This window comes from Erythrobacter sp. HKB08 (assembly GCF_004114695.1).
Taxonomy (GTDB): Bacteria; Pseudomonadota; Alphaproteobacteria; order Sphingomonadales; family Sphingomonadaceae; genus Parerythrobacter_A.
Genome location: NZ_CP035310.1, coordinates 2158471 through 2215169 on the forward strand (window position 1 = coordinate 2158471; position 56699 = coordinate 2215169).

Below are 56699 nucleotides of genomic sequence, written 5' to 3' on the forward strand. Positions count from 1 at the left end.
AGCACGAAGCTTCTTCGCTTCGTCGAGCTGTTCGCGGATCGCGGCGATCTTGTTGTCTAGGCCGCCGGCAATCATGCCCGGGACCTTCTTCCAGATCATGATCGCGATCAGCACCAGCATGGCGATCGAGACGATCTGGTACGGCGCAAGGCCGAACAGTTCGGGTTCGATGTGCTTGCCTGCACCGCTGTCGACTTCGACCATCGCTTCGGCCGGGTCGGTGGTGAACACTTCAGGCGCGTTGTTAGCCATTGGCCATGGCCTCCTTCACGGCCGACTTCGCAGCCGGCTTGGCGACCTTCACCCCGGCGAGGCGCTGGACGATGTCCTGTGCAGCCTCGACCGCGACGTCCTCGACCTCGGCCAGGGCCGACTTGCGCGCTTCGGCGATTTCCGCCTCGGCCTTCGCCAGCTTGGTGTCGAGGCGCTTCTGCGCAGCCGCGATCTTCTTCTCGGACTTGGCAGCAGCTTCGGCCTTCGCCTCGGCCACGATAGCCTGCGCCTTCGCGCGGTTCTCGTTCTCGCGAACGCGCCAAGCTTCTTCTTCCTCATCCGCCTTCGCCCGCGCGGCTTCTGCAGCGGCGAGGTCGGAAGCGATCTGGGTGTCGCGCTGGGCGACGGTTTCCATGACCTTGGGAACCATCCCACGGCCGATAAAGAAGAAAGTGATGCCGAAGAAGACCAGCAGCCAGAAAATCTGGCTCGAATAGGTCTCCGCTAGCTGCGCTATCTGGGGCATTGATGCGTGTCCCGGACGAAGGTCGAAAAAATTCGCGGGCCGGCCACTCTAGGCGACCGGCCCAGCAATACGGTCAGTCGATCAGGCGACGAAGATCAGGATCATCGCGACGACGAACGCCAGCAGGCCGAGAAGCTCGGCAGCGGCGAAGCCGATGAACAGGCGGCCCTGCTGGCCGTCTGCCGCTCCCGGGTTACGCAGAGCGGACTCGAGGAACGAGCCGAAAACGTTACCCACGCCGATGGCGGCCATGCCGGCACCGATAGCAGCGAGACCCGCACCGACGAGCTTTGCAGCTTCTACTTCCATTTTAAACTCCTTTGGATTGAACGCGTTAATTCGGTTGATTGAAACTTAGTGAAGGTGTTCCGCGTCGTTGATGTACAGCGACGTCAACAGCGCGAAAACGTAAGCCTGGATGCCCGCCACGAGGATCTCGAGCGCGCAGATGCCGATCATGAGCAGGAAGCTCGGGAGACCGACGACACCGCCCCACAGCGGGCCGGCGTTCGAACCGTCGATGACGAAGCTCGACAGCACTTCCAGCAGGACGTGGCCGGCCATCATGGCGACGAACAGACGCAGCGCGAGGCTGAACGGGCGGATCATGAAGCTGATGAATTCGATGAGCGCGATCGGCAGGATCATCGGCACCGGCGTGCCGTGCGGCACGAACAGGGTGAAGAACTTGATCCCGTGCTTCCAGAACCCGACCACGAGGACGATCGAGAAGCTGATCAGCGCGAGCACACCGGTAACGGTGAAGTGGCTCGTGAAGGTAAACGGATGGACGCCGAGGATGCCCAACGGCAGCAGGCCGAGCAGGTTGGCGAACAGGATGAACATGAACAGCGAGAACACGTAGGGGACGTACTTGCGTCCTTCCTTGCCGATGTTCGCTTCGAGCATGTCGTCGATGAAACCCGTGAAGGTTTCCACCGCCATCTGCCAGCGGCCGGGCACGAGCTCGCGCTTCATGCCACCTGCCACGAACACGAACAGGACGATGGTCGTGACCATCATCCACGCCGCGCTGTTGGTGAAGGAGATATCGAAACCCGCGAGTTCCCATTCAGCCAGAGGCTTGATGGTGAACTGGTACATCGGGTCGACTTTGGCTTCTTCTGCCGCCACGCCGTCTACGTCCCTAAATTCTTGAACCGTCGCCTGCCGCGTCAATCCTCTTGCGAGGAATCCTCGGGGCGCGTGTTCGCCATTCGGAAAATGTTCCTGAAGGCCACGACTATCCCGAGGAACAGTCCAGCCAACAGACCCCAGGGCGAGATACCGGCGACCACGTCAACGAGCCAGCCGAGCACCAAACCGCCGAGAATCCCGCCGAGCAAGTCCGCCAGAACCCGGTTTCCGCTGCGATAATTCGCGTCGGCACCGGATGCCTTTGGCCGGTTGCGTTCATTTTCGCGCTCGCGTGCGGCTCTGAGCCGCTCTTCGAGCGCGTCAATTCGCGCATCCTCGGCAATGGGTTCCCGTGCGGGCTTCTCGTCGCTCATGCCTACCTCCTGACAAGGAAATGACGGCACGGGCAAGAGGTGCCCGCCGAGGGCGCGCACCCCTTAGGCGGGGGGCATTTGCGAGTCAACCGCGAGAGGGCCGCAAAGCGCCCTTTTCCCGCGAGCTATCGCGCCAGCATGTCAGGGGCAGCGCACATCCCGCTCGGGCGGAGCCGAGGTGCGGGTCTTCCACGAGCCGTCCGGGGCCTGGTATTTCTCGCCCGGTTCGGTGCGGGCGATTGCCTGGCAACCGGCCGTGAAGGCGTATTCCTCGATCGTGGAACTCGTCGCCTGCGCACGCTCGGCATAAACCGCACGGCGCTTGATGTTGATGTCGGTCACCATGCGCTCGAGCGCGGGCGTCGAAGCGCCCACGACCGCGAGATAGCCGTCCATCTTCTCGCCGACCTGCCCTGCCGCGCGGGCAGCGGCATAGGCCGGATCGCGCTGTGCAAGGGCTACCGGGGCGAAACCGCCGACTGCAACGCCGACAGCCGCGAGGCCAAGCGCTGCTCGTTTGAAACCGGTCACATTCATCACTCGTCTCCAATGAGAGGCCGCATCAGAAGATGTCGGCATTCTCCTCGATCGTGTTGCCCGCGTCTTCCGCGAGGCGGTAAATCACTTCCTGGCGGATATTGATGTTGAGCTCGATCACGATCGGCTCGGTCGGTGCATTCACATTGATGCACCCGCCCAGCGCGAGCGTGCCGGCCAGCATCGCCGCCTTCGTCCCCTTGCTACCCAGCCTGCGCAATAGAGCCTCCCTTTCGGTTGGCCTTGTCGCAGCGCCGCCAGCGCGGGTCAATTTCGCAGGTTTCATGGCAGATTCTCGCTTTCCCGGCGCTGAATGGCCGGTTCTTCGGTTGGCAGGTTTTCGGATGGTTCTTGCGGCTGCTGTTGCTGCTGCTCTTGCTGCTGCTCTTGCTCCTGGGCCGCCTCGACCTCGTCCAGGGTCGTTTCGCGGCGCAGGCGCTGGCCGTCGTCGGTCAGCAGCCCCAGTTCGCGCGGATCGCGTACGAATGCCGGGTCGTACATCGCCTTGATCGAGCTGAGCAGCTTGTAGAACGGTGCGTTGATATTGATGTTGAAGCGGATCGGGATGCCCGCGATCTGCCGCGTGATGAAATTGCGGCTCGCCCCCTCGCCCTGGCTGACGCCGTCGACGCTGATCTGCGAGAGGATATCGCCGGTCAGCGGGCCCTCGATGGCAATCTCCATGCGCTGGTAATCAAGACTGCGCAGCGTATCGAAAGCGAAGTTGGCGATCGGTGAGAGGTCCTCGTAGGTCAGTTCACCGACATAGGAGAGATTCCCGCCCGGCGGACGCGATACGAGGATACCGTTGTCGATCTTGCCGTTGCCCATTTCGTCGAACTCGAGCGGCAGCTGGCCGTCGAAGGTGCCGGTCGCGCTGATATTGCCGAGCTCGAGCGTCTGGACGAAGATCGCCGCATCCAGCCCGGTGACCTCGAGCACATATCGCCGCGTCTCGGCCGCGCCGAGGTTCAGCTGGACCGGCTTCAGTTTGAGTGTTCCGCCCATGAAGGGCCATTCGCCCCCATCGACGCCGAGAAACTGGCCATCCCTGAGCGAGAAGCCGATCGTCCCGTCGGTCACTTCGATACCGGGGTTGATCGACGCCACGCGCAGGCTCTGGTTGGGAGCGGTGGTGAGGCTGAGCAGATCGTCGAAACGGATAGTACCGCTCGCACCCTCGACCGGGCCGAAAACTGCAGCGAGGTTGAGCCCTTCGGACGAAAATTCGCCCGAGCTCGTCACATCGTCGGGTGACCAGTCGATCCGTCCGGTTCCCGTCACCACGCCTTCGACGTTCGCAACAACGCCCAGCGCGAGGACGGTGAGTTCGTCGGGCTGCAGGCGCTCGTCGAACAACAGGCCCGGCACATCGAGGTCGGCAAAGCCAACTCCCGAGCCGAGGTTGTGCGTTATTTCGACATCGGTGACGACCCGGTCGCTGCCCGGCGCGCGAAGGGTGGCATTCGCGCGAATGATCTCGTCCGCCAGCGTGAGTTCGGCATCGCGGGACACGAGTGGATAGAACCGCGCAGGCTCTTCCCGGTCGAGCAGGCGGAAGCTGCCGTTCGCAATCGCCAGGCGACCATCGGCGAAGCTCCATTCCCCTTCGGCCTCCTCGAGATCGAGCGGAATGGGGCCGAGCGCGATCCTTGCGCCGGAGAAAGCGCCGCCGATGCCGTCTTCCCCGCCGAAGCGTGCGTCGAGATCGGAAATGCGGAAAGTGCTCGTGCCCTCCCCTTCGCCGAGTTCGAGGTCGATCTCGCGCACCGTTGCGACACCGGGATAGGCGAAGCCCGCCGCGCCGGTGGTGAGACGGATCGGCGTATCCGCCAACGTGCCCGACAGAGACAGGCCGGGCGTTCCCGCGGCGATCCGCAGCCCTGCGCCGGAATAGCGCAGGATTGCGCTGTCTCTCGCAGGGCACAGTTGCAGCCCGTTACCGGACAGGGAGAGGTTCGCCAGCGCCAGCCGATCGAACCGTGCGCTCACACAGCTTTCCCACAGGGCGAGGCCGCCGCGATCCGTCCAGCGCCCCGATAGCGGGAGTGTCAGGCTGTCGACCGATCCGCCCGGCAGTGCGCCGCTGGCGGTCGCCACGCCTGCAAATGTCAGATTGCCGTTCGCCGCTTGCTGGACGGTCAGTTGCGGGATGGCGAGACTGTCGCGTCCGCTCGCATAGGGCTGCATCGCAAGGCGCAGCACTGTCGCCCCGCCGCCCGTGCGCTCCATCCGTCCAGCCATCGTCGGAAGCGACGGACCAGCCAGGCGGAAATTGCCCGAGAGCATCGGAAGGCCGCGCAGCCCTTGCGCATACTGGACGCGCGAGGCCGTGAGGACCGTTTTCCCCTGCCGGTTCCTGAGGTCGAATTGCGGGACGAGCACGCTGGTCGAATTTTCGGTCAGTCGTGCAGTAATACGCCCGGTGAAATCGGCGTTGCTTAGCTGGCTTGCCGATGCATTCCGAAGCTTTCCGGCAAGGCTGGCGAGCAAACTGTCCGGCGCGGATTGAGCCGCCGACTGCAGCGTCGGGGCAAGCAGCGCATGGACGTCGACGCCATTGCCGCCGACTTCGCCGTCCATCTCGATCCGGTCGAAACCTGCATCGCCCCGGAAGGTCGCATCGACAGCAGCGCTCGCCACGGAGACATCCGCAAGGTCGATCGCCCTGCCCGTCAAATCGATATCTGCCGCAAATCGATCCTCGCTCCAGGCGAACTGGATCGGACCCGACAACGACCTCATCGCGACCTGAGCCCCGCTGATACGTCCAGTTTCGAGCCCTCCCGCGAGCGAGATGCGCGATCCGTCGGTGGCTATTTCGACGCGCGACTGGAGGCCGACCGAGCGGGCGCTCGCGTCCAACTGGTCGCAATCGGCACTCGCCAGCCGCAGCGGCCCGTCGAGGACGATCGCATCGCTCTTGGTCGAGAGGCGGCCGTATAGCGTGGCTTCCTCAAGCGCGCAGTCTGGCAGCAAAATGCTCGGCGCGTTGGCAGCGAGGATACCGTCGAAGCCGCCCGCGAGATTGCCAGAACCCTCGGCCTTGATGCCGACGGGGCCATAGGGCGTTTCGATCAGGCCTCGCCCGTCTTCCAGCACCAGATCGAGGTCGGGTAGCCCCTCGCCAGTCTGCTCGCCTTCGAACAGCAGCTTGTCGAGGCTGCCGAAGGTCAGCGTTCCGTCGCCCAGCATGCGCCCGTAGAGACGCGGGTTCACCAACCTGACATTGCCGATCGTCGGCACCCCGAAGCCGTATTTCAACGCGATCTCGACCCGCTCGGCAACAAAGTCGGGCGAAGCGGGATCGCCAACGATGACGTTTGCCAACACCTGCCGCCCGGGCGAAATCTCGACGATCTCGTAGCTTGCAGGAAGATCGAGCCTTTTGAGCTGGTCGTCGATCACGCTCTGGGCGAGCTGTTCGCGGGCGATCCAGGCGGCCCCCAGTCCGACAATCAGGAAAAGCAGGAGTATCCAGCGCTTCCTGCCCGGCAGGCCGCGCCGACGGCTACGCGGGGTAGCGGCTTCCTCCTGCTCGGAATTGTCGACCATCGCCAGCTACTTGCGCTCAAAGCCATGCAAAGGCAATGAATCTCGCCAAGGGGGTCGCGATTGCAATGACGGACAGCGAAGGGGCGCGTGCAGCGCATGGCGGTGCAGGCCACAGGTCGCGCTTGCGCAAGCGCCTGCTCGAAGGCGGGCCGGAGGCACTGGCCGATTACGAAGTGCTCGAATACCTGCTTTTCGCGGCATTCAGGCAGGGCGACACCAAGCCGGTCGCCAAGGAGCTGATCGCCCGCTTCGGCTCGCTATCGGCGGTGCTCAATGCCGAGCCGGGCGCGCTGGCCGATGTGAAAGGCATGGGCGAAACAAGCGTTGCTGCGCTCAAGAGCGTGGCCCTCGCCGCTCGCCGCATGGCGCGAAGCGAAGTCGAACAGAAACCGGTGCTGGGCAGTTGGCAGGCGCTGCTCGACTACCTCGCGATCGACATGGCCCATCTCACCGTCGAGCGCGTGCGCGTGCTCTACCTGAATGCGCAGAACCGATTGATCCGCGACCACCATGTCGGCGACGGATCGGTCGACGAGGCGGCGATCCATCCGCGCGAAGTCATCCGCCGCGGCCTCGACCTCGGCGCGACCGCGCTGATCCTCGTGCACAACCACCCGAGCGGCAACCCCGAGCCGAGCCGGGCGGACATCGACATCACCAACCGCATAGCCGAGGCCGGCAGGCTGCTCGGCATCACGGTGCATGACCACGTGATCATCGGGCGGCAGGGCCACGTGTCCCTGCGCGCCAAGGGCCTGATCTAGCAGGCAGGCCCGATCAGAGCTTCGGCTCGATCCCGAACAAGGCGTAATAGCGGCGCAGTTCGGGCATCTGCAGCAGCGCGGCATCGACATTGCGCCGACCATCGCGATCGCCCTGCTCGAGCATGATGATGCCCTTGAGATAAAGCGAGTTCGACAGGCCCGGTGCAAGCTTCAACGCCGCATCGAGATCGGCCAGCGCCTCGTCGAAGCGGCCCATGCGGTAATGGACCATCGCCCGGCTATCGAGCACGGCGGCAGGATGCTGCGCCCGCTCAACCGCCCGCGTGCACTGGGCGACCGCACTGTCGAGTGCGACCTTGTGCAGGCCGCGATACCAGCAGTCGGCATTGAGCAGCGTCGAGTTGTCGTCGCGTTCGAGCAGGCGCTCTTCGAGCAGGGTCAGACCGGTATCGATATCGCCGATCAGGCCGAGCACCATCGCACGGCTATCGACGAAGCTGTCGAGATCGTCCTCGCCCACGGGAAGCGAATCGAGCAGCATGATCGCCTCTTCACCGCGCCCTGCCCGCGCAAGGATCTGCGCCTGCCAATAGGCCGTCGCGTTGTCCGGCTGCAGGTCGTAGGCGGCCTGGATATCGGCCACCGCCTCGTCGAGCTTGCCGAGCGAAATCAGCGCCTCGGCGCGGGTCAGCAGCAGGTCGGAGGTCGGCTGCGCTTCGACGACCGTCGTCAGGTCGTCGTAGGCCCGCTGGTAATCGTAGATCGTGTAGAAGAAGCTCGCCCGCGCAACGAGCGGCTCGAAATCGTCGTCGTCGGCGTCGGCCACCGCGATATCATAAGCCTCTGCCGCTGCCCTGGTCCGCTCGGCGAGTTCTTCCTTCGAAAGCTCCCAGCGCCAGGTCGACTGCGCAGGCGCGACAAGGTCGAGGCCGGACTTGGCGATGCGCAGTGCGGCGCGGCGCGATTCCGGGATGTCGGCCACGGACACCTCGCCGAGCCTGAAGATGGATTGCTCGAACACCCGCAGCTTCTCTCCATTGAGCGAGGAACTGCGGCGCACGGTCGTATTGGCGAAGCTGTCGTCGAGGCTCGGCGTTCCGACAAGCTCGAACCCCGCGCCATCTTGCGGCAGCGTCATCTCGAGCAGGTAGCTGTTTCGGCGCGGGCCCATGGTCGCGACCGGTATGTCCCTCCAAACCGGGCGAGCGCGATTGGGGGCGAACTTGACGTTGTTGGTCACCATGGCGAGATCGGTCGAAATCTGGCCGCTGTCGAAAGCGAACTGCGGATCGGCAACGCCCTTCACCCGCACCATGCCGAGCGCCTTTTCGTCGTCGTAGCCGATGCCGATTTCGGTGACCTGCGCGCCGGGAAGCTGCCCCGCCCCGAAATTGCGCGCGATCTGCTTGCGGACTTCGGGATCGTCCTCGTCGACGATTTTTTCCAGCTGCGCGCTCGACGCACCGCCGAATTCGACCGTGATGTCGAACATCATCGGCAGGTCGATGCCGGCGGAATGGTCCAGCGTCACATGCATCGCCATGTCGTCATGCGCCTGCGTGCGGTCACTCATCGCGACGAGATCGGCCCCGCCGTCGACCAGCGGAAGCGCATAGTGGAATGCCGGGACCGCCGACATATTGTTGAGGCGCGTCGCGGTGCTCGTCCCGTCGAGCCAGTAATCGGTTCCATCGACCGTAGCCCGCACGATCATGTGATCGAAATTGGCCGGCATGGGGAGCAGTTCGGGCAGTGCATCGCCGCCGCGGGTCGTCACTAGCACGACATCCGAATCGATACCCATCCGGCGCAGCATGGCGAGCAGCAGGACCGACTTCGCCTTGCAGTCGCCGTAGCGCTTGTCCCACGTGTCCTCGGCCGCCTGCGGCAGGTAATTGCCGCCGTCGAGACCGTCGAGCAGGTAGCTCACCTGGTCCTGCACCAGCCGGACGGCCAGCGCGGTGCGCTCCTTCGGATCGTCGGTCTGCGCCATGATCATCTCGACCTGCCGGTCGACATCGCCGCCCGGTTCGATTTGTGCGGCGTCGGTAAAGTGCGGCTCCATCACACGCGAGAGTTCCTGCCAGCTGCCGAAGCTCCCGACTCGCAGGATCGGCGGGCGTTGGTAGCGACTGGGCGAATCGGCGGGCATGTCTTCGCGCTTGGCGATCGGGATGGGGATTTCGAGGAAGTTGTATCCATCGCGGCTGGTCACCGTGCCGCTGTCGACGAAGGGGTCTGCGCGCCACGTGATCGCGTCATCGCTCGGCCAGCTGGCGATGACCCGGCCGTAGCCGACCCGCCACGGTTCGGGGGGCAGGTACTGGATGGCCTGCATTTCCTCGCCCAGCGCCTGGTCACGCAGCGTCGTGCTGTGCGCCACGCGGAGCATGTCGCCCTCGCGCAGGCCGGGAACGGCAACCGTCGCGGTCAGGCGCCCGTCGATCAGCCTGCGTTCCAGGTTCTGCTCGCGGCGAATGACGTCGAACTGGATGCCTTGCGCGACAAGGTCGATCACCTCGTCGCGGCGGATGATTTCGAGCCGGTGGATGAACAGGTCGCCCTTGTCGGGTGCCCAGGTGTATTGCAGCGTCCCCTCGCTGGTCAGCGTCTCGGGATTGTCGATGCGCACGATCCGGTCGTTGTAGGTTGCAACCACGCCGTCTTCGAGCCGGTGCTGCCAGTCGAACAGCACTTCGCTCGGCCCTTCTTGCATCGTCGCCGAGTCGATTTCGGCCGCAATCACCCAATCGGGCGCTGCTTCGAACCTCACCGTTTCCCCGGCAACAAGCGGCGCGCTCAGCGAAGCAGCTGCCAAGCCCGCCAATAGAAGGTGACGACGCATCCTGGACCCCCGTAAGTTTCGGCAAGTCTTTCTGCCGAAACGACATCCTACATTTCCCATTTCGCTATGCAAACGACTTCACACAGCTTGCGGGGCCCTGCTCCCTTGCCAAGCGCGGCCCATCGCCCTAGCCGCCCCGCAACTGCCCAGACACGGAGTCGAACATGGTCCCCCGCTACGCCCGCCCCGCAATGACCGCGATTTGGGAGCCCGAAGCGAAATACCGCATCTGGTTCGAGATCGAAGCGCACGCGACCGAGAAGCTCGGCGAACTCGGTGTCGTCCCTGAAAGCGCGGCGAAGGCGCTGTGGGACTGGTGGGCGACGGACCCGAAGGTCGATGTCGAAGCGATCGACGCGATCGAGGCGGTGACCAAGCACGATGTCATCGCCTTCCTGACCTGGGTTGCCGAGAATGTCGGCGACGAGGCGCGCTTCATGCACCAGGGCATGACCAGCTCCGACGTGCTCGACACGACGCTTGCCGTGCAGCTCGCCCGCTCGGCGGACATCCTGCTCGAAGACCTCGACTTGCTGCTCGCCGCGATCAAGCGCCGCGCGGAAGAGCACAAGTATACGCCCACAATCGGTCGCAGCCACGGCATCCATGCAGAGCCGGTGACCTTCGGCCTCAAGCTCGCGCAGGCTTATGCCGAGTTCAGCCGCTGCCGCACTCGCCTCGTCGCCGCGCGCGAGGAAATCGCGACCTGCGCGATCTCCGGTGCAGTCGGCACTTTCGCAAACATCTCGCCCGAAGTGGAAGAGCATGTCGCCGAACGCCTCGGCCTGAAGCCCGAGCCTATCTCGACGCAGGTCATCCCGCGCGACCGCCACGCAATGTTCTTCGCGACGCTCGCGGTGATCGCCGGCTCGATCGAGCGGGTCGCGGTCGAAATCCGCCACCTGCAGCGCACCGAGGTGCTCGAGGCGGAAGAATATTTCTCGCCCGGCCAGAAGGGTTCGAGCGCGATGCCGCACAAGCGCAATCCGATCCTGACCGAGAACCTGACCGGCCAGGCGCGCATGATCCGCGCCTATGCCCTGCCCGCGCTGGAGAACGTCGCGCTGTGGCACGAGCGCGATATCTCGCACTCCTCGGTCGAGCGCTTCATCGGGCCGGATGCCTGCATCACGCTCGACTTCTCCCTCGCACGCCTTACCGGAGTGATCGACAAGCTGCTCGTCTATCCCGAGCGGATGCAGAAAAACATGGACCGCATGGGCGGCCTCATCCACTCGCAGCGCGTGTTGCTCGCCCTCACGCAGGCTGGCGTCAGCCGCGAGGATGCCTATCGCCTCGTGCAGCGCAACGCGATGAAGGTCTGGGCTTCGGACGGCGAGATGTCGCTGCTCGATCTCCTCAAGCACGACGAGGAAGTGAAAGCCGCGCTGTCGGACGAGGAGCTCGAAGAGAAGTTCGACCTCGAATACCACTTCAAGCAGGTCGACCGCATTTTCGACCGCGTCTTCGGTTGATTGGACGCTGGACGCAGCCTAGCCACACCCCTAGCATTCAAGCGGATACGGGAGAGAATGAATGCAGATCGTCCGCACGATAGCCTGGATCTTGCTGCTGGTCGGCTTGCTCGCCTTTTCCTTCGGGAACTGGGACAAGCAGATCGACGTGCGCATCTGGCCGGGCCTGGTCTGGGATACGCGCGTGCCCGCGGTCGTGATCGTCTCGTTCCTCGCGGGGCTCATCCCGACATGGATGCTGCTGCGCGGCACCAAGTGGACGATGAACCGCCGCATCCGCTCGCTCGAAAACGCGATCAAGGCGAACACGCTTTCGCGCACCACCGCGTCGGAAGATAACAACGCGACCTCGGCTGCGCCCGCACCAGCCCCTGCACCGGCAGCGACCGAGACCAAGTCGGACCTCGGCCCCGCATGAGCAATCCGGTCTACCTTGCACTGGACCTCCCGACGCTCGACGCGGCGAAGGCGCTGGCGACAAAGGTCAAGGCGCATGTCGGCGGGCTGAAGCTTGGCCTCGAGTTCTTCTGCGCGCATGGCAGCCACGGCGTTCACGAGATCGCGCAGGTCGGACTGCCGATCTTCCTCGATCTCAAGCTGCATGACATTCCCAACACCGTCGCCGGCGCGATGCAGGCGATCCATGTGCTCGAACCGGCGATCGTCACTGTCCACGCGAGTGGCGGGCGCGCGATGATGGAAGATGCCAAGGCTGCAGCTGCGGAAGGCACCAAGGTCGTCGGCGTGACCATGCTCACCAGCCTTGACGAGCGCGACATGGCTCGCACCGGCATTTCCGGCACGCCGCACGACCACGTGCTGCGTCTCGCCGAACTGGCCGAAAGCGCCGGTCTCGATGGTATCGTCTGCTCGGGCCACGAGGTGAAATCGGTCCACAAGCAGTGGAAGAACGGCTTTTTCGTCGTCCCCGGCCTGCGTCCCGGCGGCCAGGCGACGGGCGACCAGAAGCGCGTCGTTACGCCGCGACAGGCACGCGACGACGGGGCAAGCGTGCTCGTCATCGGCCGCCCGATCAGCCGCGCGGACGACCCGGAGGCCGCAGCACGCGCCATCGAGGCGACGCTCTAGCTGCCGTGACTGCCCCGATGATCAAGATTTGCGGGCTTTCCACCCCCGAAACCATCGAGGCCGCGATCGAGGCGGGCGCGACGCATGTCGGCCTCGTCCATTTCGAGCCGAGCCCGCGTCATGTCGACCTCGGCCGCGCCGCCGAACTGCGCGCGCTTGCTCGCGGCCGGGCGCAGGTCGTGCTGCTCACGGTGAATGCGGAGATCGAGGCGATGGCGGCGGCGCTCGATGCGGTGAAGCCCGATATCGTGCAGCTTCACGGCTCGGAAACGCCGGAATGGGCGGCCCTGCTGCGTGAAAAGATGGGCGTGGAAGTTTGGAAGGCGCTCGGCGTTAAAGACGCTCTGACGCTGGAGAAATCGCGCCGCTTCGAAGGGTCGGTCGACCGCCTGCTGTTCGATGCGCCGGCCAAGGCGCTGCCCGGCGGGAATGGCGAGATTTTCGACTGGCAGCTTCTCGCCGAATTCGATCACACGATCCCTTGGGGACTTGCGGGCGGCCTGACCGCTGCGAATGTGGCGGAAGGCATCCGCATTACCGGCGCCGAGCTTGTCGACACGTCCTCCGGTGTCGAGAGCGCGCCGGGTATCAAGGACGCGGCGAAAATCGCCGAATTCTGCGCCGCCGCGCGCTCAGTCTAGACAAGGCTCACAGAAAAAGGGCGGCCCCGAAGAGCCGCCCTTCCCAATTCCTGGCCAGCGAGGCTTAGAAGTTGACGCCGACGCCGACAGCGGCGGTGTTCACGTCAACGAAGTCGCTGAAGAAGTGACGGTATTCAGCCTTCAGGTAGACTGCCGAACCCAGCTTGTGCTGGTAGCCAGCACCGAGGTACGGAACGTCTTCGCCTTCACCGAAAGCGTAGCCGCCAGCTGCGAACAGCTTGCCGTTGTCGCCAACGTTGGCACCAACGCGGCCACCGACACCCCAGACGAAGTCAGCGCCGTCTGCGAGAATGTGGTCGGCCGAAGCTTCGACGCCGATGAACGCGGTGTCGCCGAGGTCGAAGTCGTAGCCAGCTGCAACGCCTGCGACTGCTTCTTCCTGGCCGTTGGCCCAAGCAATACCGCCACGAGCTTCGACGCGGCCTTCACCGGCAGCGTCCTGAGCGAAAGCCGGAGCCGAAACGGCTGCAGCGACAGTGGCGAGTGCAATTGCAAACTTACGCATATTCTATCCTTTCAATTCTTGCCGCCGGCCAGTGTTGGGAGAGGAGCCGGCGACAGGCTGCGTAAAATTGGCGTGAAAGGATGAACTTCAACTGACAAATATGTAGTTTTTACATGTTTTTGAATGTGTCGCGTTTTTGCAACATCATGTTAAGGTGAGAGAAAGCTGATGGCCACGTCCGGAGCATCTGGACAGCGCCGCATGGCTCTGCCAATCGCGGCGGTGCGATGACTGCACCCAATTCCTACCGCAACCAGCCCGACGAGCGCGGGCATTTCGGCGACTATGGTGGCCGCTACGTGGCCGAGACCTTAATGCCGCTCGTGCTCGATCTCGAACGCGAATACCGCGCGGCGCAGGCCGACCCGGCATTTCAGGCAGAATTCGACGACCTGCTCGAACATTACGTCGGCCGCCCCTCCCCGCTCTATTTCGCCGAACGCCTGACCGAGGCGCTGGGCGGTGCGCAGGTATGGTTCAAGCGCGACGAGCTCAATCACACCGGCGCGCACAAGATCAACAATTGCATCGGGCAGATCCTGCTCGCCCGCCGCATGGGCAAGACGCGCATCATCGCGGAAACAGGCGCGGGCCAGCACGGCGTCGCGACTGCGACCGTCTGCGCGCGCTTCGGCCTGCCCTGCGTCATCTACATGGGCGCAGAGGACGTGAAGCGGCAGTCGCCCAACGTCTTCCGCATGAAGCTGCTCGGGGCCGAAGTCGTGCCTGTGACCAGCGGCGCGGCGACGCTCAAGGACGCGATGAACGAAGGGCTGCGGGACTGGGTCGCGAATGTCCACGACACTTTCTACATTATCGGCACCGCTGCCGGCCCCCATCCCTATCCGGAACTCGTCCGCGACTTCCAGAGCGTGATCGGCAAGGAAGCGCGCCAGCAGATGCAGGACCGCATCGGTCGCCTGCCCGACCTGCTGGTCGCGGCTATCGGCGGCGGCTCGAACGCTCTCGGCCTGTTCCACCCCTTCCTCGACGATCCCGAGGTGAAGATGCTTGGTGTCGAGGCAGCGGGTTACGGCCTCGACGGCGACCAGCACGCGGCGAGCCTGCTCGGCGGCTTTCCCGGCATCCTCCACGGCAACAAGACCTACCTGCTGCAGGACGACGACGGCCAGATCACCGAAGGCCACTCGATCAGCGCAGGCCTCGACTATCCCGGCATCGGGCCGGAGCACGCATGGCTCAAGGATTCGGGCCGCGTCGAATATACCGCCGTCACCGACGACGAGGCACTCGACGCTTTCCAGCTCCTTTGCCGGACGGAGGGCATCATCCCCGCGCTCGAACCGAGCCACGCCATTGCGGCTGTCGCAAAACGCGCGAAGGAAATGCCGGAAGACAGCGTGATCCTCGCCAACCTGTGCGGCCGAGGCGACAAGGACATCTTCACCGTCGCCGAGAAGCTTGGAGTGGAGATGTGACCCGCATCTCCGACGCTTTCTCGAAGTCGCATCCCGCCCTCGTCTGCTTCGTCACCGCAGGCGATGGCGACACGGCGGCCAACCTCGACGCGCTGGTCGAAGGTGGCGCCGATGTGATCGAACTCGGCATGCCCTTCACCGATCCGATGGCCGATGGCCCTGCAATCCAGGAAGCGAACATTCGCTCGCTCGGCGCCGGGACCAAGACCGCGGACGTTCTGCGCATTGCGACCGAATTCCGCCAGCGCCACCCGAACGTGCCGCTGGTCCTGATGGGATATGCCAACCCGATGGTCCGGCGCGGGCCGGAGTGGTTCGCCTCGGCTGCCAAGGATGCCGGCGTCGACGGCGTTATCTGCGTCGATATTCCGCCGGAGGAAGACGAGGCGCTCGGCCCGGCCCTGCGCGCCAAGGGCATCGCGCCGATCCGGCTCGCGACCCCCACCACCGATGCCAAGCGCCTGCCGCAGGTGCTCGAAGGCTCGGACGGCTTTCTCTATTACGTTTCCGTCGCCGGGATCACCGGCAAGCAGCAGGCCGCGATCGATTCGATCGAGAGCGCCGTCGGCAGGCTCAAGGCCGCGACCGACCTGCCCGTCGCGGTCGGTTTCGGCGTGCGCACGCCCGAACAGGCGCGCGAGATCGCCCGCGTGTCGGATGGCGTCGTCGTCGGCTCGGCCCTCGTCGAACTGGTCGGCAAGCATGGCGCGGACGCTCCGCGCGCGCTAAAGGAACTGACTTCGGCCCTCGCAGAGGCGGTTCACACCGCCCGAAACGGCTAACAGCCGCCAAGGATTAAGAGATGAACTGGCTAACCCGCGTCCGCAATTCGCTGCCCTTCGTGGCCAAGCGTGAAACCGCCGAAAACCTCTGGGTGAAGTGCAAGTCGTGCCACGAGATGGTTTTCGCGAAGGAATATGCCGACAACCAGCACGTCTGCCCGCGCTGCGACCACCACGGCCGCATCGGCGCGGACGAGCGCCTCAGCCTGCTGCTCGACATGGGCTATGAAGTGCTGGAACAGCCGGAAGTCGCCGAAGACCCGCTCAAGTTTCGCGATTCGAAGAAATACACCGACCGCCTGAAGCAGGCGCGTGCGAGCAATCCGCACAAGGATGCCTTCGTCGTCGGCTCGGGCGAGATCGAGGGCAAGCCGGCTGTCGTCGGCGTGCAGGACTTCGGCTTCATGGGCGGATCGATGGGCATGGCCGTCGGCACGGCCTTCTGCCAAGGCGCCGAGCGCGCGCTCAGCCGCCGCTGCCCCTACATCGTCGTGACCGCTGCCGGTGGTGCGCGCATGCAGGAAGGCATCCTGAGCCTCATGCAGATGCCCAAGGCGACCGTGATGACGCGCCGCCTCGCCGAAGCTGGCCTGCCCTACATCGTCGTGTTGACCGACCCGACCACCGGCGGCGTCACCGCGAGCTATGCCATGCTGGGCGACATCCACATCGCAGAACCCGGCGCGCTCATCGGCTTTGCCGGCCAGCGCGTGATCCAGGACACGATCCGCGAGAAGCTGCCCGAAGGCTTCCAGCGGGCCGAGTACCTGCACAAGCACGGCATGGTCGACATGGTCGTCCACCGCCACAAGCTGCGCGAAACGCTCGCCAACCTGATCGACTACCTGCAACCCGCCGAAGCGGCCTGATCCCATGCGCGATTTCGGGCGCTCGGACGATCCGCGCGTCCAGGCGCAGCTCGACCGGCTCGGCAGCCTGACCCTGCGCGAGGGGCGGATCAATCTCGATACCGTCCGCGCGCTGTTCGACCGGCTGGGCAATCCGGAAAAGCGGCTACCGCCGGTGTTCCATGTCGCCGGAACCAACGGCAAGGGATCGACCTGCGCCTTCCTGCGCGCCATGCTCGAGGCAGACGGCAAGCGCGTACACGCGACGACCAGCCCGCACCTGGTGCGCTACAACGAACGGATCCGGGTTGCGGGCAAGCTGATCGAGGATGCGCGCCTCGCCGAACTGCTGGGGGATGTGTTCGACGCCTCCGATGGCCTGCAGCCGAGTTTCTTCGAAGTCACGATCGCGGCCAGCTTCCTCGAATTCGCGCGCGTTCCGGCGGATGCCTGCGTGATCGAAGTAGGCCTCGGCGGCAGGCTCGATGCGACCAATGTGGTCGAGCATCCCGCCGCCTGCGGTATCGCGGCGCTCGGTATCGACCACGAACGTTTCCTGCTCGCGCCGGAGGAAGGCACGCCGGAAGAACCGCTGGCGCGGATCGCGTTCGAGAAGGCGGGGATCACCAAGCCCGGCTGCTCGCTCGTCACCCTGTCCTATCCGGCCGAAGCCGAGCTCGAGATCGAGCGGATCGCGATGGCGGCGGGTGCTCCGCTAGCGATGCGCGGGCGCGACTGGCATTCGAGCGTGAGCGGAACCGGGCTGCATTACGCCGACCGCCACGGCGAGCTTGCCCTGCCGCTCCCCTCGCTCCCCGGCGCGCATCAGGCCGAGAACGCGGCGCTTGCGGTGGCCATGCTGCGCCACCAGGATTTCGTGACCGTCTCGCGCGATGCCATGGCCGAGGGTATCAGGACGGCGAAATGGCCCGCGCGCCTGCAGCGCCTTGCACCCGGACCGCTGACGGGTCACCGCGAGATATGGCTCGACGGCGGGCACAACCCGAATGCAGGTGCAATGCTGGGCCGTCACTTCGAAGGCCAGCGCCTGCACCTCGTTATCGGGATGATAGAGGGCAAGGACCCTGCGTCGCTTACCGGACCGCTTGCGGGAAGCATTGCCAGCATCACCGCCGTGCCGGTCGAGGGATACGACTACCACCCGGCGGCAGCATTCGGCCCGAATGCCTCGGAGGCATCGACGGTCGCCGAAGCCCTGTCGGCCCTGCCCGACGACGGGCTGCCGGTGCTGATCGCAGGTTCGCTCTACCTTGCGGGCGAAGTCCTCCGCCTCAACGAAGAACTGCCCGACTAAGCTATTCCGCCGGGGCGACTTCGGGCGTCACGATGCCCGAATTGCGGCCTGCACGGCTGACGCGGATCCATTCGGCGATGCACAGCACGACCGCGACGAAGCCGATCAGCGTCGTCAGGACGAAGACGTCGAAATAGCCCTGGTCCTCGATCATCTCGCCCAGCGCACCGCGCCCGAGCGTGCCGACCAGCAGGGTGAGCGAGGACAGCAGCGCATATTGCACCGCGCTGTATTTCTTCGACACGATCGAGCTTAGCCACGCGACATAGGCTGCCCCGGCAATCCCGATAGCGAGGTTCTCGAATGCGATGGTGATCGTCAGCTTCGCGAGCGCAGGGGTTGCACCGGGAAGCTGCGTGATCGCCCAGGTGAAGCCGACCGCATCGCTGAACGCCTGCATGTTCGCCCCGCCGACGGCGAGGTCCGCGTACAGCAGGTTGGTCAATGCCGCGAGCAGCGCGCCGATGGTCAGCGTCAGCATCCGGCCCAGCACGGTCAGCATGTACCCGCCCAGCGCCAATCCGGCGATGATCGCCCCGACCCCGAAGAACTTCGATGCGAAGGCGACCTCGTCGTTCGAGTAGTTCAGCTCGCCGAGGTAGAAGGGATAGGCGAAGGTGCCCCAGATCGCGTCGCAAATGCGGTAGGTCAGCACCAGCGCGAGGATCAGGACCAGCGACCAGCCCATGCGTCCGACGAATTCCACCAGCGGCAGCACCAGCGCGCGATAGAGGTGGTCCATCGCATAACTGCCGCCCGCAGCGACCGGCGCGTCTTCCTTGAGCACATTGCGGCCCGCTGCCTTCTCGGAGGCGAGCCAGCCTGCAATCAGCGCAGGGATGACAACGGTCGCGACGATGATCCACGGCCCCCAGCCGAGCGTGAACTCGGTCGGGTTCGGCCGGTCTTCCGGCGCATAGGTCATCGACATGAACATGAAGGTGAGGACGACCGCGATCGCCGCGGCCCACAGGATACCGACGGCGGCGAGCGCCTTCGCCCGCACATCCGGGCGCAGCTCGCCCTTCTTGCGCAGGCTCAGCATCAGCTCGTCTTCTGCCAGCCCGTCATCGGCATCGCCGACCTTGCGATCGGGTGCGAACAGGCCCGCGATACCGATAACCAGCAGGATCGCGCCCATCATCAGGTAGGTCTGCGGCCAGCCGATGCGTGCCGCGATGATCAGGCCGAGCGCGCCTCCGACGAGCGCCGCCAGCCGGTAGCCCATCTGGTAGACGGTCGAGAGGATATCGAGCGTCGCTTCCTCGTCCGCGATGTCGATGCGCCAGGCATTGATCGCGATATCCTGCGTCGCGCTGGCGAGCGCACCGATCCCCGCAAGCAGCGAGAACCAGCCCATGTTGTCGTTCGTCGGATTGCTCAGGCTCAAGGCAATAAGGATCGCGCCGAGCAGGATTTGCGCCGGGACCATCCATTGCTTGCGCTTGCCGAGCTTCGAGAAGCCGACGATATTCACCTTGTCGATCAGCGGCGACCACAGGAACTGGAAGGCATAGGCAAGGCCGATGAGCGAGAAGACGCCCATCGTCTCAAGCTCGACCTCGGCTTCGGTCAGCCAGGCGTAGAGCGTGCCGAGGAACAGCGCGAACGGCAGGCCGCTGGCAAAGCCGAACAGCGCCATGAAGCCGGTCTTGCGGTTGCGCATCGCGCGGAAGACTTCTCGCCAGCCCGGTTTTTTCTTTTCAGCCGTAGCTTCGGCCATGCCCTAGCGTCCTTCCCGTTGACCCGAATTTCTGCGACATTAGCCGCGTGGAGAGGACATAGGAAAGACAAGATGAACCCCGTCGACACAGAAAATCGCGGCCGTCGCCCGACCGACGGACAACTCGCGCTGGCCGAAAAGATCGCGCAGGGCGAAACGCGGGCGAGCGAAGGCATCACGCATGTGCCTGCCAGCGTCTATACCGACCCGGCCTATTTCGAGCGTGAGAAGGCGGCGCTGTTCGACAAGCTGCCGCAGGTGCTCGCGCCGAGCGCCCTGCTGCCAGAGCCGAACATGGCCGTCCCGCACGATGCCACCGGCCGCCCGCTGCTGCTGACGCGCGATGCCGACGGGCAGGTCCACGTGTTCCTCAACGTTTGCCGCCATCGCGGCACGCGGCTGGTCGAGGGCGAGGACGTGCAATGCGCCAAGCGGCTCGTCTGCCCCTACCATGCGTGGACCTATCGCCTCGACGGCAAGCTGCTCGCCCTGCCCCGTCCCGAGACCTTTCCCGGCATGGAAAAGTCCGACATGCCGCTGATCGAACTGCCGAGCCGCGAGACCGGCGGCCTCATCTGGTTCTCGCCTGACGAAAATGCCGATTTCAGCGATGCCGAGACCCTTGGCGATGATTTTGCCGCATTCGGCATGGCGGACCACTTCCTGTTCCGCCGCAAGACCCACGAGGTCGCAGGCAACTGGAAGCTCATCATGGATGCCTTCCTCGAAAGCTACCATGTGACCCGCCTGCACGCGAACACCATCGGCCCCTTCTTCAAGGACGGCATCACGAGCGGCGACCAGGTCGGCCCGCACCAGCGATCTGCAGTCGGGCGGCGCGAGGAGATGGACGAGGTCGACCTGACCGACATGGCCGCACTGCGCCGGGTTGTGACCTACGCCTACCAGCTGCTCCCCGCGACGATCATCATCCCGAGCCCCGACTACATCAATGTCATGGTCCTGATGCCGCACGCGCATGACCGCACGCTGGTCGAGGATTTCATGCTGATCCCCGAAGCGCCCGCGACCGACAAGGCGCGCGACCACTGGGAACGCAGCTGGGCGCTGCTCGACGGCGGGGTCTTTGCGAGCGAGGATTTCCGTGCAGCCGAACTCGGCCAGCAGGGTCTTTCGACCGGCGCGATCCCCGAATTGACGCTCGGCATGCTCGAAGGCGGCATCCGGCGTTTTCACGAAACGGTCGAGGAAGCGTTGCGCGCGGTCAATTGAGCGTTTAGGCGCGCGCCATGTCCGACAAGAGCCGTCCCGGCGTCGCCCCGAGCGAGGGTGAGCGCATTGCCAAGCTGCTGGCCCGAGCCGGCGTAGCCAGCCGTCGCGAGGTCGAGCGCATGATCGCCGATGGCCGCGTGGCGATCGACGGCGAGGTGCTCGACACGCCGGCAACGATCCTGCCCAACCTCAGGGGTGTGACGGTCGACGGCAAGCCCGTCGGCAAGGCGGAAGAGACGCGCCTGTTCGCCTTCCACAAGCCGAGCGGCCTGATCACGGCAGAGCGCGATCCGAAGGGACGCCCGACGATCTACACCGCGCTGCGCAATGCGCTGCCGAAGAACGCGGGCCGCGTGATGCCGATCGGGCGACTCGACCTTAATACCGAGGGCCTGCTGCTGCTGACCAATGACGGCGGCCTCAAGCGCCAGATGGAGCTCCCGGCGAGCGAAGTGCCGCGCACCTACCGCGCCCGCGCTTTCGGAGATGTCTCTCAGGCCCAGCTCGAAGACCTCATCGAAGGCGTCACCATCGACGGCGTGCGCTATGGCCGGATCGATGCCAACCTCGAACGTCGCACCGGTCGCAACCAGTGGATCGAAATGACGATCACCGAGGGCAAGAATCGCGAAGTCCGCCGCGTGCTCGAATATCTCGGCCTCAAGGTAAACCGCCTGATGCGCACTGCCTACGGACCGTTCGAACTCGGCGACTTGCCGCGTGGCCAGGTGGTGGAAATTCGCAAGGGTGACCTCGACCGTTTCCGCTCGCAGCTCAAGAAAGTGGGCGGCAAGTGAGGATCATCGCTGGCGACTGGCGCGGTCGCAAGCTCGTCGCGCCCAAGGGCGATGCGACACGTCCGACTGCCGACCGCACGCGCGAGACGCTGTTCTCCATGCTGACCAGCCGGCTCGGTAGTTTCGAGGAATTGAGCGTAGCGGACCTGTTCGCCGGCTCGGGCGCGCTGGGTCTCGAGGCCCTGTCGCGCGGCGCGGCTTACTGCCTGTTCGTCGAGAACGACGAGGCGGCGCTGAAGGCGCTACGGTCGAATGTCGCGTCGCTCGATGCGAAGTCCCGCTGCGACGTGCGCGCGGGATCGGTGATGTCTCTCGGCCCCGCAAAGACGCCGCACGACCTCATCCTGCTCGACCCGCCCTATGATACCGGCGCAGGGCAGGTCGCGCTCGACCGTATGCTGCGGCTCGGCTGGATCGGCCCTGCGACATGGATCGCGCTCGAGACAGGCCGGAACGAGAAGGTCGAGATCAAATCGCTCGCGATCGAGGCGGAGCGCAATGTCGGCAAGGCGAAGCTCACCTTGCTCAAGCTCGACGACGACTAGTCCTCTTTGGCCCAGCGTTCATGGTGAGGCAGGCCGTGGGCGTCCTGCATCCATTCGATCCGGTCGGCGACCTGCACATGTCCCTGCGGCGGGAATTCGCCCGGCTCGTCGAGCGTGGCGAGCTGGATGTCGACCCGATCGGGCATGATGTCGGTGTTCGAATAGAACAGGCTGGTCCCGCACTGGATGCAGAAATAGCGTCGCGCCGATTCGGACGAGGCGTAGATCGACGGTTCCCCCGTCACGCGAAGCTGGTCGTCGCGCACCATGATCCAGCCGACCATCGGTGCACCCGATGCCCGCTGGCAGTCGGAGCAATGGCACAGCAGGCTGTTGATCGGTTCCCCGCTGATTTCGTAGCGGATCGCTCCGCAATGACAGCCGCCGGTCGCCATGGCCTTCTCCTCTCGATGCCTTACCGCAGCCTAGCGGAACGCGCGCACAAGAAAAGGCGGCCGCGCGCTGGCACGACCGCCTCTCCCTGTCTTCGCCCGATAAGCACAGGCGTGACGTAGCTCTTACATTTCGCTGGCAGGCTTGCCCGGCCAGTAGCTCAGCGGGCGATTGCCCCACTTGAGGCCGGCGGCGCGCGGGTTGATGCAGCCGTCCTGGTCGTTCTTCATGCAGACATCGTAGACCTTGCCTTCGATGCGGACCTTCGTCGCCTGGCCCTTGGCATTGGTTTCGACGACTTCCGGCGATTTAGCGACATGGTCGTCGGCGACTGCCGGTGCCGAGAATGCGAATGCCATCGTAGCGGCGGCGGCAAGTGCGGTGAGGTTCTTCATTTCATCCTCCAATTCAATCGTTTCCGTCCTTGGCTGCTCAACGTACCGGCTGCGCCCAAGGTTCCGGACGCGCCGATTGCCACCGTCAGCCCGCTTGCTTAACCGGCACACGTTCCCTACCTGTTCACTGGTTTCATGAGCACCGAATCCAGCCTTCCCGCCGCGCAGGACGCAGGCGTCCCGCCCTACGCCGCGCGGCTCAATCCGCCGCAGCGCGAAGCCGTGCTCACGACAGAGGGGCCGGTGCTGATGCTGGCGGGTGCCGGAACCGGCAAGACCGCTGCCCTCACCGCCCGCCTCGCCCATCTCGTCGCCACGCGGCGCGCATGGCCGAGCGAGATCCTGTGCGTCACCTTCACCAACAAGGCCGCGCGCGAAATGCGCGAGCGCGTTGGCCAGCACATCGGCGATGCGGTGGAAGGGATGCCGTGGCTCGGCACGTTCCACTCGATCTGCGCCAAGATGCTGCGCCGCCATGCCGAGCTCGTCGGGCTGGAGAGCAATTACACGATCATCGACACCGACGATCAGCTGCGTCTGCTCAAGCAGCTCATCACGCAGAACGATCTCGACGAGAAGCGCTGGCCCGCGCGCCAGCTTGCCGGGCTGATCGACCGCTGGAAGAACCGCGGCCTCAATCCCGAAGATCTCGATGCGGTCGAGAACGAAAGCTACGCCAACGGGCGCGGCCAGCAGTTCTACCGCCTGTACCAGGACCGGCTGAAGGAGCTGAACGCCTGCGATTTCGGCGACCTGCTGCTCCACATGCTCAACATCTTCCGCCGCGAACGCGAAGTGCTCGAGCAATACCAGCGCCGCTTCAAATATATCCTCGTCGACGAGTACCAGGACACCAACCAGGTCCAGTATCTCTGGCTCCGCCTGCTCGCACAGGACCGCAAGAACATCTGCGTGGTCGGCGACGACGACCAGTCGATCTATTCGTGGCGCGGCGCGGAAGTCGCCAACATCTTGCGCTTCGAGAAGGATTTCCCCGGCGCGCATGTCGTCAAGCTGGAGCAGAACTATCGCTCCACCCCGCACATCCTCGCCGCCGCATCGGGCCTGATCCGTGCGAATAGCGAACGGCACGAAAAGGAGCTGTGGACCGAGGCGAATGGCGGCGACCGGGTGCGCATCATCGGCGTGTGGGACGCACCGGAAGAAGCGCGCCGTGTCGGCGAGGAAATCGAACGCCTCGAAGGCCAGGGCGCCGACCTCAACCAGGTCGCCATACTCGTGCGCGCGCAATACCAGACGCGCGAGTTCGAGGACCGCTTCATCCAGATCGGCATCAACTACCGCATCGTCGGCGGCTTCCGCTTCTACGAGCGCGCCGAAATACGCGACGCGCTCGCCTATTTGCGCGTCATCGCGCAGCCGCAGGACGACCTGGCGTTCGAGCGGATCTACAACCAGCCGAAACGCGGGCTTGGTGCAAAGACGCTAGAGAAGATGCACCAGCATGCGCGCCGTACCGGCCTGCCGCTCGCAGCCGCTTCGCTGCAACTGGCGGACAGCGACGAGCTACCCAAGCGCGCGGCGAACACGATCGGCGCGCTGATAGGCGATTTCCTGCGCTGGCGCGAAATGAGCGAGGCGGTGACGCCGTCGGAGCTGCTGCGCACGGTGCTCGACGAGACCGGCTACACGGCCATGCTCGAGAACGAGCGGACCGCCGAGGCGAATGGACGGCTGGAGAACCTGTCCGAGCTCGCCCGCGCGATGGAAGAATACGAAACGCTCGGCGATTTCCTCGAGCACGTGGCGCTGGTGATGGACAATGACGCTGCGGACGATGCGGAAAAGGTCACCATAATGACCATGCATGCCGCCAAGGGCCTCGAGTTCGACAACGTGTTCCTGCCCGGGTGGGAGGAAGGCGTATTCCCCAGCCAGCGCGCGCTCGACGAAGGCGGCCTCGCCTCGCTCGAGGAAGAGCGCCGCCTCGCCTATGTCGCGATCACGCGCGCCAAGCGGAACTGCACGATCCTGCACGCAGCAAACCGCCGCATCTATGGCCAGTGGACGAGCAGCATCCCGAGCCGTTTCATCGAGGAACTTCCCGAAGAACATATCGACCAGGAAACAACGCTGACCGGCGGCAAATCGCTATGGCAGGCGAACTGGAGCGAACAGGACGATCCGTTCGCCCATGTGTCGAGCGCCCGACCCGATCGCTCGGGAGCAAGGGGTCCCGGCTGGCAGCGTGCGCTCGCCACGGGATATGAAACGAAGCCCGCCCGCGTGCAGGAAAGCCGTCGCAGTGCAGCGAGTTTCGCAGCGAAACCGCGCACCGACATCGCGATCGGCGCGCGCGTGTTTCACGACAAGTTCGGCTACGGCACGGTGACCGACCAGGAAGGTAACAAGCTCGAGATCGAGTTCGAGACTTCGGGCACGAAGCGCGTCATCGACAGCTTCGTGAAACTGGCCGACTAGGTAGCGCTGACGTCGAGAAAGCCGGGCTTCGGCCCGTTCCACTCGCCTGCCGGAACCGACTCTTCGTCCTGGTTATGCCGGCGGCGGGGCTTGTCCTGGCGGTCGCGCTTTTCGTTCTTCTCGCGGCGCGGCTTTCTGGGCCGTTCCTCGCGCGGCTCATCGTCGCGCTTCCTGGAACGTGACTTCTTCGGCTTTTCCGCCTTGTCCGACTCGTCCGACTTGGGCTCGTCGGCGGGCGCGGCTGCCAGTTCGACGCGGACGTCCTTCTTGCCGAACACCGGGACTTCACTTCCGGTCAGCTTCTCGACGTTCTCGATCGCTTCGGCATCTTCTTCCGCGACGAAAGTGAAAGCGCGGCCCTTGGCCCCTGCGCGGCCCGTGCGGCCGATGCGGTGGACGTAGTCGTCGGGGTGCCACGGCGTGTCGAAATTGAAGACGTGGCTCACGCCCTTGATGTCGAGACCGCGTGCAGCGACGTCGGACGCGACGAGGATATTGATGTCGCCCGACTTGAACCGCTCAAGCTCGCGCAGGCGACTCGTCTGGTCCATGTCGCCGTGGATTTCCCCGCTCGCGAAGCCGTGGCGCTGCAGGCTCTTGTTGAGCTCGCGCACGGTGGTCTTGCGGTTGGCGAAGATGATGGCTGTCTCGACTAGGTCGTTGCGCAGCAGCCAGCGCAGCGTCTCGCGCTTCTGGCGGGCCTTCACCGGCACCTTGAACGCGGTGATGTCCTTGTTGGTCGAAGCGGCGCGGTTGACCTCGATCCGCTTGGGATTGGTCAGGAACTGCTTGGCCAGCTTCTCGATCGGCGGCGGCATGGTCGCGCTGAACAGCAGGGTCTGGCGGTTTTCCGGCAGCTTCGAGCAAATGAACTCGATATCGGGAATGAAGCCCATGTCGAGCATCCGATCCGCCTCGTCGATCACGAGCAGTTCGCAGCCGTTGAGCAGGATCTTCCCGCGCTCGAACAGGTCCATCAGTCGGCCCGGCGTCGCGATGAGGACATCGACGCCCTCGTTCAGCGCCTTGACCTGGTCGCCCATCTGAACGCCGCCGATGAGCAGCGCCATCTTGAGGTCGTGGTTCTTGCCGTATTTCTCGAAGTTTTCGGCAACCTGCGCCGCGAGTTCACGCGTCGGCTCGAGGATCAGGCTGCGCGGCATCAGCGCACGGCGGCGACCGCTCGCGAGCACGTCGATCATCGGCAGCACGAAGCTCGCCGTCTTGCCCGTGCCGGTCTGGGCGATGCCAATGAGGTCTTTCATCATCAGCACCGGCGGGATTGCTTCCGCCTGGATTGCAGTCGGCTCGGTATAGCCGGCGTCTTCGACGGCTTTCAGCAGTTCAGGTGACAGGCCGAGATCGGCAAAATTCATAGGCGGCAAACGGTTCCGGATGGTGGGGCGGGTTTCGCCCGATGGTGCGGCGCAGCAAAAGCCAAGCCGAAATCGCCGCGCCTTTGCGGGCAAAACAGCGAAAAGTCAAGAAAACGCGCCGTGCGAGCGGTGCGTATCAGGTGTCGACTTCGATCAGTTCGCGAATGCGGCTCATCTCGCATTTGGCGCCGGTGCGCGACTGCAGCTTGTCGCGGTCGATGCATATGCGCCCATCGTCGTTCGGTTCGACGTAGAAGCCGGAGTAGAAATCGCGCGCCGCACACGCCTTTTCGAGGTTGGCGGCGATGATCCGCTGGTCGCGCAGGAACAGCATGAGCCGGTTGTCGCGCGTCGGCATAACGCCGGCGATGCTCTTGAGCGGGAGGCATTTGCCGATCTTACGCTCCGCCATCCGCTGCGGCAGTTCACGCTGCGGCAGGGTTGCCATCAGGTCGGTGCGCGGCGAACGCTGGGGCGAGATGCGGATGATGACCCGCTGCTGCACGCGAACCTGCTGCTGGAGCGGGGTCGTCTGCACCGCCTCGAGCGAAAGCCACGCTTCGGAAGCCGGCCGCGCCTTGTCCTGCTGCGACTGCGGGAGAAGCCAGGCGGTCTTCGCTTCGCTATCTACAGCAGGCACGTCTTTGGCCTCGTCCGTGATCGACGGCTGCGGCAAAATCAGCGCCAGCGGCAGTATGAAATTCGCGAAGGTTGGCATCGATGCCCTGCTCGTCACTCCTTCGGCGCCCCGTACATACGGGCCATACCGGAGTTTCCAATATAGCCCATACGCTTGAATGACGGCTTAATTGCTTGGCCCGACATTGCAAGGTTGCGATGCGACGCGATGGTGGCGGAAGTGCAACAGCAGTGGCATAGGGCTGGCATGAGCGACCAAAGCGATTTCCTCGCCAAAGCAGAGGCTATCCTCGGCCCCAGGGGCCTGACCCGCGATGCCGGACTGATCGAGCCGTGGGAAACCGACTGGCGCGGTCGATACACCGGACGCGCCCTCGCCCTCGCCTCCCCGTCGAATACGCAGGAGGTTTCGCAGCTCGTCACCCTATGTGCCGAATATGGCGTCCCGATCGTACCGCAAGGCGGAAACAGCGGGATGTCGGGCGGCGCGACACCGGACAAGAGCGGCGATGCAATCATCCTTTCACTGCGCCGGATGGATACAATCCGCTCGCTCGATGCCGATGCGCGTATGGTGACCTGCGATGCGGGTGTGATCCTGCAAACCCTGCACGATGCGGCGGCGAAAGAGCGGCTGCGCTTTCCCCTCACCCTCGGCGGCAAGGGCTCCGCCACCATCGGCGGGCTGATCTCCACCAATGCAGGCGGGACGCAGGTCCTGCGCCACGGCACCATGCGTGCCCAGGTCCTCGGGATCGAGGCGGTGCTGGCGGACGGGCAGGTGTTCGATGCGCTGGTTCCTCTGAAGAAGGACAATCGCGGCTTCGACCTCAAGCAGATGCTGATCGGTTCGGAAGGGACGCTGGGCATCGTGACGGGCGCAACGCTTCGACTTTTGCCCGAGATCGGTGGCCGCATCGTCCTTTGGGCAGGCCTGCCGACGCTGAGCGATGCCCGCCGCCTGCTGCTGCACTGCGAACGCAGGGCCGGCGAGCAACTCGAGGGCTTCGAAGTCATGCCGTCACACAGCCTCGCTGCGGTCCTCGACTACTTGCCCGATGCGCGCGCACCGCTCGCCGAAAGCCATCCGTGGAATGCGCTGATCGAACTCGTCGCGGCGGAAGGTGAAGCGGATACCCTACCCGCACTGGCCGAAAACCTGCTGGAAACGGCGTTCGAGGCCGAACTGCTCAGCGATGCGACGATCGCGGCCAACGAAACGCAGGCCGAGCAATTCTGGCTGCTGCGCGATTCCATCTCCCCGGCGGAGCGGGCAATCGGCCCGGCAATGCAGCACGATATCTCCGTCCCGGTGGAGCGAATGGCGCGTTTCGTGGAATTCGCCGTTCCCGAAGTGGAAAAGCGTTTTCCGCAAAGCCGCGCGATAGCCTTCGGGCACCTGGGCGACGGCAACGTCCATTTCCATGTGCTCGCACCCAAGGATGCAGTCCCCGGCGAATGGGAAGAAGACGAAGGCAAGGCAATCTCGCGCTTCGTGCACGACCTGGTCACAGAATGGGGCGGTTCGATCAGCGCGGAGCATGGCATCGGCCAGATGAAACGCGATGAGCTTGGCCGCTTGGGAGAGCCGGTCGCGCTGTCGATGATGCGTAGCGTCAAGCAGGCGCTCGATCCGCAGGGGATACTCAATCCGGGCAAGCTCGTTCCGCTTGCGCCCGAGGCCGCCAACCCCTAAAGCGCGCCATTCATGCGCCGGGGGGCGCCGCCTCCTCAGAGCATCACATATTCCTTTGCGAACCGGAGAGTTTCAATGGCCAGCGCGCCGCAGCCCAATCTTCCTTTGTTTTACAACGACCTGATGCCGCTCAACAGCCGGGATCACAAGACCTTCAAGACCCGTCCGATGGAATCGGCCGACTGGCTCAAGGGCCAGCACGCGATCCCGCTGACCGTCGACGAGTTCGTGCAGGCGCAGCGTGACTTCCCGATCGTTTTCTCGTCGGGCGAAAATCCGCTTCCGCTGGCGCTGATGGGTCTCAACGAAGGCGTGAACACCTTCATCGACGACAACGGCAAGATCAACGATCCGATCTACCTGCCGGCTTACATCCGTCGCTATCCCTTCATGCTCGCCAAGCTGAGCCAGGAAACCGACGACCTTTCGCTCTGCTTCGACCCGACCGCGGGTTCGATCGGCGATTTCGACGAAGGCGAAGCGCTGTTCGACGGCGAGAGCGCGACCGAAAACACCAAGCGTATCCTCAAGTTCTGCGAAGACTTCGAGCACGCCGGCCAGCGCACCAAGGCGTTCATCGACGAGCTGAAGAAGCACGAGCTCCTGATGGAAGGCGAAATCGGCATTTCCACCCAGGAAAACCCCGACAAGCCGTTCGTCTATCGCGGCTTCCAGATGGTCAACCAGGAAAAGCTGCGCGAACTCGACGGCGAGACGCTCAAGACCTGGAACCAGAACGGCATGATGGCGCTCATTTTCGCGCACATCTTCTCGCTCGACCTGATGCGCTCGATTTTCGCGCGCCAGCAGAGCCAGGGCAAGGTTCCCGCACAGCAGGGCTAATTCCCCGCTTTTCAGGGCTTTTCGAGGGCGTCATCCGGGCTTGAAACCGGATGGCACCCTTCCCATATTCGAGGGGTCCGGATGGATGCCCCCCTCACTCCATCCGGATAGGTGCGCTTAGGCGCGCCACTCCCTGAACCTTGGCCACCTCGTGCTTCGTGCGCGAGGTGGTTTTTTCTTGTCGGTTTCGAGCCGGTTATTCGGCAGCGAGCGGCAGGTCGTCGGCCTTGCCCAGCTGGCTAACGTCCTGCGCAAGACGGCGGACGAGCCCGCTCAGGACCTCCGCGACGTGCTGCACGCCCTGCGTCGGCTCGGCGAAGTCCTCGTCGAGATAGAGCGCGCGGCATATTTCGACCTGGATCGCGTGAATGCCCTTCGTCCGGGCGGAATGCCGGTCGAGCACATAGCCGCCCGCATAGGGGCGATTGTGCGAGACGGCCGAGCTTTCCGAGAGATGCCGCAAGGTGCTGGCGACGAGCCGGTCGTCTGCGCTCGCACCGAACCTGTCACCGACGACATATCGGGCGGGAATATCCTGCGGATGGCCGCGCTTGAGCGGAGGCATGGAATGCAGGTCCAGCAACAGCGCTGCGCCCCATTCGTCCCTGCACCGCTGCAGAACAGCGTCGAGCGCCTTGTGATAGGGTGCATGCACCTGGCCGATACGCGCATCGAGCTCCGCTCCGGCGAGCGGGCGGTTCCAGATCTCCCCAAGTCCCGGCAGGCGCCGCGGGACGAGGCCCAGCCCGCTCCGCGCCCTGCGGTTCGACTTGCCGGATGTCGCACCCGTCGGCGCGCCTTCCGACACCATCGTCCAGTCGACATCGTCGCTCGCACGGTTGAGGTCGATCATCGCGCGCGGCGCCTGGGCGACAAGCAATGCTGCGCCCGTATCGGCAGCCACGGCGGCTGCAATCCGGTCGACGAATCGGTCTTCGAGCCGCAGGGCAGACCATTGCGGGCGGCGCATGCTCTTCCATAGCTCGTCGGGATAGGACCTGCCCGCATGAGGCGCCGCAACGACGATCGGGACCGGGAAATCCTCCGGAACCGACAATGTGTAGGCCGGCTTGCGCGTCCCGGGGATCGAGCCCCCGCGATGCGACTGCGAATCGGCGGATTTTCCCTTGCGGGTGGTCATGTGTCCGTGCTGCCCCCTGCGGCAGTCTGTGTCAAAGCAGGGCAGCCACGCGATGCGAAAGATTTCTTAAGCCAATCGGGCTATGAAAGCCGCATGAGCGACACTGATAAATTGCGAATTCTCCTGGCCGAGGACGAGGATGCAATGCGCACCTACCTGGAGCGCGCCCTCGAAAAGGCCGGTTACGACGTCAAGGCGGTAGATCGGGGCACCGCAGCCATCCCGCTGCTCGAATCCGAGCGATTCGATCTTCTCCTATCGGACATCGTCATGCCCGAGATGGACGGGATCGAACTGGCGCAGCGCTGCAACGAAATCAGCCCGCGCACCAAGGTGATGTTCATCACCGGATTTGCCGCGGTTTCGCTCAAGGCAAGCCGCGAACAGCCGCAGGCGAAGGTGCTTTCCAAGCCGTTCCACCTGCGCGATCTGGTGATGGAAGTGGACCGGATTTTCGAAGGCGAAGCGACAGCGTCACTTTAACTGAAAACAGCCCTTGCGCGCCGGGAGGACCCTCGCTAAATGGCGCGCCTGCCGCAGATGCGGCGCGACCGATGGATCGGGCGTATAGCTCAGTGGTAGAGCACTGTGTTGACATCGCAGGGGTCGGAAGTTCAACTCTTCCTACGCCCACCATCGCTTGAAAGCCCGCCCTAGTGGCGGGCTTTTTCGTGTCCGGCGTCTTTTGCGCCCTCAGACGCCGGGCGCGTCCCATCCGGGCCGCTTGGCTTCGCGGCGCAAGCCGCGGCGCGCAGTCGCGCTTTGGCTGCCGCCACTTCATCGCGAACCAAGACAGTTCGCGAGCCTTTGGCGAGTGCAAGGGCGACCGCCCGCCCGCAGCGAAGCGACCGCAAGGTCGCGTGAGCGAGGATAGCCAAGCCGACGGATGTCGGCACCGGCGCTTGAGGCCTGAACAAAAACTGCTAAAGCGCGCGCAACCGAAAACTCCCCGGAAGAGGCAACAGGCACATCATGGAAAAAATTCAGGTCAAGAACCCGGTCGTCGAGCTCGACGGCGACGAAATGACCAAGATCATCTGGCAGTGGATCCGCGAACGGCTGATCCTGCCCTATCTCGACATCGACCTTAAGTATTACGACCTCTCGATCGAGAAGCGCGACGAGACCGACGACCAGATCACGGTCGACGCCGCGAATGCGATCAAGGAACACGGCGTCGGCGTCAAATGCGCCACCATCACGCCGGACGAAGCCCGCGTCGAAGAGTTCGATCTCAAGAAGATGTGGCGTTCGCCCAACGGCACGATCCGCAACATCCTCGGCGGCGTTGTTTTCCGCGAGCCGATCGTCATCGACAACGTCCCGCGCCTCGTGCCGGGCTGGACCGATCCGATCGTCGTCGGCCGTCACGCATTCGGCGACCAGTATCGCGCGACCGACACGCTGATCCCGGGCGCCGGCAAGCTGCGTCTCGTGTTCGAAGGCGAAGACGGTCAGAAGATCGACCTCGACGTCTATGAATTCCAGTCGAGCGGCGTCGCCATGGCGATGTACAACCTCGACGATTCGATCCGCGACTTCGCGCGCGCCTGCATGAACTACGGTCTCGACCGTGGCTGGCCGGTCTATCTCTCGACCAAGAACACCATCCTCAAGAAGTACGATGGCCGCTTCAAGGACCTGTTCCAGGAAGTGTTCGACGCCGAATTCGCCGACAAGTTCAAGGCTGCCGGCATCACCTACGAGCACCGCCTGATCGACGACATGGTCGCAGCAGCGCTCAAGTGGAACGGCAAGTTCGTCTGGGCCTGCAAGAACTACGACGGCGACGTTCAGTCCGACACCGTCGCGCAGGGCTTCGGCTCGCTCGGCCTGATGACCTCGGTCCTCATGACCCCGGACGGCAAGACCGTCGAAGCGGAAGCGGCGCATGGCACCGTCACCCGCCACTATCGCCAGCACCAGCAGGGCAAGGCGACCTCGACCAACCCGATCGCGTCGATCTTCGCATGGACCCGCGGCCTCATGTATCGCGGCAAGTTCGACGGCACGCCGGACGTCGTCCGCTTCGCCGAGACGCTCGAAAAGGTCTGCATCAAGACCGTCGAGAGCGGCCAGATGACCAAGGACCTCGCGCTCCTCATCGGCCCGCAGCAGAACTGGCTGACGACCGAACAGTTCTTCGAGGCGATCGTTACGAACCTCGAAAAGGAAATGGCCAATTGGGCCTGATCCGCAAGATATCAGGAGGCCGCATCGGGATCGTTCTTGGTGCGGCCTTCCTGCTTTTGGCTTCCCCGGTGTTCGCACCGCAGCTGCTCGCCTTCCCGCACAAGACCGAGACGGCCATCGGCACCATCTGGTCCGAGACCGAGCTGCCGCAACCGCTGGTTGTGCAGATCACCGAGCGGACCGAGCAGCGGCTGGCTACCTCCTCGTTGGCCGAACCGGAAGAGCAGCGTCCCATATTCATCACCGATGGCGGCTGGCGCTGGATCTGGCTGTCACAGACGTCGAAGGGCGCCTTTGCCCTCACCCGCCCTTTCACCAGGGCGGTGGTCGTCAATCGGGTCGATCCTGCGACGGGTCTCGTAACGAACGGCCAGGCCATCGGCGGCGAGCGGGAGCTCTCGGCCGTCCTTGCCCATGAATTCACCCACGGCATGATCCGCCGCAGGTTCGGCATCATCGCGAGCCAGCGTTTCCCGCACTGGAAGGTCGAGGGGTATTGCGACCATGTGGCTGGCGAAAGCAGCCTCAGCGCAGAAGAAGTCGAACGGCTCGAGAGCGAGGGAACCGATCACCCTGCAATCCCGTATTATCGCGGACGTCTTCGCGTCGCGGAAATCCTCGCCGAAAACGGGAATTCGGTCGAAAAACTTTTCACCCAGGAGCACTGATGGCCAAGCAGGCTGAACCGAAGAAAAAACGCGCCCCGCGCCGGCGCAAGGACGAGAAATTCGGTTCGCGGCGGCTCGAAGTTCGCAACGCGATGATGAAGGACGTGCGCGGCATCTCCGCGCTCGTCCGCCGCGCCTACGACGACCTGCCCGCCTATACGCAGAGCGAGATTCGCGGGCAGATCAACAATTTCCCCGAAGGCTGCTTCGTCGCCCTGCTCGACGATGAGGTGGTCGGCTATTGCGCTTCCATGCAATTGCCGCAGCCGGTCGTCTTTGCCGATCACGACTGGGACGAGATTTCGGGCAATGGCTATGGCAGCCGCCACGATCCGACCGGCGACTGGCTCTACGGCTACGAGATGTGCGTCGATCCCAAGGTGCGCGGTGTGCGCATCGGGCGCAGGCTTTACGAGGAACGCCGCGCGCTCGCCGAAGAACGCGACCTGACCGGCATCGTGTTCGGCGGGCGCATGCCGAACTACCGACGCAACAAGCGCAAGGTCGACGGCCCGCAGGACTACCTCGACCAGGTCGTCGCCGGGAAGATCCACGATCCGGTGTTGCGCTTCCAGCTGGCCAACGGCTTCGAGCCTGAACGCGTGCTCGAGGACTACCTGCCGGAAGACAAACGCTCCGAAGGCAATGCGGTGATGATGGTCTGGCGCAATCCCTATGTGGAGCGCGACCAACCGGTGAAGAAGCGCCTTCCGCGCGGCGTCGAAAGCGTGCGGGTGGCGACCTGCCAGCTCCAGGCCCGCCAGGTTGCCGACTATGCGGAATTCATGCGCGCCATCGAATATTTCATCGATGTCGCAAGCGATTACGAAGCGGACTTCATCGTCTTTCCCGAACTCTTCACGCTCCAGCTGCTGAGTTTCGAGGAAAAGGAACTCTCGCCGGTCGAGGCGATCGAGCGCCTGTCCGAATACACGCCCAAGCTGAAGTCGGACATCAGCGAGATGGCGATGCGCTACAACATCAACATCATCGCCGGATCGCACCCGACGCGGATGGACGATGGCGACATCCACAACGTCGCCTACGTTTGCCTGCGCGATGGCTCGGTGCACGAGCAGGAGAAGATCCACCCCACCCCGAACGAGCGCTACTGGTGGAACATCAAGGGCGGCGACACGATCGACGTCATCCAGACCGACTGCGGCCCGATCGGCGTGCAGATTTGCTACGACAGCGAGTTTCCCGAGCTCACCCGCCGCCTCGCCGACGAAGGTGCGCGGATCATCTTCGTGCCGTTCTGCACCGACAGCCGCCAGGGTTATTTGCGCGTGCGCTATTGCGGTCAGGCGCGCGCGATCGAGAACCAGTGCTTCGTCGTCCTGTCGGGCAATGTCGGCAACTTGCCGAACGTCGCCAACATGGACATCCAGTATGCACAGAGCTGCATCCTGACCCCGTGCGACTTCCCCTTCGCCCGCGACGGCATTGCCGCGGAAGCCAGCGAGAATGTCGAGACACTGACGATCAGCGACATCAACCTCGCCGACCTGCAATGGGCGCGCGCCGAAGGTACGGTGCGCAACCTCGCCGACCGCCGCTTCGACCTCTACCGGATCGAATGGGACGATGCCGGCAAGCATGTCGGCAAGCCGAGGCCGCGCCGCAAGCCATTGGGCGGAGCGCACGGCGGAGGCGGATAAGCCGCAATAGCTTGGTGACACAGGGCAAAGCGCGCGATAACCCCTGAGCCATGGCGGCGGAACTCGACACATCCTCGATGGGCGATGCCCTGGTGATCCTCGGCGCGGCCGGCCTGGTCATCCCGGTCTTCACCCGTTTCCGTATCACGCCGGTCATCGGCTTCATCCTGATCGGTATCGCGGTCGGACCCTACGGGCTCGGCAAGCTGGTCTACGACCATCCATGGCTTGGACACGTGACGATAAGCGACCCCGAGGCCCTGGAGCCATATGCCGAATTCGGGATCATCCTGCTGCTGTTTACCATCGGGCTCGAACTGTCGTTCAAGCGATTGTGGCAGATGCGCAAACTCGTTTTCGGGCTGGGTGCGCTCGAGCTGCTGATCATTGGCAGTATCGCGGCGGTCGCGCTCTCGATGATGGGTCAATACTGGGTCGGGGCGCTGGCTCTCGGTTTCGCCCTCGCCTTCTCCTCGACAGCCATCGTGCTCCCAATATCGGGCACATCCTCGCCGGTCGGCCGTGCAGCGCTTTCGATGCTGCTGTTCGAGGACATCATGATCGTCCCGATCATCTTCATCATGGGCGCAATGGCTCCCAATGCCCAGTCGGAAGGCTGGGAAGGCCTGCTGACGACGCTGTGGCAAGGCGCGCTGGTGGTGGCGATCATGATGATTGTCGGCCGCATCGCGCTGCCCCGCCTCTTCGCGCAGGCCGCCCGCACCAAGAGCCCCGAGCTGTTCCTCGCCGCCAGCCTTCTCGTCGTCATCGCGTCGAGCCTCGCGACCGCTGCGGTTGGCCTCTCGCCGATCGTCGGCGCGCTGATTGCAGGCCTGCTGATCGCAGAAACCGAATATCACGGCGAGGTCGAGGGCATCATGGAGCCGTTCAAGGGTCTCGCACTCGGTATCTTCCTGATCACCGTGGGCATGAGCATCGACCTTACGACCATCTGGGACAATTTCGGCTCCATCCTGCTCGCAGTCATCCTGGTGCTTGTGTTCAAGGCATTCGTGACAGGCTTCCTCCTGCGCATGATGGGCGCACGGCGCAGCACGGCGGCGGAAACCGGCATTCTCATGGCGAGCCCGTCGGAGACGACGCTCATCGTCCTGTCCGCCGCGAGCGCTGCGCTTCTCATCCAGCCCGGCACCGCGCAGTTCTGGCAGATTGTCACCGCCATCGGCCTCACCGTGACGCCGCTTCTCGCCCGCCTGGGCCGCATCATCGCCCGCCGGGTTGAGCCTGTGCCCGAGGTCGAGGAAAGCGACGCCGGTGAACCGCCGGTCATTATCATTGGCGCAGGCCGTGTCGGCAGGCTGGTCGCGCAGATGCTCGACGCGCATGACAAGCCCTATGTTGCGCTCGATTCCGATGCGGACCTCATCGAGTCCGCCAAGCGCAAGGGTTTCAGGGCAACCTTCGGCGATGCCGCCCGCGGCGATGCGCTGAGCCGCCTCGGCGTCGAGAAATCGCCGGCCGTGGTGCTGACGATGGACGAACCCGTCCTCGCCGAACGTCTAACCCGCAAGCTGCGCAAGGAGCATCCCGACTTGCTGATCGTCGCGCGTGCTCGCGACACAGCCCACGCGGCGGAGCTCTACCGCGCCGGGGCGAGCCATGCCGTGCCGGAAACGCTCGAAAGTTCGCTGCAGCTGTCCGAAGCGGTCCTTGTCGACATCGGCGTCGCCATGGGCCCGGTCATCGCCTCGATCCACGAAAAGCGGGACGAATTCCGTACGCAGATCGAGCAGGAAGGCGCGCTCGATTACCGGCCGAAATTGCGGACAAGCACCAGCGAAGGCTGAACTTTTTCGGACCCATTGCCTTTCCCGGACATTGATCGGGAAAGGAGAAAAACATGTCCGATACAGACCCGACCAAGCCGACTCCGAACGACGAAAAGTTCAAGCCGCAAAACGTCGCGGACCCGCAGGCGACGACCGAACCGCCATCGCGCGACCCGAACAAGCCTGCCGACACCAACGGCCGCGATATTCCGCGCGGAAGCGAACCCGATACCCAGAAGGGGGTCGGCTAAAGCCCGGTCTAACCTGCCAGTGCGGTGCGGACTGCCTCGATCGCCTCATCGGCCTTCGAGCCGTCCGGTCCGCCGCCCTGCGCCATGTCGGGGCGGCCACCGCCGCCCTTCCCGCCAAGGGTTTCGACACCCGTTCGCACCAGATCAACAGCGCTGAAGCGGTCGGTCAAATCATCGGTCACGGCTACAGCGAATGCGGCCTTGCCGTCATTCACCGCCACAGCCGCAGCAACACCCGAACCGAGTTGCTTCTTGGCATCATCGAGTAGCGGACGAAGCTCCTTCGGGTTGAGCCCATCGAGCACCTGCCCGATGAACGCGACCCCCCCGATATCTTCCTGCGAAGGACCACTCGCCGAACCGCCGCCACCAAGGGCGAGCTGCTTCTTGGCCTCGGCCAGCTCCTTCTCGAGCCTGCGCCGATCCTCGACCAGAGTGGCTACGCGATCCGCGACCTCTTCCGGCGAGGCTTTGATCGTGGACGCGACGGACTTGAGTGCCTCTTCCCGGTCAACCAACCAGGCGCGCGCGGCTTCGCCGGTCAGCGCCTCGATGCGGCGCACGCCCGAGGAAACGGCACTTTCCGACACGATGCGGAGAATCCCGATATCACCAGTCGCCTTGACGTGCGTACCGCCGCAAAGCTCGACCGAGTAGTTGCGTCCTTCGTTGCCCTTGCGGCCCATGGAAAGGACGCGGACCTCATCGCCGTACTTCTCGCCGAACAGCGCAAGGGCGCCGGCCTCGACGGCATCGTCGGGGCTCATCAGGCGCGTCGCGACAGGCTCGTTCGCGCGGATTTCCGCGTTCACTTCCGCCTCGATCGCGGCGATATCTTCCGGGGCGAGCGGTTTGGGGTGCGAGAAGTCGAAACGCAGCCTGTCGTCGGCCACGAGCGAACCCTTCTGCGTCACGTGACCGCCGAGCTGGTTGCGCAGCGCCGCGTGGACGAGGTGCGTGGCAGAGTGGTTGGCGCGGATACGGTCGCGGCGCTCGACATCGACTTCGAGGTGCACAACGTCGCCGACCTTGATCGAACCGCTTTCCACCTTTGCCTGATGGGCATGCAGGCGGCCCAGCGGCTTCGCTGTATCGCTTACGGCAATCCGCAGGCCTTCCGGCGTGCTGATCGACCCGACATCGCCGGTCTGGCCGCCGCTTTCGCCGTAGAAAGGCGTCTGGTTGGTCAGGACGACGAGTTCGTCGCCGGCCGAAGCGCTCTGCACTTCGGCTCCGTCCTTCACCAGTGCGACCACCCGGCCCTCGCCGCTGGTCGAAGTGTAGCCGGTGAACTCGGTGCCGCCTTCGCGCTCGGCAATGTCGAACCAGACTTCATCCGACGCGGCGTCGCCCGAACCCTTCCATGCTGCACGCGCGGCCGCCTTCTGGCGCTCCATCGCGGCGTCGAAGCCTTCGCGATCGACGCCGATGCCGCGGTTACGCAGTGCGTCTTCGGTCAGGTCGTATGGGAAGCCGTAGGTGTCGTAGAGCTTGAACGCGGTCTCGCCGTCGAGTTCGCCGCCTTCGCCCATGTCGCCGGTCGCATCGTCCAGCAGGCGCAGGCCCTTCTCGAGCGTCTTGCGGAACTGCGTTTCCTCGCGCTCGAGAACTTCCTCGATAAGCGCCTGCCCGCGCTGGAGCTCGGGATAGGCCTGGCCCATTTCCGAGACCAGTTCGCCCACGAGGCGATGCATCAACGGCTCCTTCGCGCCGAGCAGGTGCGCATGGCGCATGGCGCGGCGCATGATGCGGCGCAGGACATAGCCGCGACCTTCGTTCGACGGCAGGACACCGTCGGCCATCAGGAAGCTGGTGGAACGCAGGTGGTCCGCAATCACGCGGTGGCTCGCCTGCTGGTCGCCCTCGGCCTTTACGCCGGTCAGGCCTTCCGATGCCGCGATGAGCGCCTTGAAAGTGTCGGTATCGTAATTGTCGTGCACGCCCTGCATGACTGCAGCGATGCGCTCCAGCCCCATGCCTGTGTCAATCGACGGCTTGGGCAGGTCGGTGCGCGAACCGTCGGCCGACTGCTCGAACTGCATGAAAACGAGGTTCCAGATCTCGATGAAACGGTCCCCATCCTCGTCCGGGCTGCCGGGAGGGCCGCCGGGGATGTGCTCGCCGTGATCGTAGAAAATCTCGCTGCACGGACCGCAGGGGCCGGTATCGCCCATGGACCAGAAGTTGTCGTTCGTCGGGATGCGAATGATGCGCTCTTCCGGCAGGCCGGAAATCTTGCGCCACAGGTCGAAGGCCTCGTCATCGGTGTGATAGACCGTTGCCGTCAGCTTCTCTTCCGGCAGCCCCCATTCCCTGGTCAGCAGCGTCCACGCATTGAGGATTGCCTGCTCCTTGAAATAGTCGCCGAAGCTGAAGTTGCCGAGCATCTCGAAGAAGGTGTGATGCCGCGCGGTGTAGCCGACATTGTCGAGATCGTTGTGCTTGCCTCCTGCGCGCACGCACTTCTGGCTGCTGGTCGCGCGCGGCGACGGCGGCGTTTCAAGGCCGGTGAAGGCATTCTTGAACGGCACCATGCCCGCGTTCACGAACATCAGCGTCGGATCGTTGTAGGGAACGAGCGGCGCGCTCGGGACGATCTCGTGATCTGCCTGCGCGAAGAAATCCAGGAAGGAACGGCGGATATCGTTGGTCGACTGCATAGCCAGCGCAGTTAGGGCCTCGCCGCTGGCGGGACAAGACGGATAGTGCGATGCATGCGATCGGAGGCGTGAATTAGCGCGGCCTGTTGCGCGCTGTCACTATCCAAGCCGCAGCCTTGAGAGCGACGATGCCGCCGTCCTCATGGGCTTGCAGGTAGCGGGCGAGCTTTCCGAGGAATTTCGCTTTCTCGTCTGGTGAAAGCCCGAGCGCCGGGCGGGCTGCCGGCCCGATCACCTGGAAGTAATCGAGCGCTTCCTGCACCGCATCTTCGCCTACACCCGCAACGAAGGCGTAGTCGATCGCTTCGAAATTGATCTCGCTCCAGCCTGCATCGGACAGGATGCCGTGAACATGGGACTGGTCGGAGAAAGCGAATGGGCCGGGCGAGAAGCGGTCGGGTTCGACGAAGGAATCGGGCGGCAGGAAACCGGCAACCCGCTCCGCCCAGCTGTTTTCCTGGAAGCTGCGGAAACAGGAAAAGACGAGCCGCGCATCGCGCGAGGAGATCGAGCGGAGATGCGAGAAGGCGGCGACAGGATCTTCGAAGAACATCACGCCATGGCGCGACATGAGCAGGTCCGGCGCGAAGAATTCGCGCGACCATTGCGAGGCGTCGCCATGGACGAAGTCGATGTTCGAGAGGCGCAGGGCGCGCGAGCGTGCAACTTCGATCAGCTCCTCGCTCACATCCAGTCCGACGATTTCAGCCGCCGAATTGCCGCGGGCGAATGCGAGGCTCAGCTCGCCGGCGCCGCAGCCGATATCGAGGACGCGTGGTGCGGTGGTGCCCCTGGTCTTGGACAGGAGCGCATCGGTCAGGCCGCCGAAACTGCGATCGGTCTTTTCCCACTGGCTTGCCCAACTGCGGCCTACCCGGCCTTCCCAGTCAAGTTTGGTTGTCATTCGTCCGCTGTCCTTTCGATGAAGGCACTCGCAATGCGAACCAATCGATAACGCAGGCTACTCCGCATAACCACGGCAAGACGTGGTCTTTCAACGAAAAACCGGCGCGGATCCGTTGGGGAGGATGCTCGCGCCGGTTTCCCGGTTTTCCGGGCCGACTGGACGGATGGCCCGCTTGAAGAGATCGAGGATCAGTCGTCCGCGTCCGGACCGGTCATCATCTCTTCGGCGACTTCGTCGGTGCGGCCGCGGATCGCAGCTTCCAACTTGTCGCGCATCTCTGGATTGTCCTTCAGGAACTGCTTGGCGTTCTCGCGGCCTTGGCCGATCCGAACGCTGTCATAGGAGAACCACGAACCGGACTTCTCGACGATCCCGGCCTTCACGCCGAGGTCGAGGATTTCACCGATCTTGGAAATGCCCTCGCCATACATGATGTCGAATTCGACCTGCTTGAACGGAGGAGCGACCTTGTTCTTCACGACCTTGACGCGGGTCGAGTTGCCGATGATTTCGTCGCGGTCCTTGATCTGGCCCGTGCGGCGGATGTCGAGGCGAACCGAGCTGTAGAACTTGAGCGCATTACCGCCGGTCGTCGTCTCCGGGTTGCCGTACATCACGCCGATCTTCATGCGCAGCTGGTTGATGAAGATCACCATGCACTTCGAGCGGTTGATCGAGCCGGTCAGCTTGCGCAGCGACTGCGACATGAGGCGGGCCTGCAGGCCGACGTGGCTGTCACCCATCTCGCCTTCGATTTCCGCACGCGGCACGAGTGCGGCGACGGAGTCGATGACCAGGATGTCGATCGCATTCGAGCGGACCAGCGTGTCGGCGATTTCCAGCGCCTGTTCACCGGTATCGGGCTGCGAGACGATCAGCTCGTCGATGTCGACGCCGAGCTTCTTGGCATAGACCGGGTCGAGCGCATGCTCCGCGTCGATGAAGGCAGCGGTGCCGCCGGCCTTCTGCGCTTCCGCGATCGCGTGGAGGGTCAGCGTCGTCTTGCCCGAGCTTTCCGGACCGTAGATTTCGATGACCCGGCCCTTCGGCAGGCCGCCTACGCCGAGAGCGATGTCGAGGCCGAGCGAACCGGTCGAGATCGTCTCGACCTGCATCGCTTCCTTCTGGCCAAGTTTCATTGCCGAGCCCTTGCCGAATGCCCGGTCGATCTGAGCGAGCGCCGCATCGAGCGCCTTCTGACGGTCCACGTTCGATTCCTTACCTTCTACGAGTTTCAGACCAGCCGCCATGACATGCCCTCCAACAGTTTCCTAGGGGCCATGCCCCGCTCTTCAACTGTTGGGTTTGTACCCACTTTGTTCTCATAGAACAAGGGGGGAACATAATTTTTTCCGGAAGGCCGGGAAAACGGCAGAAATACGCGCGTTTTCAATCCTCTTCGCGGTCGAGCCGCCGGATCTTCCACCGGAATTCACGGGTCTGTCCGGGCGGAACATCGATATAGGCGACCCTGAAACCCTTGTGCAGCTCGTCCGGATTGCCGCGCGCGCGAATGTCCCAGTCGCTCGGGGTACCAAGCGAGAGGCGAACCCGCGCCATGCGGGAATTCGCATTGCGGAGAACGGCACGCATTTGCGCCCACTTGCCAGCTTCGAGCCGGTCGGCGGCGGTTTCGTCTTCCAGCTGGCACAGGCCGCGCACCATGCTGCTCTCGGAAATCTCGATCTCGACGTCCTGCGTCACCGCGTAATCGTAGATCCGGCGCTCGGCGATGAGGAGCGGTCCGGCTGAACTCGGCTCGAAAACCGTGACGCCGCCGGAGGGCAACGCGACCCCCAGCCCCTTCTCCTCTTCGTTCACTGTCTCGAGGTTCAGCGTGGTTCCCTGCAGCCGGTCGGACCAGTCGCCTTCGGACCATTCATAGGGATTGCACGATGCACTGTAGACGAACTTGCCCTCGACGCGCTCCTTGTCGAGGAAGGCGACCTGCTTGAGGCCCTGCGCGCGGACATCGACCCGTTCGGGAATGCGGTAGAGTTTCAGGTCGCCCAGCTGCTCTTCGGATGCGATGACCATGACGGGCGCTGCTGATTCCAGCGCATTCGCCATGCGCGATCCGGTGACCACAATCCGGTCTTCCATCGCCATTGCCATCGGCGGAGGCGGAGGGGGAGGAGGCGCAGCGGGGGGAAGCAGGTCGCGTTCCGGAATACCGGTGGCGGTGCTCCCGATCGGGTAGCATGAAAGGCGCACCGGATTTCCCTCCGGCGCTTCGGCAAGCGACTCGAAATCGCTTTCGATATTGAGCGTTCCTGCCACCGCGAGAAGCTGAGCGTTCTCGAAGCCCTGGTAATTGTCGTTGAGGATCGTCAGCCAGCTCATCAGGTCGAAGAACACCTTGCCCTTCGCCCCGCCCTCGCCGAGCCGCGCGACATAATGCGCTTCCCAGTCGAAGCCCCACGACAGGTACGTTAGTGTGACCGTGTAGGTCCCTCCTGTCCTGTCTCGCGTGTCGATCGAGAACACGGGATTGGCGGACAGGCCGGTGGGCACGCGGTCGAAAGTGAGCTTCTCCGGCAGGCCGGAGCAGCGTACCGCTTCGTAGCCGGCGGAGGTCTGGAGAACGATGCCGCCGTCCGCGCGCGTTCGCAGGATCGCCTCTTCGGTCTTCGCTTCTCCCGAGGCCGGGTTGGTCCGCGTTATCCGCACGCGGTTGCCGAGCAGGCCGTTGACGAGGGAAGCAGGAGACAGGAGGTCGGCGTTGCGGTTCTTCTCTATGGTGCCGCCCGGCAGGCCGGTGACGATGGCGCTGACCGCCACCATGCCTTCCGACACGCCGTCGAACAGGATCGTCGATTCACCCGGCGGGAGCGTGACGGTGCGCGTTTCGCTGATCATCGCGAAGCCCTGCGGCCAGTCGCGATCCATGCTGTCGTCGACGCCGCGATCGGGGTCGCGGTAGACGGTCACCGAAACGTCGGTCGGCTGCGAAGCCATGACCGGGTCGCGAGCCTGCGCCTCGAAAGGCACGAGCATCGCTGTGGCCAGGAGGGCAGCTACGAGGCGCATTGGCCGACCCTAGTAGCGCGTGGCGAAGGTGACGCGGAACTCGCGGTCCGAATTGGCAGGAATGGGCACGACCCATTTGCGCCGGTCGGAATTGAGCTGAAGCCCCGGCTCGTCCTCGCTGACGATACGGAAGTCCCGGCTCCACCAGCCGCGGTCGAGCCCCGCCTGCGTCAGGTCCACTTCCACGGGTACGGACTTCGCATTGGTGATCGTGTAGCGCATCGTCGTCTGCCAGTAGGTGACGGGACGCTCGACATCGACGCGGCGGACTTCCGCGTCGTCCTCGATCACGATGAAACGCGCGGTCCGCTCCCACTCGTCGGCAGTCAGCCGTTCGCGCTTTTCCACCTCGGCCTTCACGAAGATGTCGAAGGCATCGCCGGTGCGCAGCGACAGCTCGCTGCCCATCGGCGTGTGCCCGATGGTGTTCTCGCCGATGAACTGCGGGGTGCCTTCGCTGTCACGCTGGTAGAAACGCACCGCGCCGGCAGGCAGCGCATCGCCCAGCCCGCCATCGCTCGACGAGGAGAACGCGATTTCGCTCGAGACCGGGAACGGGCGGTCGTCATTGCGCATCCAGTCGATCGTGCGGCTGTAGATCTTGCGCGCCGCGACGCCTTGCACGTCGAGGAAACTCACCTGCTTGGTCTGGCGGTTGGCGATCGTGGTGCGCTCGGCTAGCGGGTAAAGATAGAATTCGCCGACCTGTTCGCGATTGGCGCTCTCGGTCCCGGCGCGCACCATGTTCCGGTTCGCCATCGGCCGTCCGGCATTGGGATTGCCGGCGACGAGCATGGTGTCGGCCTGATGGAAGGTCGTGCCGGTATTGTTGCTGAGCGTGACCCAGCCCTGCATGTCGATCGTCGCCGCGGCCTCGTCGTACAGGGCGACATAGTCGGCGTTCCAGCCAAGCCCGCGCGTCAGATAGCGGATCGAGGTGGGACGAACACCGGCGCGGTTGCTTTCGACATTGACCGACAGGGTCGGGCGCGCGCGCAGATTGGGCGGGACCCGGTCGAACACGACGCGTACCGGCAGGCCATCGTCGCGCAGCACCTCGATGCGGTCGCCGATCTGGACCACGACGCCGCCTGCGACCGAGAGAACCTTGGCCCGCTCGCGCGTTTCGGTGCCGGTGGCCGGGTTGGTCCGGACGAGCGTGATGGTCTGGCCGATCGCCTTTTCCATCATCTTGGCCGGGGTCAGGAGATCGAAGTCGAAATTCTGTTCGACGATTGCCGTACCCGGAGCAGCGAAGCTGAGGGTCTCGGGGCGGATCTGCGCGGATACGTCGGGGAATTCGACGCGGCTGCGACCGCGCGCGATGTCGAGCTGCCGCACGTCCTGCACCAGCGACTGGCCGTTCTGGTAGATCGTGACCGATACATCGCCCTGCGCAGTCGCATCCGGATCGTCGGCGGATTGCGCGAGCGCACTTCCTGCAAGCCCAAGGGTCGCAAGGCTCGAAACCAATGCGAAGCGGATCGTCGAAGTTCGCGCGAAAGTCATGTCAGGTCAGCCCTCCCTGCCGATTTGCCCAAGACTATCATACCTATAGAGCAGGCATGAAAAAGGGGCGCAAACATTGTCTGCGCCCCCCAATCTGAATTTCCGCCGAACGTCAGTTCCGCGACGGGAAAACGCCCACCAGCGCGACACAGTAGTTCAGGGTCGTGTACGGCTGCATGTTGTTCACCGGCTGACCTCCGCCGGTGTTGCCGACGGATACGGTCGCAGCATTCATCGTCTGGCCAAGCGACGGGGCGTTGGTATCTTCATAGACGATGTTCCTCGACCGGGCGAACACATTGCCGGTCGGGTTGCCGCTATCTGCCGGTGCAGTGTTGTTAATGTTGATCAGCGCCGAATGGTTATGGCTCGGCAGTTGGGTGATGTTCAGCATATTCGTCTCGGAGCCCGAACGCTGGCCGATCTGCCGTGGAGTCAGTCCCGGTCCGTTACCCTGGTGGATCGGAACACGCCCGCGAAGGTCTGGCAAGGCAAACGTCGTGCGGCCATCTCCGCCGTAAATCGTTCCGTAGAGCGAGAACAACGCCTGGTTCTGGGCAATGGCAAGCAGTTGCCCGTTAGCTGCGGCCCAGCCCCTCGGGCAGAAGGTGAAACCGACGGGTTCGATTTCGCCGATGAACGGGTTCGAGTCGGCCTGGGCGGGCGTCGCGCCCATGCAGGTTCCGATTGCAGCTGTCGCAGCCAATGCGGCTTTGAGTTTCATAATCTGGTCCTTTGCGCTTTGCTTCCCACTGTTTTCCTACGGGCCCGCATCGGGGCGTTGGCAACTAGCAGGAAGACGCGGATTCTCTTGTGCGAGTGAGCCTGGAAAAATGGGGCGGCGTGCCGTCACCCCTCCTCGGCGTTCGTGCAGAAAATCAGTTACGCGACGGGAAGACGCCAGTCAGGGCGATGCAGTAGTTCACCACGAGATACGGCTGCATGTTGTTGACTGCCTGACCCCCACCGGTGTTGCCGACCGACACGGTCGCTGCGTTCATCGTCTGGCCAAGCGAGGGAGCATTCGTATCTTCATAGATAAGGTTGCTCGACCGGGCGAACACATTGCCCGTCGGGTTCCCGCTGTCGGCCGGTGCCGTGTTGTTGATGTTGATGAGCGCCGTATGGTTGTGGCTCGGCATCTGCAACGTGGTCAGAGTGTTGGTTTCGCTACCACCACGCGATCCGAGAATACGATTCGTCAGGCCCGGGCCCTGCCCGGTGTGGATCGGCGCGCGACCGCGCAGGTCGGGCAGGCCAAAGGTCGTACGACCGTCGCCGCCATAGGTCGTGCCGAGGAGCGAAAACAGGGCCGTATACTGGCTGATCGGAAGCAGCTGGCCATCGGTCGACGCCCATCCCCGCGGGCAGAAATTGAAGCCATAAGTCTGCACTTCGCCGATGAACGGATCCACGCCTGCATGGGCCGGCGTGACCATCATGCAGGTTCCCAATGCAGCGCTTGCTGCAAGAGCGGCTTTCAACTTCATGGTACTCCCCTTTTTTCTTCCGTTTCTCAGTTCGTTGTTGTTTTTCGAACGGACCCTGAACGGGGTGTAACACAGCTCGTTGTAGATAGGGGAATTATTTCTCGGATGCGTCTGTACGCGCGCCTTTGCGCAGGATCTGACTGACGCAATCGCCGATCTGTTGCACGGAAAACGGCTTGGCGAGGAAGTGCATGTTCGCGACGTCGATTTCCTTGCGCAGCTGCTCTTCCGCGTATCCCGACATGAAGAGCACCGGCAGGTCCGGGCGCTGCTTGCGGATCGCCTTGACCATGGTCGGGCCGTCCATTCCCGGCATCACGACATCGGACACGATCAGGTCGAAATCATCGCCGCGCGCGATCGCCGCGAGCCCTTCCTCGCCATCGGAAGCGAGCGCGACCTTGTGACCGGACCTCGCCAGCGCGCGCTCGGCGACTGCACGCACCATGTCCTCGTCCTCGACGAGGAGGATGTGGCCGCTGCCCGACCAGTCGCTGGCTGCTTCCTGCGGCGCCGGGAGCTCGTCTTGAGCGATCTCGGCTGTGTCGTCTGCGGCGTGCACCGGCAGGTAAATGGTGAAGCGCGCACCTTCCGGCTCGCCCGTCATGCCAGGAGCGTTGTCGGCGAAGATGAAGCCGCCCGACTGCTTCACGATGCCATACACCGTCGAAAGCCCGAGGCCGGTGCCCTTGCCCTGCTCCTTCGTGGTGAAGAAGGGCTCGAAAATCTTGCCGAGCTTGTCCGCCGGGATGCCGCCGCCCGTGTCCTGCGCCACGAGCACTGTGTAGTCGGCGACCGGAATGATGTCCGATCCCATGGCGCGAATGTCCCGCGCGGTAACGCGGCGCGTCGCCAGCGTGAGCTTGCCGCGACCGTCGCCGCGCGACTGGATCGCATCGCGCGCATTGACGGCGAGGTTGACGATGACCTGCTCGAGCTGTTGCGGGTCCGCGCGAACCGCGCCGAGGTCGCGGTCGTGCCGGACCTTTAGCTCGATATTCTCGCCGAGGAGACGACGCAGCAGCTGGCTGACCTCGCTCACTACGTCGGGCAGTTGCAAGACCTTGGGCTGCAATGTTTGCTGGCGACTGAAAGCGAGCAACTGGCGCGTGAGGCTCGCCGCGCGGTTGGAGTTCGCCCTGATCTGCTGGATGTCGTCGTAGTCGCTGTCGCCCGGCGTGTGGCGCAGCAGCATGAGATCGCAGTAACCGATGATCGCAGTGAGCACGTTGTTGAAGTCGTGCGCCACGCCGCCGGCCAGCTGGCCGACTGCCTGCATCTTGGTCGCCTGCGCGACCTGACGCTTGAGCTTGGTCTCTTCGGTCGAGTCCGCAAGACTGAGCAGCACCGCTGCTTCTCCGAGCCCGCGAACACCCGCAAGGCCGAGTGAGACCGGATCGTCCGGATTGTCGCGCAGCCGGATGGCCATGTCGCCGCTCGACGCCGGTCCCTTGCCGTAGCGGCGCACGGCATCGGCCAGCACTGCCTTGTCTTCGCGAACGACGAGGTCGGAAGGGTATTGCGGAACGCCCTGCCCTTCGCGGCCGACGGCACGCAGGAATGCCTCGTTGCCGAACAGGAAGCGGCCGTCGCGGTCGGTCATGGCAAGGCCGAGCGGCAAAGCGCCGAGCAGCGCTTCAAGCTGTGCCGTTGCCCCGCTGCCGGGGGTTTCCGTGCCGGCGCCCATGCCGACGCCAGTTTCGACGAGCAGCATCAGCGAGTTCGCCTCGTCGGCGCGGGCCGGTTCGCCTGCGACGACCTCGGCCAAGGGCACCTGGAGCAGCATTTGCGGCGGGCCGCGCCTGCCTTCACGCGCAAAGAAGATGCGGTCGCGATCGTCGCTGCGTAGCTGCGCTACGAAATCCTGTCCGGCGAGTGTCGCAGTCGGGTCGGCAGCGGCACGTTCGGCGAACCCTTCGCTCACCGTCACGATCGCCCCGTCCGGACCGACCAGCGCAGCCTCTATGCCGGCCTGCGAGAGCCAGCGCCCCATCGGACCGCGCAGCATCTGCGCCGTGTCCTCGCCAGGGTTGGTCTCTTCCTCGCGGCGGATGCGCCAGACGAGGTAATCCTCGCCGCGGCCCGCCCGGCCGGCCTGTATCTGCCAGGGAGACTTGCCCTCGCCCGCATCGACCTCGCTCACCTGCGAGGAACCGTCGCGCCACGCTTCGCGGGCGGCGCGGGTCAGCATTTCGAGAGCGTCGCGACCTAGAGGCAGGTTTGGCGGAGCGACCTTCGGCCCGAACCAGTCGACGAATGTCGAGTTTGCGCAAACGAGGCGATTGGCCCGGTCGGTAATGGCGACCCCGACACCGGCTTGCTCGATCGCGGCAACGGTCACCGACCAGTCGGGCGGAGCAAGCTCGTCGCTCGTATTCGCGACGCGAATGCGGCTCGCAAAGAAGGCAACCGCGCCAAGGATAACGACCCCGGCGAGGTAAGCGACCACCAGCACGGCATCGCCGGTCAGCGCCCACAGGGCCGCGAGGCTGGCGAGCAGCGCTGCACCCAGCACCGTAAGAAGTAGAGATCGGCGCTCCCCTTGCGCCTCAGTCGGCAGGTTCATCCCTCACTCGTTCCCAACCGCTCGTCCAATCGCGCTTCCATCCTGTTCAAGCGCTTCCTGCGCTTGCGTGCAACCATCCAGCGCCAGACCCAGCCGGAAACCACGTAGCCGACCGCAGAGGATACAATCGCCAGCACGCCGAAGCCGAATACGGTGACCCCGGCGGCCTCGAACAATTCGATGAGCCACGACCAGCGTCCGCTGGCCATCTCGTCATTCGCAACGCCGCCCACGCTTGCATCGACCTTTAGAACGAATGCGCCGACCCTGTTCGCGACAACTACCCAGAAGGGATAGGTGAACGGGTTGGTGATGAAGGTGACCAAAGCCGAAAGTGGCACGTTCGCGCGCGCAGGCAGGGCTAGGAATGCTGCGAGGAAGATCTGCCCGAGCGGAATGATGAAGCCGCAGAACAGCCCGAGAGCCACACCGCGCGGGACGGACCTTCGGGTAAAGCGCCAAAGCTCGGGAGACAGGAACCGGTCCGCGATCGGGGCGAGATATTTGTTCCCCGCCATCTCGTCGCGCGAGGGCATGTATTTCCGGATCAAGTCGGAAAGAAATGTCTTGGAGCGGAAGTTCGTCATGGCCTCGTGCGCGCCCTGCTCCTCGCAGCGCAAAAGCGCAAGCGGATCGACGGGATTTTCGGCGGAATGGGCATCACGGTCGATATGGGTATTCCGACAGCGATGACCAGTCGCTGAATCGCGAAGAAATCAGCCGCGTTCGCGCATGATCCGCGCCTTGTCGCGTTTCCAGTCGCGATCCTTGATATATTCGCGCTTGTCCTGCGCCTGGCGACCCTTGGCGAGTGCAAGTTCGACCTTCGCGCGGCCCTGCTTGTTGAAATAAATGCTCAAGGGAACGAGCGTCATGCCCTTGCGCTCGACAGCGCCGGTCAACCGGTCGATTTCGCGCGTGTGCAGCAGCAGCTTGCGCGGTCGGCGCGGCTCGTGGTTGAAGCGGTTGCCGTGGCTGAATTCCGGTATGTTGGCATTGACCAGCCACACCTGCCCGTCGCGAACCTCGGCATAGCTCTCGGCGATCGAGGCCTCGCCCGCGCGCAGGCTCTTCACCTCGGTACCCTGCAGCGCGATCCCTGCCTCGAGCTTGTCCTCGACGGCATAGTCGAACCGCGCGCGCCGGTTCTCGGCGACGGTCTTCTGCTTGTCGAACGTTTCGGGCTTTGGTCGGGCCATGGTGGCGGCGCATGTAGTGGCTCGCCGACGACATGGAAACCCCGCGCATAATCCGCTTGCAAGGCCGGCCGGATGATGGCCAATGCAAATCGATAGGGGGCGACGGCATGACTGGTGGATCTGGACACGCGAACGGTTTCGAAATCGGCTCGGTCATGGTTGCGCCGGGGACGAGCGCGGATGTCGCCATTCCGGTAACGCAGATGGCGACCGGTTACGATTCGGTGCTGGCGGTCCGCGTGCTGCATGGTGCGAAGCCCGGTCCGGCGATCTTCGTCAGCGGCGCGATCCATGGCGACGAGATTATCGGCACCGCAATCATCCAGCGGCTCGCCAGGGAAATATTGCCCGAGAATCTCAGTGGAACGGTCCTGCTGGTTCCGGTCAGCAACATCTTCGGCTTTCTCAACAAGAACCGCTACCTGCCCGACCGGCGCGACCTCAACCGTTCGTTTCCCGGCAGCGCGAGCGGCTCGCTCGCGGGCCAGTTCGCCAATGCCTTTTTTCGCGAGGTGATCGAACGCACCACCCTCGGCATCGACATCCACTCGGCCGCCGTCCATCGCTACAACCTGCCGCAAATCCGCATTGCAGCGGGCAATGCGAGGCTGGTCGAGCTGGCCATGGCATTCGGCGCGCCGGTCATCATGGAAAGCCCGCTGCGCCCCGGCTCGATGCGATCGCTGGCACATGACAACGGTGTCGAGATGCTCCTCATGGAGACGGGGGAAGCGCTGCGCTTCGACCGGCTGTCGATCGAAACCGGCGTCGCGGGCGTACAGCGCGTGCTTGCCCACATCGGGATGATCGAGGCCGACGACGGGCTCGGCCATGTCGGCATTCCCGCCCGGGCGAACAAATCGAGCTGGGTTCGCAGCCCGCGCGGGGGTGTGACGCACCGCGTCCGCAAATCGGGCGATCCCGTGCGCAAGGGCGACCTGCTCGCCACGGTCGGCGGACTGTTCGGCGAGAACCCGCAGGAGATCGTCGCGACCACGGATGGCATCATCATCGGGCACGCCACCTTGCCGGTGGTCCACCAGGGCGATGCTCTGTTCCACATCGCGCACATCGCCCACCCCGAGCGCGCGGGCGAGCATATCGATTCGATTACCGAGGCGATCCTAGCGAGCGAGCCGGAAGGCCCGGCCGAACCGCTCCTCGACGAGGACGAGGTGCTTTAGATCAAGCCGGCGTGTTCGAGCGCTTCGTCGACCGCCTTGCGGCTCGCGGCGCTCGCGTTGACGAGCGGCAGGCGCACGTCGCATTCGAGCCAGTCATGCACCCGGGTCAGCGCATATTTGACCGGTGCCGGGCTCGCGTCGGAGAACATCGCATAGTGCAGCGGGAACAGCCGGTCGTTGATCTCGCGGGCCTTCACGAGGTCGTTCGCCGCGATCGCATCGTGGAATTCGGCACACAGCGCAGGTGCGACATTGGCCGTGACCGAAATGCACCCGGCCCCGCCCGCAGCCGAATGCGGCAGCCAGAGCTCGTCATTGCCCGATAGCTGGCAGAACTCGTGATCGAGGCCCATCCGGTGGTCGGCGACGCGCGACAGGTCGCCGCTCGCATCCTTGATGGCCACGATCCGGTCGGGATATTTCTTGACCAGCTCGACGACGGTTTCGTCCTCGATATCGGTCACCGTCCGGCTCGGCACATTGTAGAGAACGATCGGCAGGTCGCTGTTTTCGGCGAGGAAGCTGAAATGCGCGATCAGTCCGGCCTGGCTCGGACGGTTGTAATAAGGCGCGACGCACAGGCCCGCTGCCGCGCCTGCCTTTTTCGAGAAGTTCATGTGGAGCAGCGCATTGCGCGTGTCGTTACTGCCGCAACCGGCGATCACCGGGACGCGGCCGGCAGCCTGTTCGATGCAGACCTCGATCACGCGGTGGTGCTCCGCATTCGACAATGTGGAAGCCTCGCCGGTGGTCCCGCAGGGCACCAAGGCCTTGCTGCCGCTTTCGATTTGCCAGTCGACGAGACGGCGAAAAGCGGCCTCGTCAAACGATCCGTCGCGAAAAGGAGTCACCAGAGCGGGAATCGAGCCCGAGAACATTTGCACTTACCTCTTGTCAGGCCCATGAAAGACGGGAGAAAATTCCCGCAAACGGGCGCGTCGTTCAGCGCCTGATAAGGAGCCGCCTAGCACTATGTCCAGCATGGACCGACTGACACCGCTCGTTCTTGCCGCAATCGCCGCCCCGGCACTCGCCGCTTCGGCACCTCTCGCAGCGCAGGATGCAGCCAGTTGGGACCGTGCCCGGGCCGAGATGATCGCCCGCGCGCCGAGCGGCATGGCCCGTGCGATCGACCGGTGGGAACATCTCACCCAGTACGACAATCTCGGCTTCGAAGCCTACGCCGATTTCATCCTCGCCTACCCCGGTTTCCCGCGTGAAGAGCTGCTCCAGCGGCGCGCGGAAAACGCGTTGTCGGACGAACCGATCGAGCCGAACGAAGTCGTCGCCTTCTTCGACAAGAACCCGCCGGTGACCAATGCGGGCCGCGCACGATATGCGCTCGCGCTCGCTGCCCTCTCGCGTCCCGAAGCGCTGCAGATCGCCCGCTCCGCCTGGCGCGGCGGGACGATGAGCGGCCCGAGCGAGCTCTACCTCGAAGGGCTTTACGGGCTCGAGTTCACCGGCAGCGACCACCGTGCGCGAATGGACGCGCTGCTGTGGCAGGAGAACTTGGAAGCCGCGACGCGGCAAATCTCCCGCATCTCCGACGAGAACCAGCCACTCTACGAGGCGCGCCTCAATATCCTCGCCGGCAGGCTCGAGCAGGCCGGCAGCATGCGGGTTTCCTCGCAGGCGCTGTCCGACCCGGGCTTCGTCTACAATCTTGCCAAGCACTACCGCGAGACGCGCCAGTTGCCGCAGGCGATCAACCTGCTGACGACGCGGCCCAAGTTCACCTCCCTCCCCTTCGATGCCGAAGATTTCGTCGGCGAGATGCTGCGCGTCGCGCGCGGCGCCGGTGCGAGCCAGGCGACCCGCATCGCCGCTTCGGTCGACGATCTGTTCGAGCCGGGCGAGGATATCTCCAAGCTCTCCTACCGCCTGCGCGACGATTACACGTCGCTGATGTGGCTTGGCGGGACGAAAGCCCTCTGGTCGAGCGGCGATGCCGGTTCGGCAGCGCCCCTGTTCTATCGCTATGGCGCCGCAGCGCAGACCCCGCAGACGCGCTCCAAGGGTTTTTACTGGGCCGGTCTGGCAGCCCAGCGTGCGGGCCAGATGTCCGAGGCCAATCGCTACTACGAAATGGCGGCGGGCTATCCCGATCGTTTCTACGGCCAGCTCGCGCTCGAGAAGCTCGGTCGCCCGGTTCCGAAGCTGAACGGCAAGAACGCGCAGGAGCCCACGGCAGAGCAGCGCGCCGCATTCCGCGAGGAACCGCTCACGCGAGCGGTTGCCGAAGTCTCGCGCGGCGCCTCATGGCGTCTCGGCATCCAGTTCTACCGCGAGATCGCGCAGCAGGCCGATACCGAGGCGGAACATATGCTGGTGACCGAGCTTGCCCGCGACATCGGGCGCCGCGATCTTGCAGTAAACGTCGCCGAGGCTGCCGGTGCGGACGGTCACGACCAGTTCGTCGCGCAAGGCTTCCCGACGCTCCCCAACCCGCCGGGCACTTACTGGACCATGGTCCATGCGATCGCGCGGCAGGAAAGCCAGTTCGCCCAGAACGCTATCAGCCACGCCGGCGCGCGCGGCCTGATGCAGCTGATGCCAGGTACTGCGCGCGAAGAAGCGGGCAAGCAGGGACGCGCCTATATGTCGGCCGACCTGATCGACAGCCCGAGCTACAATATGCAGCTCGGCAATGGTTATTTCGCCCGCATGCTCGACTATTACGACGGCAGCTATCCGCTCGCCATCGCGGCCTACAACGCCGGCCCGGGCAATGTGAACAAGTGGCTGCGTAGCAATGGCGACCCGCGCAACGGCGGGATCGACTGGGTCACCTGGATCGAGCGTATCCCGATCTACGAGACGAAGAACTACGTCCAGCGCGTGATCGAGAATGCGGCGACCTACGAGCAGCTCTATCCCGAGCGTGCACGAAACGGCCGTCCCCGTGTCGCGGGCGATTTCCTGCGCTAAAGAGCTGCGCGTCATGCGCGAGAAGACCAACCCGATAACGCCCGCCGGCTATGCCGCGATGAAGGCGCGCTACGACCACCTGCTCGGCACCGAACGTCCGGAGATCGTCGAGATCGTCAGCTGGGCCGCGGGCAATGGCGACCGCAGCGAGAACGGCGACTACCTCTATGGCCGCAAGCGCATGCGCGAGATCGACCGCGAGGCGAACCACCTCGCGCGCCGGATGAAAGCCGCACGCGTGATCGACCCGGCGGACCAGCCGGACAAATCGCGCGCCTTTTTCGGAGCGACCGTCGAGATTGCCGACGAGGACGATACCCGCAAGACCGTCACCATGGTCGGAGACGACGAGCAGGACGCTGGAAGCGGGAAGATCGGCTGGTCGAGCCCGCTGGCGCGCGCATTGCGCGGCGCAGGCATCGGCGATCTCAGGACCGTCAGATTACCCGGCGGCGAACGCGAGTGGGAAGTGATCGCAATCGATTACCCGACCCGCGCCGACGCCTGAGTTAGCGCTCTACGCGTCGCAATCGCCGATGCGTTCGCCGGTGACGCGCATGACCATCGTGGCCTGACCGCCCGGCATCGAGGAATCCTCGATCTCGGCAGTCATCTGCATGTTCATCGAAGTGCCCGTGTGGTCGCCGTCGATCGTCATCTTGGCAGTACCGCCGTTCTCGGCGTTACACAGGATGCGGCCCTTGATCTTGCCGCCCTGCGCCGAGAATTCCTCGGTCGTGCATTCCTCGTTGTCCATCGAGCCCTTGGCCTGCTCTTCGAGGCCCTTGGCGACTTCATCTTCGGTCATGCACTGTTCGTTGCTGGTTTCCTGCCCGACCATCGCCTGCAGGAACTGCGCGGCTTCCGGCGGAGCGCCCGGCATGTCGAACTTCTCGATCACCATCGTGTTCTTCCACTTGCCGGCCTGCATCTGGATCTGGCCGTCGGACCGTTCCTCGCCGACGTCGGTCGCGCCGTCACCGCAGGATGCCAGAGCAAGTACTGCTGCACCAAGAAGAACACGTTTCATCGAGACTACCTCCCCATAGGAAAATGAAGGGGTAGTCTAGGCGCTATACTTGCCGCGCGTAACCCCCGCATTTATGGCGCTGGTATGACGCGACTTTCCGCCCTCGCCCTGGCCATGCTGGCGATCGCCATCGCGACGCCGTCGATGGCCCGCGACAGCCTGGGCATTTTCTCGGATTGGGGCGCATTCCGCGATCCGGGCGTGCCGCGCTGCTATGCCATCGCCAAGGCGCGTCCCGATCGGCGCGCGAAGGAGTTCGATCCCTTCGTCAGCGTCGGGACATGGCCCCGGCGGCAGGTTCGCAACCAGGTCCACTTCCGCCTCTCGCGCAAGACCGGCTCGAATGCGGCGATCCGCCTGCGGCTGGGCTCGCGCACTTT

The 56699-nt window shown here is 64.3% G+C and carries 53 protein-coding genes and 1 tRNA gene (2 of these 54 only partly in view); 26 read left to right on the forward strand and 28 right to left on the reverse strand.

The genetic code is table 11. The features are described 5' to 3' along the window. The 8 genes from EO245_RS10405 to EO245_RS10440 all read right to left on the reverse strand — a co-directional run. A protein-coding gene (locus EO245_RS10405) for a hypothetical protein (RefSeq protein ID WP_128892866.1) crosses the window boundary here: on the reverse strand, positions 1–252 show its 5' end (the start). 315 nt of this gene lie to the left of the window's left edge; the window shows 252 of its 567 coding nt (coding positions 1–252); the start codon lies at positions 250–252; the stop codon falls past the left edge of the window. Beyond that, the gene (locus EO245_RS10410) at positions 245–739 is read right to left on the reverse strand and encodes an ATPase (protein WP_128892867.1); all 495 of its coding nucleotides are present in this window, start codon (positions 737–739) and stop codon (positions 245–247) included. Before EO245_RS10410 ends, EO245_RS10405 begins: the two co-directional genes overlap by 8 nt. Positions 740–820: 81 nt before the next feature. Next, a complete protein-coding gene (locus EO245_RS10415) occupies positions 821–1048 on the reverse strand; it encodes a F0F1 ATP synthase subunit C (protein ID WP_040964046.1) in 228 nt (75 codons plus the stop codon). Positions 1049–1093: 45 nt separating this feature from the next. Next, positions 1094–1873, reverse strand: coding sequence for a F0F1 ATP synthase subunit A (locus EO245_RS10420; protein ID WP_234026877.1), 780 nt, complete (start codon positions 1871–1873; stop codon positions 1094–1096). Between the two features lie 41 nt (positions 1874–1914). Beyond that, complete coding sequence (locus EO245_RS10425; protein ID WP_128892868.1) at positions 1915–2250, reverse strand: AtpZ/AtpI family protein; 336 nt, start codon at positions 2248–2250, stop codon at positions 1915–1917. 141 nt (positions 2251–2391) lie between these two features. Continuing rightward, the gene (locus EO245_RS10430; protein ID WP_128892869.1) at positions 2392–2787 is read right to left on the reverse strand and encodes a YdbL family protein; all 396 of its coding nucleotides are present in this window, start codon (positions 2785–2787) and stop codon (positions 2392–2394) included. Between the two features lie 25 nt (positions 2788–2812). Then, positions 2813–3007, reverse strand: a complete 195-nt coding sequence (locus EO245_RS10435; RefSeq protein WP_370246155.1) for a YnbE family lipoprotein — start codon at positions 3005–3007, stop codon at positions 2813–2815. Positions 3008–3069: 62 nt separating this feature from the next. After that, positions 3070–6342, reverse strand: a complete 3273-nt coding sequence (locus EO245_RS10440; protein WP_128892870.1) for a YdbH domain-containing protein — start codon at positions 6340–6342, stop codon at positions 3070–3072. 65 nt (positions 6343–6407) lie between these two features. Here EO245_RS10440 and radC point away from each other — a divergent pair, with 65 nt between their 5' ends. Beyond that, complete coding sequence (gene radC / locus EO245_RS10445; RefSeq protein ID WP_234027012.1) at positions 6408–7106, forward strand: DNA repair protein RadC; 699 nt, start codon at positions 6408–6410, stop codon at positions 7104–7106. Between the two features lie 13 nt (positions 7107–7119). Here radC and EO245_RS10450 read toward each other — a convergent pair whose 3' ends face one another. Beyond that, positions 7120–9840 carry a DUF3857 domain-containing protein gene (locus EO245_RS10450; protein ID WP_164931304.1) on the reverse strand — a complete coding sequence of 907 codons (2721 nt, stop codon included), beginning with the start codon at positions 9838–9840 and terminating at the stop codon, positions 7120–7122. Positions 9841–10076: 236 nt separating this feature from the next. On the opposite strand from EO245_RS10450, the gene purB reads away from it, so the two are divergent. From purB to EO245_RS10470, 4 genes are all read left to right on the forward strand, one after another. Then, positions 10077–11387 carry an adenylosuccinate lyase gene (gene purB, locus EO245_RS10455; protein WP_128892873.1) on the forward strand — a complete coding sequence of 437 codons (1311 nt, stop codon included), beginning with the start codon at positions 10077–10079 and terminating at the stop codon, positions 11385–11387. Between the two features lie 61 nt (positions 11388–11448). Further along, positions 11449–11805 carry a DUF1049 domain-containing protein gene (locus EO245_RS10460; RefSeq protein WP_128892874.1) on the forward strand — a complete coding sequence of 119 codons (357 nt, stop codon included), beginning with the start codon at positions 11449–11451 and terminating at the stop codon, positions 11803–11805. After that, a complete protein-coding gene (gene pyrF / locus EO245_RS10465; protein ID WP_128892875.1) occupies positions 11802–12476 on the forward strand; it encodes an orotidine-5'-phosphate decarboxylase in 675 nt (224 codons plus the stop codon). The genes EO245_RS10460 and pyrF overlap by 4 nt, the downstream gene beginning before the upstream one ends. Before the next feature lie 17 nt (positions 12477–12493). Further along, a complete protein-coding gene (locus EO245_RS10470) occupies positions 12494–13117 on the forward strand; it encodes a phosphoribosylanthranilate isomerase (protein ID WP_128892876.1) in 624 nt (207 codons plus the stop codon). 64 nt (positions 13118–13181) lie between these two features. Here the strand turns inward: EO245_RS10470 and EO245_RS10475 are convergent, their stop codons facing one another. Continuing rightward, positions 13182–13643, reverse strand: coding sequence for an outer membrane protein (locus EO245_RS10475; RefSeq protein ID WP_128892877.1), 462 nt, complete (start codon positions 13641–13643; stop codon positions 13182–13184). Between the two features lie 227 nt (positions 13644–13870). Between EO245_RS10475 and trpB the strand changes: the two genes are divergently transcribed. The 4 genes from trpB to EO245_RS10495 are packed head-to-tail and all read left to right on the forward strand — an operon-like array spanning position 13871 to position 18027. Further along, complete coding sequence (gene trpB, locus EO245_RS10480) at positions 13871–15082, forward strand: tryptophan synthase subunit beta (protein ID WP_128892878.1); 1212 nt, start codon at positions 13871–13873, stop codon at positions 15080–15082. Then, positions 15079–15864: a tryptophan synthase subunit alpha gene (trpA, locus tag EO245_RS10485; RefSeq protein WP_128892879.1), complete on the forward strand. Its 786-nt coding sequence runs from the start codon at positions 15079–15081 to the stop codon at positions 15862–15864. The genes trpB and trpA overlap by 4 nt, the downstream gene beginning before the upstream one ends. A 20-nt stretch (positions 15865–15884) precedes the next feature. Further along, positions 15885–16733, forward strand: a complete 849-nt coding sequence (accD, locus tag EO245_RS10490) for an acetyl-CoA carboxylase, carboxyltransferase subunit beta (RefSeq protein ID WP_128892880.1) — start codon at positions 15885–15887, stop codon at positions 16731–16733. 4 nt (positions 16734–16737) lie between these two features. Continuing rightward, a complete protein-coding gene (locus EO245_RS10495; RefSeq protein WP_128892881.1) occupies positions 16738–18027 on the forward strand; it encodes a folylpolyglutamate synthase/dihydrofolate synthase family protein in 1290 nt (429 codons plus the stop codon). A 1-nt stretch (position 18028) separates the two neighbouring features. On the opposite strand, the gene EO245_RS10500 is transcribed toward EO245_RS10495, so the two are convergent. Then, positions 18029–19750 (reverse strand): MFS transporter, encoded by a 1722-nt coding sequence (locus EO245_RS10500; RefSeq protein WP_128892882.1) that lies wholly within the window; start codon positions 19748–19750, stop codon positions 18029–18031. Positions 19751–19822: 72 nt separating this feature from the next. Here EO245_RS10500 and EO245_RS10505 point away from each other — a divergent pair, with 72 nt between their 5' ends. Genes EO245_RS10505 through rsmD form a run of 3 tightly spaced genes read left to right on the forward strand, consistent with a single transcriptional unit; the run spans position 19823 to position 22325 of the window. Continuing rightward, complete coding sequence (locus tag EO245_RS10505; protein WP_128892883.1) at positions 19823–20983, forward strand: aromatic ring-hydroxylating dioxygenase subunit alpha; 1161 nt, start codon at positions 19823–19825, stop codon at positions 20981–20983. A 17-nt stretch (positions 20984–21000) separates the two neighbouring features. Further along, positions 21001–21780 carry a pseudouridine synthase gene (locus EO245_RS10510; RefSeq protein ID WP_128892884.1) on the forward strand — a complete coding sequence of 260 codons (780 nt, stop codon included), beginning with the start codon at positions 21001–21003 and terminating at the stop codon, positions 21778–21780. Further along, a complete protein-coding gene (gene rsmD, locus EO245_RS10515; protein ID WP_128892885.1) occupies positions 21777–22325 on the forward strand; it encodes a 16S rRNA (guanine(966)-N(2))-methyltransferase RsmD in 549 nt (182 codons plus the stop codon). The genes EO245_RS10510 and rsmD overlap by 4 nt, the downstream gene beginning before the upstream one ends. Here the strand turns inward: rsmD and EO245_RS10520 are convergent. After that, positions 22322–22720 carry a GFA family protein gene (locus EO245_RS10520; protein WP_128892886.1) on the reverse strand — a complete coding sequence of 133 codons (399 nt, stop codon included), beginning with the start codon at positions 22718–22720 and terminating at the stop codon, positions 22322–22324. The two genes, rsmD and EO245_RS10520, sit on opposite strands and share 4 nt — an antisense overlap. A gap of 123 nt (positions 22721–22843) precedes the next feature. Continuing rightward, positions 22844–23113 carry a hypothetical protein gene (locus EO245_RS10525; RefSeq protein WP_128892887.1) on the reverse strand — a complete coding sequence of 90 codons (270 nt, stop codon included), beginning with the start codon at positions 23111–23113 and terminating at the stop codon, positions 22844–22846. Between the two features lie 135 nt (positions 23114–23248). Between EO245_RS10525 and EO245_RS10530 the strand changes: the two genes are divergently transcribed. Beyond that, positions 23249–25555 (forward strand): ATP-dependent helicase, encoded by a 2307-nt coding sequence (locus EO245_RS10530; protein ID WP_128892888.1) that lies wholly within the window; start codon positions 23249–23251, stop codon positions 25553–25555. Here EO245_RS10530 and EO245_RS10535 read toward each other — a convergent pair. Continuing rightward, positions 25552–26931, reverse strand: a complete 1380-nt coding sequence (locus EO245_RS10535; RefSeq protein WP_128892889.1) for a DEAD/DEAH box helicase — start codon at positions 26929–26931, stop codon at positions 25552–25554. The two genes, EO245_RS10530 and EO245_RS10535, sit on opposite strands and share 4 nt — an antisense overlap. A gap of 136 nt (positions 26932–27067) precedes the next feature. Next, positions 27068–27649, reverse strand: a complete 582-nt coding sequence (locus tag EO245_RS10540; RefSeq protein WP_128892890.1) for a hypothetical protein — start codon at positions 27647–27649, stop codon at positions 27068–27070. 168 nt (positions 27650–27817) lie between these two features. Between EO245_RS10540 and EO245_RS10545 the strand changes: the two genes are divergently transcribed. Together EO245_RS10545 and EO245_RS10550 are read left to right on the forward strand one after the other, a co-directional pair. After that, complete coding sequence (locus EO245_RS10545) at positions 27818–29266, forward strand: FAD-binding oxidoreductase (RefSeq protein ID WP_128892891.1); 1449 nt, start codon at positions 27818–27820, stop codon at positions 29264–29266. A 75-nt stretch (positions 29267–29341) separates the two neighbouring features. Then, complete coding sequence (locus EO245_RS10550) at positions 29342–30109, forward strand: SapC family protein (protein ID WP_128892892.1); 768 nt, start codon at positions 29342–29344, stop codon at positions 30107–30109. 196 nt (positions 30110–30305) lie between these two features. On the opposite strand, the gene EO245_RS10555 is transcribed toward EO245_RS10550, so the two are convergent. Continuing rightward, entirely contained in the window at positions 30306–31250 is a 945-nt protein-coding gene (locus EO245_RS10555; RefSeq protein WP_128892893.1) for an N-formylglutamate amidohydrolase, read from the reverse strand. Between the two features lie 93 nt (positions 31251–31343). Between EO245_RS10555 and cpdR the strand changes: the two genes are divergently transcribed. The 7 genes from cpdR (at position 31344) to EO245_RS10590 (ending at position 37813) form a co-directional block, all read left to right on the forward strand. Then, entirely contained in the window at positions 31344–31733 is a 390-nt protein-coding gene (gene cpdR / locus EO245_RS10560; RefSeq protein ID WP_128893541.1) for a cell cycle two-component system response regulator CpdR, read from the forward strand. Between the two features lie 78 nt (positions 31734–31811). Further along, positions 31812–31886: transfer RNA gene (locus EO245_RS10565), tRNA-Val, on the forward strand. Between the two features lie 336 nt (positions 31887–32222). Next, positions 32223–33443 (forward strand): NADP-dependent isocitrate dehydrogenase, encoded by a 1221-nt coding sequence (locus tag EO245_RS10570; RefSeq protein WP_128892894.1) that lies wholly within the window; start codon positions 32223–32225, stop codon positions 33441–33443. Beyond that, entirely contained in the window at positions 33434–34111 is a 678-nt protein-coding gene (locus EO245_RS10575; protein ID WP_128892895.1) for a hypothetical protein, read from the forward strand. Before EO245_RS10570 ends, EO245_RS10575 begins: the two co-directional genes overlap by 10 nt. Before the next feature lie 92 nt (positions 34112–34203). Next, positions 34204–35772, forward strand: coding sequence for a bifunctional GNAT family N-acetyltransferase/carbon-nitrogen hydrolase family protein (locus EO245_RS10580; protein WP_234027013.1), 1569 nt, complete (start codon positions 34204–34206; stop codon positions 35770–35772). A 50-nt stretch (positions 35773–35822) separates the two neighbouring features. After that, a complete protein-coding gene (locus EO245_RS10585; protein ID WP_128892897.1) occupies positions 35823–37580 on the forward strand; it encodes a cation:proton antiporter in 1758 nt (585 codons plus the stop codon). Positions 37581–37633: 53 nt separating this feature from the next. Next, positions 37634–37813, forward strand: a complete 180-nt coding sequence (locus EO245_RS10590) for a hypothetical protein (RefSeq protein WP_128892898.1) — start codon at positions 37634–37636, stop codon at positions 37811–37813. Positions 37814–37821: 8 nt separating this feature from the next. Here the strand turns inward: EO245_RS10590 and alaS are convergent, their stop codons facing one another. The 10 genes from alaS to smpB all read right to left on the reverse strand — a co-directional run bounded on the left by alaS (position 37822) and on the right by smpB (position 51174). Next, the gene (gene alaS, locus EO245_RS10595) at positions 37822–40473 is read right to left on the reverse strand and encodes an alanine--tRNA ligase (RefSeq protein WP_128892899.1); all 2652 of its coding nucleotides are present in this window, start codon (positions 40471–40473) and stop codon (positions 37822–37824) included. Positions 40474–40546: 73 nt separating this feature from the next. Next, complete coding sequence (locus EO245_RS10600) at positions 40547–41377, reverse strand: class I SAM-dependent methyltransferase (RefSeq protein ID WP_128892900.1); 831 nt, start codon at positions 41375–41377, stop codon at positions 40547–40549. Positions 41378–41568: 191 nt separating this feature from the next. Beyond that, positions 41569–42630: a recombinase RecA gene (recA, locus tag EO245_RS10605; protein ID WP_128892901.1), complete on the reverse strand. Its 1062-nt coding sequence runs from the start codon at positions 42628–42630 to the stop codon at positions 41569–41571. A gap of 139 nt (positions 42631–42769) precedes the next feature. Continuing rightward, positions 42770–44410, reverse strand: a complete 1641-nt coding sequence (locus tag EO245_RS10610; protein WP_128892902.1) for a DUF4139 domain-containing protein — start codon at positions 44408–44410, stop codon at positions 42770–42772. A gap of 9 nt (positions 44411–44419) precedes the next feature. Beyond that, positions 44420–45919: a DUF4139 domain-containing protein gene (locus EO245_RS10615; protein ID WP_128892903.1), complete on the reverse strand. Its 1500-nt coding sequence runs from the start codon at positions 45917–45919 to the stop codon at positions 44420–44422. Positions 45920–46031: 112 nt separating this feature from the next. Next, on the reverse strand, positions 46032–46643 hold the full coding sequence (locus tag EO245_RS10620; protein WP_199798648.1) for a phage tail protein: 612 nt from the start codon (positions 46641–46643) through the stop codon (positions 46032–46034). A gap of 154 nt (positions 46644–46797) precedes the next feature. Next, the gene (locus EO245_RS10625; protein ID WP_199798649.1) at positions 46798–47409 is read right to left on the reverse strand and encodes a phage tail protein; all 612 of its coding nucleotides are present in this window, start codon (positions 47407–47409) and stop codon (positions 46798–46800) included. 94 nt (positions 47410–47503) lie between these two features. After that, positions 47504–49975, reverse strand: coding sequence for a response regulator (locus EO245_RS10630; protein ID WP_128892904.1), 2472 nt, complete (start codon positions 49973–49975; stop codon positions 47504–47506). Then, the gene (locus tag EO245_RS10635) at positions 49972–50562 is read right to left on the reverse strand and encodes a DUF2062 domain-containing protein (RefSeq protein WP_234026878.1); all 591 of its coding nucleotides are present in this window, start codon (positions 50560–50562) and stop codon (positions 49972–49974) included. Before EO245_RS10635 ends, EO245_RS10630 begins: the two co-directional genes overlap by 4 nt. Positions 50563–50691: 129 nt before the next feature. After that, positions 50692–51174 (reverse strand): SsrA-binding protein SmpB, encoded by a 483-nt coding sequence (gene smpB / locus EO245_RS10640; RefSeq protein WP_128892905.1) that lies wholly within the window; start codon positions 51172–51174, stop codon positions 50692–50694. Between the two features lie 107 nt (positions 51175–51281). On the opposite strand from smpB, the gene EO245_RS10645 reads away from it, so the two are divergent. Next, positions 51282–52358 (forward strand): succinylglutamate desuccinylase/aspartoacylase family protein, encoded by a 1077-nt coding sequence (locus tag EO245_RS10645; protein ID WP_128892906.1) that lies wholly within the window; start codon positions 51282–51284, stop codon positions 52356–52358. Here the strand turns inward: EO245_RS10645 and dapA are convergent. Beyond that, positions 52355–53236 carry a 4-hydroxy-tetrahydrodipicolinate synthase gene (gene dapA / locus EO245_RS10650; protein WP_128892907.1) on the reverse strand — a complete coding sequence of 294 codons (882 nt, stop codon included), beginning with the start codon at positions 53234–53236 and terminating at the stop codon, positions 52355–52357. The two genes, EO245_RS10645 and dapA, sit on opposite strands and share 4 nt — an antisense overlap. A 94-nt stretch (positions 53237–53330) precedes the next feature. Between dapA and EO245_RS10655 the strand changes: the two genes are divergently transcribed. Continuing rightward, on the forward strand, positions 53331–55289 hold the full coding sequence (locus EO245_RS10655) for a lytic transglycosylase domain-containing protein (RefSeq protein WP_128892908.1): 1959 nt from the start codon (positions 53331–53333) through the stop codon (positions 55287–55289). Positions 55290–55302: 13 nt separating this feature from the next. Beyond that, a complete protein-coding gene (greB, locus tag EO245_RS10660; RefSeq protein WP_128892909.1) occupies positions 55303–55797 on the forward strand; it encodes a transcription elongation factor GreB in 495 nt (164 codons plus the stop codon). Between the two features lie 9 nt (positions 55798–55806). Here the strand turns inward: greB and EO245_RS10665 are convergent, their stop codons facing one another. After that, entirely contained in the window at positions 55807–56319 is a 513-nt protein-coding gene (locus EO245_RS10665) for a DUF3617 domain-containing protein (RefSeq protein WP_128892910.1), read from the reverse strand. 84 nt (positions 56320–56403) lie between these two features. On the opposite strand from EO245_RS10665, the gene EO245_RS10670 reads away from it, so the two are divergent. Continuing rightward, positions 56404–56699, forward strand: the 5' portion of a protein-coding gene (locus EO245_RS10670) for an invasion associated locus B family protein (RefSeq protein WP_128892911.1). It continues 202 nt past the right edge of the window; 296 of the gene's 498 nt are visible here — the first part of the coding sequence; its start codon is at positions 56404–56406; its stop codon lies beyond the right edge, outside the window.

Excerpts from the sequence above, each read along its gene's own strand:
- EO245_RS10410 (WP_128892867.1), bottom strand. The coding sequence starts at position 739 with ATGCCCCAGATAGCGCAGCTAGCGGAGACCTATTCGAGCCAGATTTTC.
- EO245_RS10415 (WP_040964046.1), bottom strand. The coding sequence starts at position 1,048 with ATGGAAGTAGAAGCTGCAAAGCTCGTCGGTGCGGGTCTCGCTGCTATC.
- EO245_RS10425 (WP_128892868.1), bottom strand. The coding sequence starts at position 2,250 with ATGAGCGACGAGAAGCCCGCACGGGAACCCATTGCCGAGGATGCGCGA.
- EO245_RS10430 (WP_128892869.1), bottom strand. The coding sequence starts at position 2,787 with ATGAATGTGACCGGTTTCAAACGAGCAGCGCTTGGCCTCGCGGCTGTC.
- EO245_RS10440 (WP_128892870.1), bottom strand. The coding sequence starts at position 6,342 with ATGGTCGACAATTCCGAGCAGGAGGAAGCCGCTACCCCGCGTAGCCGT.
- radC (WP_234027012.1), top strand. The coding sequence starts at position 6,408 with ATGACGGACAGCGAAGGGGCGCGTGCAGCGCATGGCGGTGCAGGCCAC.
- purB (WP_128892873.1), top strand. The coding sequence starts at position 10,077 with ATGGTCCCCCGCTACGCCCGCCCCGCAATGACCGCGATTTGGGAGCCC.
- EO245_RS10460 (WP_128892874.1), top strand. The coding sequence starts at position 11,449 with ATGCAGATCGTCCGCACGATAGCCTGGATCTTGCTGCTGGTCGGCTTG.
- pyrF (WP_128892875.1), top strand. The coding sequence starts at position 11,802 with ATGAGCAATCCGGTCTACCTTGCACTGGACCTCCCGACGCTCGACGCG.
- EO245_RS10470 (WP_128892876.1), top strand. The coding sequence starts at position 12,494 with ATGATCAAGATTTGCGGGCTTTCCACCCCCGAAACCATCGAGGCCGCG.
- EO245_RS10475 (WP_128892877.1), bottom strand. The coding sequence starts at position 13,643 with ATGCGTAAGTTTGCAATTGCACTCGCCACTGTCGCTGCAGCCGTTTCG.
- trpB (WP_128892878.1), top strand. The coding sequence starts at position 13,871 with ATGACTGCACCCAATTCCTACCGCAACCAGCCCGACGAGCGCGGGCAT.
- accD (WP_128892880.1), top strand. The coding sequence starts at position 15,885 with ATGAACTGGCTAACCCGCGTCCGCAATTCGCTGCCCTTCGTGGCCAAG.
- EO245_RS10495 (WP_128892881.1), top strand. The coding sequence starts at position 16,738 with ATGCGCGATTTCGGGCGCTCGGACGATCCGCGCGTCCAGGCGCAGCTC.
- EO245_RS10500 (WP_128892882.1), bottom strand. The coding sequence starts at position 19,750 with ATGGCCGAAGCTACGGCTGAAAAGAAAAAACCGGGCTGGCGAGAAGTC.
- EO245_RS10505 (WP_128892883.1), top strand. The coding sequence starts at position 19,823 with ATGAACCCCGTCGACACAGAAAATCGCGGCCGTCGCCCGACCGACGGA.
- EO245_RS10510 (WP_128892884.1), top strand. The coding sequence starts at position 21,001 with ATGTCCGACAAGAGCCGTCCCGGCGTCGCCCCGAGCGAGGGTGAGCGC.
- EO245_RS10520 (WP_128892886.1), bottom strand. The coding sequence starts at position 22,720 with ATGGCGACCGGCGGCTGTCATTGCGGAGCGATCCGCTACGAAATCAGC.
- EO245_RS10525 (WP_128892887.1), bottom strand. The coding sequence starts at position 23,113 with ATGAAGAACCTCACCGCACTTGCCGCCGCCGCTACGATGGCATTCGCA.
- EO245_RS10530 (WP_128892888.1), top strand. The coding sequence starts at position 23,249 with ATGAGCACCGAATCCAGCCTTCCCGCCGCGCAGGACGCAGGCGTCCCG.
- EO245_RS10535 (WP_128892889.1), bottom strand. The coding sequence starts at position 26,931 with ATGAATTTTGCCGATCTCGGCCTGTCACCTGAACTGCTGAAAGCCGTC.
- EO245_RS10540 (WP_128892890.1), bottom strand. The coding sequence starts at position 27,649 with ATGCCAACCTTCGCGAATTTCATACTGCCGCTGGCGCTGATTTTGCCG.
- EO245_RS10545 (WP_128892891.1), top strand. The coding sequence starts at position 27,818 with ATGAGCGACCAAAGCGATTTCCTCGCCAAAGCAGAGGCTATCCTCGGC.
- EO245_RS10550 (WP_128892892.1), top strand. The coding sequence starts at position 29,342 with ATGGCCAGCGCGCCGCAGCCCAATCTTCCTTTGTTTTACAACGACCTG.
- EO245_RS10555 (WP_128892893.1), bottom strand. The coding sequence starts at position 31,250 with ATGACCACCCGCAAGGGAAAATCCGCCGATTCGCAGTCGCATCGCGGG.
- cpdR (WP_128893541.1), top strand. The coding sequence starts at position 31,344 with ATGAGCGACACTGATAAATTGCGAATTCTCCTGGCCGAGGACGAGGAT.
- EO245_RS10570 (WP_128892894.1), top strand. The coding sequence starts at position 32,223 with ATGGAAAAAATTCAGGTCAAGAACCCGGTCGTCGAGCTCGACGGCGAC.
- EO245_RS10580 (WP_234027013.1), top strand. The coding sequence starts at position 34,204 with ATGATGAAGGACGTGCGCGGCATCTCCGCGCTCGTCCGCCGCGCCTAC.
- EO245_RS10585 (WP_128892897.1), top strand. The coding sequence starts at position 35,823 with ATGGCGGCGGAACTCGACACATCCTCGATGGGCGATGCCCTGGTGATC.
- EO245_RS10590 (WP_128892898.1), top strand. The coding sequence starts at position 37,634 with ATGTCCGATACAGACCCGACCAAGCCGACTCCGAACGACGAAAAGTTC.
- alaS (WP_128892899.1), bottom strand. The coding sequence starts at position 40,473 with ATGCAGTCGACCAACGATATCCGCCGTTCCTTCCTGGATTTCTTCGCG.
- EO245_RS10600 (WP_128892900.1), bottom strand. The coding sequence starts at position 41,377 with ATGACAACCAAACTTGACTGGGAAGGCCGGGTAGGCCGCAGTTGGGCA.
- recA (WP_128892901.1), bottom strand. The coding sequence starts at position 42,630 with ATGGCGGCTGGTCTGAAACTCGTAGAAGGTAAGGAATCGAACGTGGAC.
- EO245_RS10610 (WP_128892902.1), bottom strand. The coding sequence starts at position 44,410 with ATGCGCCTCGTAGCTGCCCTCCTGGCCACAGCGATGCTCGTGCCTTTC.
- EO245_RS10615 (WP_128892903.1), bottom strand. The coding sequence starts at position 45,919 with ATGACTTTCGCGCGAACTTCGACGATCCGCTTCGCATTGGTTTCGAGC.
- EO245_RS10620 (WP_199798648.1), bottom strand. The coding sequence starts at position 46,643 with ATGAAACTCAAAGCCGCATTGGCTGCGACAGCTGCAATCGGAACCTGC.
- EO245_RS10625 (WP_199798649.1), bottom strand. The coding sequence starts at position 47,409 with ATGAAGTTGAAAGCCGCTCTTGCAGCAAGCGCTGCATTGGGAACCTGC.
- EO245_RS10630 (WP_128892904.1), bottom strand. The coding sequence starts at position 49,975 with ATGAACCTGCCGACTGAGGCGCAAGGGGAGCGCCGATCTCTACTTCTT.
- EO245_RS10635 (WP_234026878.1), bottom strand. The coding sequence starts at position 50,562 with ATGACGAACTTCCGCTCCAAGACATTTCTTTCCGACTTGATCCGGAAA.
- smpB (WP_128892905.1), bottom strand. The coding sequence starts at position 51,174 with ATGGCCCGACCAAAGCCCGAAACGTTCGACAAGCAGAAGACCGTCGCC.
- EO245_RS10645 (WP_128892906.1), top strand. The coding sequence starts at position 51,282 with ATGACTGGTGGATCTGGACACGCGAACGGTTTCGAAATCGGCTCGGTC.
- dapA (WP_128892907.1), bottom strand. The coding sequence starts at position 53,236 with ATGTTCTCGGGCTCGATTCCCGCTCTGGTGACTCCTTTTCGCGACGGA.
- EO245_RS10655 (WP_128892908.1), top strand. The coding sequence starts at position 53,331 with ATGTCCAGCATGGACCGACTGACACCGCTCGTTCTTGCCGCAATCGCC.
- greB (WP_128892909.1), top strand. The coding sequence starts at position 55,303 with ATGCGCGAGAAGACCAACCCGATAACGCCCGCCGGCTATGCCGCGATG.
- EO245_RS10665 (WP_128892910.1), bottom strand. The coding sequence starts at position 56,319 with ATGAAACGTGTTCTTCTTGGTGCAGCAGTACTTGCTCTGGCATCCTGC.